43 protein-coding genes (1 of these 43 only partly in view) are annotated in these 57,671 nt (G+C 55.5%); 18 read left to right on the forward strand and 25 right to left on the reverse strand.

Features of this window, described 5'->3' with window-relative positions; translation table 11 throughout:
• The 6 genes from thiC to parE all read left to right on the forward strand — a co-directional run.
• Positions 1–296, forward strand: the 3' portion of a protein-coding gene (gene thiC / locus M6D89_RS15115; RefSeq protein WP_253968931.1) for a phosphomethylpyrimidine synthase ThiC. Its footprint begins 1,621 nt before the window's first position; only the last 296 of its 1,917 coding nucleotides appear in the window; its start codon lies off the left edge, out of view; it ends in the stop codon at positions 294–296.
• Between the two features lie 175 nt (positions 297–471).
• On the forward strand, positions 472–1,104 hold the full coding sequence (locus M6D89_RS15120) for an NUDIX domain-containing protein (RefSeq protein WP_253968932.1): 633 nt from the start codon (positions 472–474) through the stop codon (positions 1,102–1,104).
• A 46-nt stretch (positions 1,105–1,150) separates the two neighbouring features.
• A complete protein-coding gene (locus M6D89_RS15125) occupies positions 1,151–1,558 on the forward strand; it encodes a DUF1249 domain-containing protein (protein WP_253968933.1) in 408 nt (135 codons plus the stop codon).
• Between the two features lie 168 nt (positions 1,559–1,726).
• Positions 1,727–2,548, forward strand: coding sequence for a 3',5'-cyclic-AMP phosphodiesterase (gene cpdA / locus M6D89_RS15130; protein WP_253968934.1), 822 nt, complete (start codon positions 1,727–1,729; stop codon positions 2,546–2,548).
• A gap of 78 nt (positions 2,549–2,626) precedes the next feature.
• Positions 2,627–3,223: a YqiA/YcfP family alpha/beta fold hydrolase gene (locus tag M6D89_RS15135; protein ID WP_253968935.1), complete on the forward strand. Its 597-nt coding sequence runs from the start codon at positions 2,627–2,629 to the stop codon at positions 3,221–3,223.
• A 20-nt stretch (positions 3,224–3,243) separates the two neighbouring features.
• Positions 3,244–5,133: a DNA topoisomerase IV subunit B gene (gene parE, locus M6D89_RS15140; protein WP_253968936.1), complete on the forward strand. Its 1,890-nt coding sequence runs from the start codon at positions 3,244–3,246 to the stop codon at positions 5,131–5,133.
• 74 nt (positions 5,134–5,207) lie between these two features.
• On the opposite strand, the gene M6D89_RS15145 is transcribed toward parE, so the two are convergent.
• On the reverse strand, positions 5,208–7,472 hold the full coding sequence (locus tag M6D89_RS15145; RefSeq protein WP_253968937.1) for a GH36-type glycosyl hydrolase domain-containing protein: 2,265 nt from the start codon (positions 7,470–7,472) through the stop codon (positions 5,208–5,210).
• A gap of 629 nt (positions 7,473–8,101) precedes the next feature.
• Between M6D89_RS15145 and M6D89_RS15150 the strand changes: the two genes are divergently transcribed.
• Together M6D89_RS15150 and M6D89_RS15155 are read left to right on the forward strand one after the other, a co-directional pair.
• Positions 8,102–10,378: a TonB-dependent receptor gene (locus M6D89_RS15150; RefSeq protein WP_253968938.1), complete on the forward strand. Its 2,277-nt coding sequence runs from the start codon at positions 8,102–8,104 to the stop codon at positions 10,376–10,378.
• Between the two features lie 37 nt (positions 10,379–10,415).
• A complete protein-coding gene (locus M6D89_RS15155) occupies positions 10,416–10,907 on the forward strand; it encodes a DP-EP family protein (protein WP_253968939.1) in 492 nt (163 codons plus the stop codon).
• A 39-nt stretch (positions 10,908–10,946) separates the two neighbouring features.
• Here the strand turns inward: M6D89_RS15155 and M6D89_RS15160 are convergent, their stop codons facing one another.
• Both M6D89_RS15160 and M6D89_RS15165 read right to left on the reverse strand, forming a co-directional pair.
• On the reverse strand, positions 10,947–13,526 hold the full coding sequence (locus M6D89_RS15160) for a serine/threonine-protein kinase (protein WP_253968940.1): 2,580 nt from the start codon (positions 13,524–13,526) through the stop codon (positions 10,947–10,949).
• 15 nt (positions 13,527–13,541) lie between these two features.
• Positions 13,542–14,504 carry an FHA domain-containing protein gene (locus M6D89_RS15165; RefSeq protein WP_253968941.1) on the reverse strand — a complete coding sequence of 321 codons (963 nt, stop codon included), beginning with the start codon at positions 14,502–14,504 and terminating at the stop codon, positions 13,542–13,544.
• A gap of 291 nt (positions 14,505–14,795) precedes the next feature.
• Here M6D89_RS15165 and M6D89_RS15170 point away from each other — a divergent pair, with 291 nt between their 5' ends.
• Positions 14,796–15,446 (forward strand): hypothetical protein, encoded by a 651-nt coding sequence (locus M6D89_RS15170; protein ID WP_253968942.1) that lies wholly within the window; start codon positions 14,796–14,798, stop codon positions 15,444–15,446.
• A gap of 9 nt (positions 15,447–15,455) precedes the next feature.
• Here the strand turns inward: M6D89_RS15170 and M6D89_RS15175 are convergent, their stop codons facing one another.
• Positions 15,456–15,920: a hypothetical protein gene (locus tag M6D89_RS15175; RefSeq protein WP_253968943.1), complete on the reverse strand. Its 465-nt coding sequence runs from the start codon at positions 15,918–15,920 to the stop codon at positions 15,456–15,458.
• Positions 15,921–16,056: 136 nt separating this feature from the next.
• Here M6D89_RS15175 and M6D89_RS15180 point away from each other — a divergent pair, with 136 nt between their 5' ends.
• The 3 genes from M6D89_RS15180 (at position 16,057) to M6D89_RS15190 (ending at position 20,379) form a co-directional block, all read left to right on the forward strand.
• Complete coding sequence (locus M6D89_RS15180; protein ID WP_253968944.1) at positions 16,057–16,326, forward strand: YrhK family protein; 270 nt, start codon at positions 16,057–16,059, stop codon at positions 16,324–16,326.
• Between the two features lie 10 nt (positions 16,327–16,336).
• Positions 16,337–17,710, forward strand: coding sequence for a DNA repair protein RadA (radA, locus tag M6D89_RS15185; protein ID WP_253968945.1), 1,374 nt, complete (start codon positions 16,337–16,339; stop codon positions 17,708–17,710).
• Positions 17,711–17,898: 188 nt separating this feature from the next.
• Positions 17,899–20,379, forward strand: coding sequence for a ThuA domain-containing protein (locus M6D89_RS15190; RefSeq protein ID WP_253968946.1), 2,481 nt, complete (start codon positions 17,899–17,901; stop codon positions 20,377–20,379).
• 103 nt (positions 20,380–20,482) lie between these two features.
• On the opposite strand, the gene M6D89_RS15195 is transcribed toward M6D89_RS15190, so the two are convergent.
• The 6 genes from M6D89_RS15195 to M6D89_RS15220 form a co-directional block, all read right to left on the reverse strand.
• A complete protein-coding gene (locus tag M6D89_RS15195; RefSeq protein WP_253968947.1) occupies positions 20,483–21,124 on the reverse strand; it encodes a cytochrome c3 family protein in 642 nt (213 codons plus the stop codon).
• A gap of 3 nt (positions 21,125–21,127) precedes the next feature.
• Entirely contained in the window at positions 21,128–21,589 is a 462-nt protein-coding gene (locus tag M6D89_RS15200; protein WP_253968948.1) for a nitrate reductase cytochrome c-type subunit, read from the reverse strand.
• Between the two features lie 10 nt (positions 21,590–21,599).
• Positions 21,600–24,104 carry a nitrate reductase catalytic subunit NapA gene (gene napA / locus M6D89_RS15205; protein ID WP_253968949.1) on the reverse strand — a complete coding sequence of 835 codons (2,505 nt, stop codon included), beginning with the start codon at positions 24,102–24,104 and terminating at the stop codon, positions 21,600–21,602.
• Between the two features lie 2 nt (positions 24,105–24,106).
• Positions 24,107–24,388, reverse strand: a complete 282-nt coding sequence (locus M6D89_RS15210) for a chaperone NapD (protein WP_253968950.1) — start codon at positions 24,386–24,388, stop codon at positions 24,107–24,109.
• Positions 24,389–24,411: 23 nt separating this feature from the next.
• Positions 24,412–24,576, reverse strand: coding sequence for a periplasmic nitrate reductase, NapE protein (napE, locus tag M6D89_RS15215; protein WP_418930363.1), 165 nt, complete (start codon positions 24,574–24,576; stop codon positions 24,412–24,414).
• 210 nt (positions 24,577–24,786) lie between these two features.
• Positions 24,787–25,152 (reverse strand): PilZ domain-containing protein, encoded by a 366-nt coding sequence (locus tag M6D89_RS15220; protein ID WP_253968951.1) that lies wholly within the window; start codon positions 25,150–25,152, stop codon positions 24,787–24,789.
• 102 nt (positions 25,153–25,254) lie between these two features.
• On the opposite strand from M6D89_RS15220, the gene M6D89_RS15225 reads away from it, so the two are divergent.
• The gene (locus tag M6D89_RS15225) at positions 25,255–26,163 is read left to right on the forward strand and encodes an ROK family protein (protein WP_253968952.1); all 909 of its coding nucleotides are present in this window, start codon (positions 25,255–25,257) and stop codon (positions 26,161–26,163) included.
• 62 nt (positions 26,164–26,225) lie between these two features.
• On the opposite strand, the gene M6D89_RS15230 is transcribed toward M6D89_RS15225, so the two are convergent.
• The 5 genes from M6D89_RS15230 to nhaD all read right to left on the reverse strand — a co-directional run bounded on the left by M6D89_RS15230 (position 26,226) and on the right by nhaD (position 35,379).
• Positions 26,226–31,271 (reverse strand): diguanylate cyclase domain-containing protein, encoded by a 5,046-nt coding sequence (locus M6D89_RS15230; protein ID WP_253968953.1) that lies wholly within the window; start codon positions 31,269–31,271, stop codon positions 26,226–26,228.
• A gap of 19 nt (positions 31,272–31,290) precedes the next feature.
• Positions 31,291–32,025, reverse strand: a complete 735-nt coding sequence (locus tag M6D89_RS15235) for an MBL fold metallo-hydrolase (RefSeq protein WP_253968954.1) — start codon at positions 32,023–32,025, stop codon at positions 31,291–31,293.
• 9 nt (positions 32,026–32,034) lie between these two features.
• Complete coding sequence (locus M6D89_RS15240; RefSeq protein WP_256504638.1) at positions 32,035–32,847, reverse strand: gamma-glutamylcyclotransferase family protein; 813 nt, start codon at positions 32,845–32,847, stop codon at positions 32,035–32,037.
• 367 nt (positions 32,848–33,214) lie between these two features.
• Positions 33,215–33,640 (reverse strand): hypothetical protein, encoded by a 426-nt coding sequence (locus M6D89_RS15245; RefSeq protein WP_253968956.1) that lies wholly within the window; start codon positions 33,638–33,640, stop codon positions 33,215–33,217.
• 293 nt (positions 33,641–33,933) lie between these two features.
• Complete coding sequence (gene nhaD / locus M6D89_RS15250) at positions 33,934–35,379, reverse strand: sodium:proton antiporter NhaD (protein WP_253968957.1); 1,446 nt, start codon at positions 35,377–35,379, stop codon at positions 33,934–33,936.
• Positions 35,380–35,965: 586 nt separating this feature from the next.
• On the opposite strand from nhaD, the gene M6D89_RS15255 reads away from it, so the two are divergent.
• The 3 genes from M6D89_RS15255 to M6D89_RS15265 all read left to right on the forward strand — a co-directional run bounded on the left by M6D89_RS15255 (position 35,966) and on the right by M6D89_RS15265 (position 40,356).
• A complete protein-coding gene (locus M6D89_RS15255) occupies positions 35,966–36,433 on the forward strand; it encodes a hypothetical protein (protein ID WP_253968958.1) in 468 nt (155 codons plus the stop codon).
• Between the two features lie 117 nt (positions 36,434–36,550).
• Complete coding sequence (locus M6D89_RS15260) at positions 36,551–37,777, forward strand: substrate-binding periplasmic protein (protein ID WP_253968959.1); 1,227 nt, start codon at positions 36,551–36,553, stop codon at positions 37,775–37,777.
• A 122-nt stretch (positions 37,778–37,899) separates the two neighbouring features.
• Positions 37,900–40,356 (forward strand): vitamin K epoxide reductase family protein, encoded by a 2,457-nt coding sequence (locus tag M6D89_RS15265; RefSeq protein WP_253968960.1) that lies wholly within the window; start codon positions 37,900–37,902, stop codon positions 40,354–40,356.
• 9 nt (positions 40,357–40,365) lie between these two features.
• On the opposite strand, the gene M6D89_RS15270 is transcribed toward M6D89_RS15265, so the two are convergent.
• From M6D89_RS15270 to M6D89_RS15280, 3 genes are read right to left on the reverse strand one after another with little or no spacing between them, the layout of a single operon-like run.
• Positions 40,366–42,210: an acetyl-CoA hydrolase/transferase C-terminal domain-containing protein gene (locus M6D89_RS15270; RefSeq protein WP_253968961.1), complete on the reverse strand. Its 1,845-nt coding sequence runs from the start codon at positions 42,208–42,210 to the stop codon at positions 40,366–40,368.
• A complete protein-coding gene (locus M6D89_RS15275) occupies positions 42,197–44,308 on the reverse strand; it encodes a 3-hydroxyacyl-CoA dehydrogenase NAD-binding domain-containing protein (RefSeq protein ID WP_253968962.1) in 2,112 nt (703 codons plus the stop codon). Before M6D89_RS15275 ends, M6D89_RS15270 begins: the two co-directional genes overlap by 14 nt.
• Positions 44,309–44,316: 8 nt before the next feature.
• Positions 44,317–45,624: an acetyl-CoA C-acetyltransferase gene (locus tag M6D89_RS15280; protein ID WP_253968963.1), complete on the reverse strand. Its 1,308-nt coding sequence runs from the start codon at positions 45,622–45,624 to the stop codon at positions 44,317–44,319.
• A 321-nt stretch (positions 45,625–45,945) separates the two neighbouring features.
• Here M6D89_RS15280 and M6D89_RS15285 point away from each other — a divergent pair, with 321 nt between their 5' ends.
• Positions 45,946–46,368 carry a CBS domain-containing protein gene (locus M6D89_RS15285; RefSeq protein ID WP_253968964.1) on the forward strand — a complete coding sequence of 141 codons (423 nt, stop codon included), beginning with the start codon at positions 45,946–45,948 and terminating at the stop codon, positions 46,366–46,368.
• 60 nt (positions 46,369–46,428) lie between these two features.
• On the opposite strand, the gene arfB is transcribed toward M6D89_RS15285, so the two are convergent.
• From arfB to ettA, 5 genes are all read right to left on the reverse strand, one after another.
• Positions 46,429–46,842, reverse strand: coding sequence for an alternative ribosome rescue aminoacyl-tRNA hydrolase ArfB (gene arfB, locus M6D89_RS15290; protein WP_253968965.1), 414 nt, complete (start codon positions 46,840–46,842; stop codon positions 46,429–46,431).
• 42 nt (positions 46,843–46,884) lie between these two features.
• Positions 46,885–47,295 carry a hypothetical protein gene (locus M6D89_RS15295; RefSeq protein WP_253968966.1) on the reverse strand — a complete coding sequence of 137 codons (411 nt, stop codon included), beginning with the start codon at positions 47,293–47,295 and terminating at the stop codon, positions 46,885–46,887.
• 469 nt (positions 47,296–47,764) lie between these two features.
• On the reverse strand, positions 47,765–48,829 hold the full coding sequence (locus M6D89_RS15300; protein ID WP_253968967.1) for an alkene reductase: 1,065 nt from the start codon (positions 48,827–48,829) through the stop codon (positions 47,765–47,767).
• Positions 48,830–48,943: 114 nt separating this feature from the next.
• Positions 48,944–51,169, reverse strand: coding sequence for a patatin-like phospholipase family protein (locus M6D89_RS15305; protein ID WP_253968968.1), 2,226 nt, complete (start codon positions 51,167–51,169; stop codon positions 48,944–48,946).
• Between the two features lie 253 nt (positions 51,170–51,422).
• Positions 51,423–53,087, reverse strand: a complete 1,665-nt coding sequence (ettA, locus tag M6D89_RS15310; RefSeq protein WP_253968969.1) for an energy-dependent translational throttle protein EttA — start codon at positions 53,085–53,087, stop codon at positions 51,423–51,425.
• Between the two features lie 218 nt (positions 53,088–53,305).
• On the opposite strand from ettA, the gene M6D89_RS15315 reads away from it, so the two are divergent.
• Entirely contained in the window at positions 53,306–55,177 is a 1,872-nt protein-coding gene (locus M6D89_RS15315; protein WP_253968970.1) for a choice-of-anchor I family protein, read from the forward strand.
• Positions 55,178–55,294: 117 nt separating this feature from the next.
• On the opposite strand, the gene M6D89_RS15320 is transcribed toward M6D89_RS15315, so the two are convergent.
• Together M6D89_RS15320 and M6D89_RS15325 are read right to left on the reverse strand one after the other, a co-directional pair.
• Positions 55,295–56,791 carry a methyl-accepting chemotaxis protein gene (locus M6D89_RS15320; RefSeq protein ID WP_253968971.1) on the reverse strand — a complete coding sequence of 499 codons (1,497 nt, stop codon included), beginning with the start codon at positions 56,789–56,791 and terminating at the stop codon, positions 55,295–55,297.
• A 9-nt stretch (positions 56,792–56,800) separates the two neighbouring features.
• On the reverse strand, positions 56,801–57,358 hold the full coding sequence (locus M6D89_RS15325) for an SCO family protein (protein ID WP_253968972.1): 558 nt from the start codon (positions 57,356–57,358) through the stop codon (positions 56,801–56,803).
• Between the last annotated feature and the right edge of the window lie 313 nt (positions 57,359–57,671).

Consider the following 57,671-nt stretch of genomic DNA (forward strand, 5'->3'; position numbering starts at 1 on the left):
AATTTCGCTGGGAAGACCAGTTCAATTTAGGGCTGGACCCGGACACCGCCCGCGCCTACCACGACGAAACCCTGCCGAAAGACTCGGCGAAAGTGGCGCACTTTTGCTCCATGTGCGGGCCCAAGTTCTGCTCCATGAAGATCAGCCAGGAGGTGCGCGACTACGCCGCCGAAAATGGTTTGGGTTTAAGTGAGGACGGCGAAGAGGTGATCCGGATGATCGATGTCGAGGCCGAAATGCAGGCCAAGGCGCAAGAGTTTCGTGAGTCGGGCGCCGAGTTGTATCACAAAGTCTAGGAAGCCGGCAGCCATGATTGTCGGGTTAATAACGGCGCAGGAAGCGCCGACGCCGCCGAAGGCGAGCGCGAGCCCTGTAAAATCAAGGGATTTCGCAAATTCCGCCGATTTTACAGGGCGACAATTAAGAGGCTCAGGACGAGCATCTTAATTGCCAGGTTAATAGGAAACCGAAATGAGTAATAGCCCCGAGCAGAGTGCGGCCGAGTTTGACCGCGATGATGTCGATATCATTGATCGAGAAGAACTGTATCGGGGCTTTTTTCAGGCCGAGCGAGTGCGGCTGCGTCACCGTCAGTTTCGCACCGGCGACTGGGGCGAGCCGCTAACCCGCGAGCTGGTTCATCATAAAGAGGCCGTGGGGGTGTTATTGTTCGATCCCCGCCGCGATGAGCTGGCGCTGGTGGAGCAGTTTCGCATTGGTGCGCTGGAGGAAAAAACCGGCCCCTGGTGTTTGGAAGTGGTCGCCGGCATGGTTGAGGCCGGTGAAACGCCCGTGGATGTCGCCCGACGGGAGTTGGTGGAAGAGGCCGGTATCGAGGAGGTAGAGCTTCGCTATATCGGCAATTATTTAGCCAGCCCCGGCGGTTGTGATGAAAAGCTGCACTTGTATTGTGGTATCTGTGACCTCAGTAATGCCGGAGGCATCTTCGGCTTGCCCGAAGAGCACGAAGACATCAAAGTGCATGTGCTGGCCGCTCCCCAGGTGTTAGACAGTTTGTACACCGGGCGCTGGAATAACCCCGCCGCCCTGATTACCTTGCAGTGGCTGGCCATGCATCGAACTCAGTTGATCAAAGAGGTTTAGCGCTATCGCGGTCAAAGAGCGTTATAAAGTCGATTTTCCCCAGCACATGGCCCAATGTGAGGCCAACTACTGGCTGTTGCTTAAGCTGACGCCAGGCCTGGGTGCGCGCGAGCACTGGCAGTTTGCGGTCGAGCAGGGCGCCAGTAGCTGGGAAATGCGAATCGAGGTGACCGAGCGGATGCGCTACACCACCACCTTGTGTGTCAGCCGCGAGGACGACACCGGCAGCGATTGGCTGCAAAGCCCGCAGCTTCAGGTGCGCTTGTACCACGATGCCAACCTGGCCGAGGTGATTGCCTGGGAGGGGCACCGCCGCCTAGAGGCGAAGTACGAGTACCCTAACAAGCGTATGTACCAGGCCGACGAAAAGTCTCAATTTAACCGTTTTTTGGGCGAATGGCTGAGTCATTGTTTAAAAAATGGGCACTCCCTCGAAGATATCGTCTTTCAGTAACTATCCCAGAATCTCTCCGTTACTCTCGTTAGTGCGTCCCCAAAGTGGGGAGGCTGTCAAACTTTGAGCACTTGGGTGGCTGCGACCACTAGAATTGGCGCCTATTACCGTTTATCGTTGTGACGACTTACCTGCCGAGCATGCAGGCGCAAAGGATATATCGAGGTAATGGTGGTAAAAACGGCAAAATCCCCCCAACAAGGCCCGGTGCGGCTGGTTCAAATTACCGATCCCCACCTGGGTACAGGCGATGGGGAGACTTTGTTGGGGCTGAACACAGATCAGAGCCTGGCGGACGTGCTCGAGCTAATCCATGCCGAACAAACCGGCATTGAGGCAGTCGTCTGCACGGGCGATATTGCTAGCGACCCGGAAAAGATCTGTTATAACCGCTTTATCGATACCCTGCACAATGCTTTCGACTGCCCCTTGGGCTGGTTGCCCGGCAATCACGACAAAGCCCAGCTAATGTTCAGCCTGCCCCATGCCGGACGGCCCGAGCACCGCACCATGCGAGTGGGCGCTTGGCTTTTAATACTGTTGGATACCAGCGTGCCCGGCCATGTTTACGGCGCCTTGAGCGAATCGGAATTGACGTTCTTGCGCGACACTCTGGCCGCTCACCCAGACACGCCTACGCTCGTCATGCTGCATCACCAACCGGTGCCCGTGGGCAGTGAGTGGATTGATCAGTATATCGTCCGCAATCACAGCGAGTTTTTTGCCGCGCTGGATAATCAGCCTCAGGTTAAAGCGATCAGTTGGGGGCATGTCCACCAGAACTTTGAGAGTGTGAAAGACAGCCGCCAGCTGCTGGCCACGCCCTCTACCTGTGTGCAGTTTAAGCCTAACTGCGATGACTTTACCGTGGATACGCAAATGCCTGGCTACCGGTGGTATGATCTCTACCCCGACGGGCGCCTGGAAACGGGCATCTCGCGGGTAAAAGATAAATCTTACGTGATTGATTATAAGTCGGCGGGATATTAAGAGGCGAATACGCCGCCGCTTAATATCCCGGTTACGTCTAATGGCCAGGTTACAGGTTAATAGGAGGGTGGTTTCGGTATGTCCGCAGTGGTTTATCTGCACGGTTTTCTGAGTTCGCCCCAGTCCCACAAGGCCCAGCAGGTGAAAGGCTGGCTGGCCCAACATCAACCCGACCTAAGCTTCCACTGTCCGCACCTTACCCCTTACCCGGACGAGACCCGGGCCGAGCTGACCGCGCTGATGGAGTTTTTGCAGCCCGAACCTGTGTGGCTTATGGGTAGCTCGCTGGGCGGCTTTTGGGCCACCTGGGTGGCGGAGCGCTACAACCGCCCGGCGGTGCTGATTAACCCCTCGGTGGCGCCCTGGCAGTTTATGCCCGAGTTTTTGGGTGTTGACCTAAAGTCCTATCACACCGATGATAGCTACCGCTTAGATGCCCGCCACATTGAGCAGATCCGCGCGGCTGACTGCACGCCCATCGCCCGGCCCGACAACTACTGGCTGATGGTGCAAACCGGTGATGAAATCCTGGACTACCGCCAGGCTGTTGCCAAGTACGCCCACAGCAGGCAGCTGATCGAGCAGGGCGGCGACCACAGCTTTGTGGGGTTTGAGCGGCACCTGGGCGATGCAATCGAATTTTTCCGGACGTTTGAAAAAGCGGCCTCTCGTTAATTCCACTTAAATAAAGAAATATGGCCAATTATTCCGCTGAAGATATTGAAGTCCTCACGGGGCTGGACCCGGTTAAAAAACGCCCCGGCATGTACACCGAAACCACCCGCCCAAACCACTTGGCGCAAGAGGTTATCGACAACAGTGTCGACGAAGCCCTGGCCGGGCACGCCAAAACCCTAAGCGTTACCCTGCACAAAGATCAGTCCATTACCGTCAGCGACGACGGCCGCGGCATGCCGGTGGATATTCACCCCGAGCAGGGCAAACCCGGGGTAGAAGTGATTCTGTCTACTCTGCACGCCGGGGGTAAGTTCTCGAACAAAAACTACCAGTTCTCGGGCGGTTTGCACGGGGTGGGGGTGTCGGTAGTAAACGCCCTGTCCTCCATGCTTGAGGTGACCATCAAACGCGACGGCCAGGTGCATCGCATTGTGTTTGGCGACGGCGAAAAAACCTCTGACCTTGAGGTAATAGACACCTGCGGTAAGCGCAACACCGGCACCACTTTGCGCTTTGTGCCCAACCCCAGCTATTTTGACTCGCCCAAGTTCTCGGTTAGCCGCCTGCGCCATGTGCTGCGCGCCAAGGCGGTACTTTGCCCCGGCCTAACGGTCAACTTTAACGACGAAACCTCGGGCGAGAAAGACACCTGGTATTACGAAGACGGTCTGCGGGATTATTTAATCGGCAATACACAGGGCTTTGAGGTGATTCCCGCGCAAGCCTTTGTGGGCGAGTTTTCGGGCAGCACCGAAGGCGCCAGTTGGGCCGTGCAGTGGCTGCCCGAGGGGGGCGAGCTGATCCAGGAAAGTTACGTTAACTTAATCCCCACCGCCCAGGGCGGTACCCACGTAAACGGTCTGCGCACCGGTTTGCTGGATGCCCTGCGCGATTACTGCGAGTTTCGCAATTTGCTGCCGCGCGGCGTTAAGCTGGCCCCGGAAGATCTGTGGGCCAACTGCGCCTATGTGCTTTCGTCTAAATTATCTGACCCGCAGTTTTCCGGCCAGACCAAAGAGCGTTTAAGCTCGCGCGAAGCGGCGGCGTTTGTTTCCGGCGTGGCCAAAGATGCCTTTGCCCTGTGGCTGAATCAGCACACCGAAGAGGGCGATAAAATTGCCGATCTGTGCATCAATAACGCACAGAAGCGGGTGAAATCCTCCAAAAAAGTTGCGCGCAAAAAAGTCACTCAGGGCCCCGCGCTGCCAGGCAAACTGGCCGACTGCGCCAACAACGATCCGGCCACCAGCGAACTATTTTTGGTGGAAGGGGACTCGGCCGGCGGCTCGGCCAAGCAGGCCCGCGATCGCGACTATCAGGCCATCATGCCCCTGCGCGGTAAAATTCTGAACACCTGGGAGGTGGACTCCGGCGAGATTTTCTCCAACCAGGAAGTGCACGATATTTCGGTTGCCTTGGGTATCGATCCCGCTGTCGAATCTCTGGAAGGGCTGCGCTACAACAAAATCTGCATTCTCGCCGATGCCGACTCCGACGGTCTGCACATCGCCACCTTGCTGTGCGCACTGTTTGTACGTCACTTCCGCCCGCTGGTAAAAAACGGCCACGTATACGTTGCCATGCCGCCGCTGTATCGCATTGATGTGGGTAAAGAGGTTTACTACGCCCTGGACGACAGTGAAAAGGCCGGCATTTTAGAGCGCATTGAAGCGGAAAAGAAAAAAGGCAAAGTAAACGTGCAACGCTTTAAAGGCCTGGGGGAAATGAACCCCCTGCAACTGCGCGAAACCACCATGGCCCGCGACACCCGCCGGTTAGTTCAGTTGCGCATTGAAGACGGCGATGAAACCAATCAGATTATGGATATGTTGCTGGCTAAAAAACGCGCCTCGGACCGCAAGAATTGGCTGGAAGAAAAAGGGAATTTGGCTGAGATTATTGCGTAATGTAGTAGATGAGGGGACATCGGCATTTTGCAATATAATGCACAGCCTCTGCTCTTCGGTCTTCGCCTTCACACCTAGACCTCAACCGCCGCCAACGTGGGGGCGGTGAATTGACGAACTTTACTTTTTGATAGCGCAATATCAATTTGATAGCGACGTCCGGGTTCCAATCCTTCAAGCATTAGCTCCTCTTGCAGCACACCGTCGATTCGCATTTCGGATTGGGCGAGCGAGTGATCACGCTCAATGGAAATATAGAGCACAGCGCCGCGAATATTCTTTACGGCTTTCACTCCATACCAAGCCATGGGCAGTTGGGGCTTAATCTCTATCTTATCTTCGCTTCCTTTTAGCCCCAGTAAGCCTCGCTCTAGTGCCAGGTAAACCCAGCCGCAGGCAAACTGGCTGGGCTTTTGGCTCGCGCGCCCCGCCCAAGTGAGGTCGCCATCCGCAGGCCCAGTGACATAGTCGGCCAAGTAGGTGGGCAGCACGCCCCAGCGTTTAACCTTTTCGCTGCCTGACTGGTCGCTATCCAAACAGGGGATGATCGAGTGCAAGACTTCAAACGCGCGTTCGGATTCGCCCACTTGGTAAAGTGCATAGGCGTATTGGGCGGCGTCCGATGCCAGGTGCGAAGCGTTTAGTCCGGTGCCGGGTTGCCAGCGAAGCCAGGTTGCAGTGTCATCGTCCAGCTTGGTGTAGGCGGGCCATAAATTGAGCAAACCGTGTTCGGTTTTAAGGTTGTTGTCTACGGCCCGGAGTAATTTGGGTTGATGCAATTGCGAGCCGGCCAGCAGGGCCCAGGCCTGAGGTTTTAAATGAATTTGGCCTTCTTGATTGGCGCAGCCTCCCAGGCGCTTTCCCCGGACCGAAAGGCCGCAAGCAAACCAGCTGCCGTCCCACAAATATTCTTGCGCGCCTTCGTGTAACCGTTGGGCATGTTGGCGATATTCGTGGGCCAGGGAGTTCAGGAGCATAACGTTTTCACACAGCTTGGCCCATTGTTGTAGGGCATAGGCCCCGGCAAAGGTGGCGCTGGTACAGGCGCGTAGCGAACGCCAGTTGGCACCATCTTCGTCTCCGCGCCGGGTGTCCAGTAGGCCGCGATCGTCTATTTGTTCGGCCAGACTATACACAATGCGGTTTAGACGCTCAAAGACGCTGATGCGCTTTCCCCGGATGCTAATAAGCTCCCGCAGCAGGGCCAGGTCTCCGGTTTCGTTGCAGTACGCTTCCAGCAGTATGATTAACTCGGCGCAGCACTGGGCATAGCCAGAGGTTAGTGTCGCGGGGTTGAAATCGCTGGTGCTTAATAAGTTTAGGATGTTGCTGCGCGCTTTTGCGGGCTCGACAAATACCAGGGGCGTGTTGGTAGCGAGTTTGTCGCGCAAGCCTTTGGGGTGCGCGCTTAGCACCTGCAGAGCTAGCCAGCGGTTGGTAAAGTGATTGAGCTCGGTTTCGGGGCTTTCCAGTTGAATGCTTTGGCGGCTGTCGCGATGATAAGTCTGATTGTCGGTCAGTACCCGGGAAAAGCCCGCAGCGGACAGGTAAGTATCGCGCCACTTAACAATGGCTGATTTGCTGTTGTTTTGGCCCACCATAAAACGCAAGGTTTTGCTGGCTCCCGGTGCCAATTCTATGTCGTATTGAAATGCGGCCAAGGGGGTTGCCCATTGGCGGGACTCGTCGCAATCGAGCTCGGTTTGTTGCAAAGCTTGAGGGCGGCTCCAACTGCTGGCACCTAAAAAGGTTTCTGTTTGGCACTGCCAGGCTCGGGGAGGCGTCTCGTGCAGCACAAACTGTTGTTTGATTGAGCAATCGCTATTATCGCGAACCCTGCGCGAGACGACTGAGCGGGCCACTATGCCCTCAAGATCGGGGCGGTACTCCGCTGCATTGTTGGTGCTGGCGTGGGTCGCAAACGAAAACACCGGGTACAGCGCCAGTCTGCGCGTGGTCGCACTGCGGTTGGCAAGGGTGAGCGACCAAAGCTCTAGGCTCTCCTTGTGCTCCAGTGTTACCACCAGGCGGGCGTCGATGTCGTTTATGCAGCTGTCCCATATCAGAGCGCCGTCACCCACGGAAAAATCAAACAGCGCCGGTTCGGTTTGATTTTCCCCCCAGGGTAAAACCGTGGCGTCCTGCTGATCCGCTTCGGTCAGATAAAAGCGACGAATTAAATGAGCACTCTGCTCATCGTCAATACCTGTGGTGGTTATCTCGCCTTGGGCGCTAATCACCATGCGCTGCCGTTTGTCGATTAGCTGACCATAGGCCCTGGGTAGGGCGCGGGAGTCGGATAGGTGCCAGCGGGCGCCGTAGTTGCTCGAGTAAATCATGGGTAAACCTATAAAAGTGCCGCTGGTTGTGGCCAGCCTAGTTTGAATGTTTGACCGCAACACCTATCCGAAGATTAGTAGTGATTGGTAGCGCTATCATTTTGGCTGAAAAATTTTTTCTGGCTTTGTGAAAGGCGCGCATAATAATTCTTTTTTGGTTGAAATTTGTGTGATTTCAATCACATTATTTCGCTGTCTGCGTGTGTTTTTGGGCAAAATTTGCATTTCTGATTTTTTTGGTAGCGCAAACAATAGGATTGATCTGATTAATATTTTTGTTATTAGAGGTAAGGCTCTCCCGGTGCCTGAGAGCCGGGCGACTGTAGAACGTAATAGCGCTGCTAACAGCAAACTACAAATGAATGTGATCGGCCACGCCAAGCAGGTCACGTTAATGCATCGGATTAGTGCGCTCTGGTCACCGACTTGTGCTTTGACATAGGGCTTGGGGCTCGGGTCAACCTTGGGTTGCTTGAAACGTGAAATATATCCTTGTTGTGGCATACTCGGGTTTGCGCAGGGGGCATTGCACGATAGTGGCGTGTGTTGCGCAAAACCATACGAATCGCGTCGGCCGGTCATGGAAAAGACCTCTGGCAACGATCTAAAAAGAAATAAAGGCGGTTACTATGATTGGGGGAGTTTATCGGGCCCGGCAGCCTGGGGTGCTGGGGTCCGCGTTTGTGGTGGCATTATTGCCGGCGTTGGTGCAGGCGGCGGAAACAGACAGTGGCGAGAGTGACAAACAGCCTCGCATTGATGAAGTTATATTGGTGTCGGGGAAAATTCCTACGGCCGAAGGTGATTATGCCGGTTCGGTATCGGTACACGAGAAGTGGTGGCTGGACAGACAGCAACCGCTGACCTTGGCTGCGCTGGCAGGCCAGACACCCGGTTTTAATATTGTTGATACCGGCAGCCGTAATCCTACGCCACTGATCATTCGTGGGTTGCGCAACGCGAGCGTAAGCTCGGATGACCTGGGTGGTAACGGCGGCACCGTGACTCGCTATATCGATAATATTCCCCTACAAGGCGATTTTTTGCCGCCGGATATGCAGTTGCTGGATTTAGAGCAGGTAGAAGTATTAAAAGGGCCCCAGGGTACTTTGTACGGTAGCAGTTCGCTGGCCGGCATTGTGCGCTACAGCACGGCCAAACCCCAGTTGGGTGACTATCAGACAGAGCTGAGCGCCAGCATTACCGATACGGCTCACAGTGACGATTTGGGTTATGCCACCACTTTGGTTAGCAACCTTCCGGTGGGCGATACCTTTGCTGCGCGGCTGGTCTTGAGTAAAGACGAAGTGGCCGGGTTTATCGACAACGATTATCTGCTCACGGGGTCTGCGTCCGACATCAACAGCGAAGCGGGCGAGCAGGCGCGCCTAAGCCTGCGTTGGCAGCCCAGCGAGCGTCTGCGCGTGGATGGTAGCTACCACTATCAGGATCGCACCGTGGAAGATCGCCAGGCTAGCAATGAGCCGTTTACCGGTGATGCCTATGGCGCGTCCAGCCGGTTTTTACAGCCCGCCGACACCGAGCTACATATGGCGAATATTACCGCCAGTTACTCCTTCGATTTTGCGACTGCGACACTTATCCAAAGCCGTTACGATTATCAAACCGAGCGCCGCGCCGATCAGACGGATTATTTATTGTGGCTGGATGAGGTTTATTACGACTCGTCGTTTTATTCGCCTTATGAGGACTTTGCCTCTGAAACAGTGTCAGATTTTAACGTCAGCAAAGACACCACTGAGCTGCGTTTGACCTCTCCCGAGTCCGCCGATGTGTGGCAGTGGTTAGTCGGTGCGTATTACAGTAAAGATAAAATTGATGGCACAGTGGTGGATTTGGCGCCTGGGTTGGACATTTTCTGGGGGCTGGATGAGCCAGAGCCGCGCGATTACTACGCCGAACAAATTGAAGAGCTGGGTGAGTCGGCTATTTTTGCCGAGTCCTCGCATAAACTAAGTCAGCACTGGACGGTGACCCTGGGGGGGCGCTATTACGACCAGAGCGATGACTTAACCATTTGCTCGATGCTTCCCATGAATGATCGCTTTAATGGGGTTGAGCCTACGCCCTATTGCGACGCCGACGAGGAGAGCGACGACGGCTTTTTATGGAAGGCCAGTGCGCAATATGAAACCACTGCCGGTGTGCGTTGGTACGGGGTTTACTCAGAGGGCTTTCGCCGTGGTGGCAGTAATGCGCTGCCCGCCGGGGTCGAAAATAACCGCACCTACAGTCCAGACTATGCCGAACACTATGAGTTGGGGGTAAAAACCAACGAGCTGTGGTCGCGCCTGAGCCTGAACGCCAGTGTGTATGTCATTGATTGGAAGCAAATTCAGCAAAGCGCCTATGAAGTTAATGGCTATCTCGTCAACGTTAATTCGGGCAGCGCTTTGGTTGAAGGTGCTGAGATAGAAGGCTATTGGTCCCTCTCGCCCTCCTGGGGGCTAAAGTTTGGCGGCAGTTATAACGAGGCGCATATCGATGAGCCGGCAGATGCCGCTTTAGATATGGATGCCTACCCACAAAAAGATGACCGCCTGCCGGGCTCGCCTCGCGAGCAGTGGAATTTGGCGCTGGATGGTCGACATTCGTTCGGTGCGTTTGAATTAGATACCCTAGTCTCGCTGGTGACTGTTGGCGACAGCACCACCGCATTGAACGAAACCTTCGCCGATTACCAAAACTTGTCCGGCTATACGCTGTTGAATGCCCATGCCGGCATAGAGTGGGGCGCCTGGTATCTGGCAGCCGATATCGACAATATCACCGATGAGCGCGCTATTACTGGCGGTAGGTACAGCCCTGAATTTGGCCAGCAGGGGCGCTTTGATTATATAACCCGTCCACGCAGCATAACCTTGAGTGCACGCGTGCGTTTTTAAGGCGATGGAATCGAGGACAGTGTAAAAGGAGAACTGTATGGCTAAAAAAAGTGACACTTATAAGATTGATGTTCCCAAAGGCGGGGCGCAGATTGTGACTATTGATCTGCAGCCCGCGTTGCCCTGCGGCGGCAAGGCCGAAGTCTGGAAAATGGATGTCAAAGGTGAAAAAGGTAAGGTAAAAGACTTGGTGGTGGGCTTTGATAAAAAGTCTAATGCCGATGATCGCCGCTATGAAAAAGCGGTATTGGTTTTTCACCTGGATGCCGGCGACAAAAAAGGGCAGTGGCGCTTTATTGAAGAGGGCGTTGTTTACGCGCCGGGTAAGGGTGACACCCTGCACGATATCGAAACCCGCGTGGCGCAAGACGGCCGTGAGCTAGTGCTGACCATCCACAACTTTGACGATTCCAATGAAGATGTGGACTTTAGTTTTGTAGCCATGTACCGCGACGCCAAATCGGGTGAGGCCACCATTTATACCTCGGCCGATCCTGGGGTTCGTGTAGGCCGTCCACCGGGCGGATAATTAAAGGCAACTCTGGATTAATAGAGGTGTCCTTAAGCTTTAAGCCTCGGGCTGTTTGACCTGTGTCAGGCAGTCCGTCCCCCCTTGATCACACAGGTTGTTAAACCAGGGGAGCGAAAACCACGCCGTTCCCATTCCTTTCTCTAGCGCCGCCTTGGCCGACAGGCGTGCCGAAATCTCTTCACCAGCTAACGCATAAACCAGTGCCCCAGTGTAGTGGGTGTCGCCGCTGTCGGCGTCCAGTTGGCGGGCATTTTGGTAGGCATCAATCGCTACGACGGGCTTGTTTAAGTGCGCCAGAGCTTGGGCGTGTAAACGCAGGGTGTAGGCATCGCTGGCCCCGGCGCTAAGTTCTGCAACCTGACGGTATAGCTCGCGGGCTTTCGCTTCGTCGCCTTTTACTTGATAAGTATCGGCAAGGTTAAAGAGAGTCTGGGGATCATTGGGTGCGATATCCAATGCTTCGGTCAGAAGGGGGTGGGCTTGAGCGTAATCCCCTTGCAGCAAATGTGCGACCCCCAAGTTATTAAGAACGATTGCGCTACGCTCAATGCTCAAGGCTTGGGTGAGGGCGGCGGTAGCGTCGTCCAAGTCGCCACTCCACAGCGCGATCACACCGCGAAAACGATTGGTTTTGTGGTCGTTGGGGTTTAGCTGATGAGCTTGGGCGATGTTATCGCGGGCCGCGGCAAGATCACCGTTAAGCCACGAGGCCATAGAAAGGCGAAAGTAATTGTGCACACTGGGGCGAAGCTCGACGCCGTAGCGAAAGCTCTCGACCGCTTGGGGGTAGTCGCCCTGGGAAAGGGCCAGCAGGCCCTCTAGTTCGGTGAGTTTAGTGTGCTCCACGCCCAAGCTTTGCAGCCGGTCCAGCCAGTGCCGGGCCTGTTTAAAGTTGCGCTGATTGCGAGCCAGGGCGAATTGATTGGTTAGCTGCGCCTCTGTGTCGGTACGGTTTGCCGCTGGCAGAAATTGCTCCAGGCGCTCTAACGCTTTGGCGTTGCCGGTGTCGTGGTATAAATCCAGCGCCACTTCGCGGTATAGAATCTGAACACTGGCCCAGTCTTTGGTTTGCGGGCTCAGCTGATCCAGGGTGTCCAGCTGACTAATTTTGGCGCCGCTCGTCACATAGTCTTGATACTGCTCGGCAAACACCTTGTATTCGGATTCATCGGGTAGTTGCAGCTGGGTTTCGCTCTGGTAGTCGTAGAGCTTGTGAATGTGTAAGTACATACGCTCGGCCAGCATGGCGTAGCGATCTACCGTTGTGCGAAAGGTGGCGCTGGCCAAGACCTTTAAGCGCTGTTGGTCCTCTGAGGGGGCAAGTCGATTGAGGTTGATATCGCACCAGGTGCGGTCGCAGTATGCTTCGGTGACGATAATCTCCTCGGCGGCCAAAGCCGTTAGAACCTGCAAGGGCTCGCCTTCTTGGGCGGCCACCTCAAAGCGCGGAATGGCTTCGGCGCTTGGCAGTTGTACAATACCTTGCTGCGCTGCCTGGTAGAGCGTACCGCCCACCAACCGCTGGTCGGCATCGGCCAATTTCCCTTCGCTGTCAAAGCTTGGCGGGAGCACGGCTACCGCTTTGGGAATCAGCCCGGACGAATTATTCGCGCCGCTAAACCACAGCCCAGCTCCCAAGGTGATAACCGCAATCGCAGCAATGGTCAGCCAGCGGCGTAAGCGCTGGGTACGGGGCAATAGCATAGTGCTGGATTGGCGCGTTAAAAGAGTGAGGGGCGGCAGTTCGGTAGTCTCGGAACCATCCTCAATGGTGTCGGACAGCGGGTGCTCCTGGCAGATGGTGGCGAGGGCTTCACAGACCGCTTGGCTGCTGGCCGGACGTTCAGCTTTATCTTTTGCGAGCAGGCTGCGTAATAACTCTTGCAGTTCATCGGGCAGCTCGCTTTGGGCTAGCGGGGCTTCATCCAAAGATCCTGCGGAAATACTCTGTAGTAACTTTAAGGTGTTCCCGGTAGCGCCAAAAGGGTGGCAGCCCAGCAAAATGCTGTAGGCGACAATGCCAAAGGAAAATAAATCGCTTTTGAAATCCAAGGGTTCGTCGGCGATTTGTTCGGGCGACATATAGGCGTAGCTGCCAATCACTGCCTGGGTCAGCTCGGTGTTTTGATGCTGCTCACGGGCGATACCAAAGTCGGTGAGTTTGGCGTTGCCGTTGCGCCCGATGAGAATATTTTCGGGTTTTAAGTCGCGGTGCAAAATGCCGGCGTTGTGAGCACAGCTAAGGCCCGCCATAATCTGGTAAAGCCACTGCAGCCGCTGCGCCATCGAGGTGCCTTCTTCGCGCAGTTTGCGGGCCAGATCCACGCCGTCGATATATTCCATAACCAGCGACCCGCCATCGGCCTCGCTGATATAGTCATATACCTGAACAATACAGGGGTGGTTGAGCTTGGCGAGAAACTTGGCTTCGCGTTCAAAGCGGTGCAGTTGCTTGTGATTGCTGCCGTCACCGCGCAGCTGTTTGATGGCCACATCGCGCTCGAGCTGAGTATCTTGCGCTAAAAACACCTGCCCCATGCCGCCCTGGCCAATACGCCGCACCACCCGATAGCGGTTGGCGACGAGTGTCTGGGGTTGGAGATCGGGGTCTGTCATGCGCGGCGAGTGATCTTATGGGACTTGAAGTTCTACTTTACCACCTTTGTGGATTGAAAACTTGTTGCAGCCAAAGCGCATAGTGGTGCCGCGACGCTCGACAAAGCGATCATGGTTGATGTGGGGGATGGTTTTGGTGAGCTGCTGGCGCGCCCGGTATACCTGGATATTTAAATGCCCGGGTTCCAGTCCCAGCTCCTGGATCAGTAGATCGTTGGCCACCCAGCCTTGATCCTGCTCGTCCAGGCCGCGTTTGGCATCTTCGGCGCGGTGGCGCGCCAGCAATAGCAGTAGGTAGTGATGCGCGCGCGCGCCCAGGTGGTAGTTTTTGCCCTGATTTTGGATGCGTAAATCGGTGGTTTCCTCATCCAGGCTGACATCGAATTGGATATCCGCCTCGGTAATGCACTTGGGTACCATTTTCTCCACGGTGGGGGCGCAGGCGGCGGCGCAGTGCAATTGCCAGTGCTGGCTGCCACACTCGAGAATATCATTGTGGCTGAGAGTCTGGGGGGGCTTGCTTTCGTCGGCAACGGCCTGAGCCAGCCACTGGTTGCTGTTGGCTTCGCGGTACACATACCAGTAGGGCGTTTGGTCATTGGGGATTAGGTTGGCGGCCTGTAGTTCAATAACAGGCAAATCGTCGCCGTGGGTATCCAGTGACACCAGAATATCTTTAGGTGGCGCCACATCTTCAACGCTTAGGCTAACACCCTCGTCTCCGGCCAGTTGGATGGTATCGCCCGCGCTTAGGGGGTAATAGAGACCTTTATCCAAGCGTTTGCCGTTCAGCCAGGTACCGTTGCGGCTTAGATCTTTCAACTGCCACTGCTCACAACTCCACTCTAGGCAAAGATGGCGGCGCGAGATATAGGGGTTTTGAATGCAGGTGTCCACCTTGCCTTCGAGCGACCCTATGGTGTGATGTGCCACCACAGGTATGCGCTGGGAGGTATCTCGCCTGAAAAGGTAAGCCATTACCAAGTCCCTGAAATCAATAAAGCTATTCGGATGAATTGGACGCCTGGCAGTTCCCTGATCCTATCTCAGGCCAGTATAGATCCCTTTAAGCGCTTTTTCTTCTTAGACGCCTTCGCTGCTATGCCAAGTGGGCAAAGTTTAATACAGTGCCGGGACTACGGCAAATGCTTCCATCTGCACGCAGCTTCGCGCGCCCGGGGATTCGGTGGCGGTGGGGGATTGCCGGGGCTAAGCAAACCGGTTAAAAACGAGTATGATTGCCCTCTTGTCTAGAGGGGGAGAGTGAGGGTGAAAACATATTGGGTTTTTCTGTTGGGGTTACTGGTGTTGAGCGGTTGCAATGATAGAGATGTCAGTGAAAACGGGGGTGGGGCTAGTAGCCAGCCTTCGAATTATATTGCCCCCGATCCGGGCTTTTTGCGCAATGGATCTTTCGAGGTCAGTGAGCAGGGGCAGTTAGATTATTGGCGATTGTTGCAGCATGCATCCAACACGTCTTATGAAATACGTGCCACCGATGGTGTCCTAGCCATCAAGCGCACGGGCCCTGAGCCCTGGGGGAAGGTGCGTCAGCAGTTCCGCAAAGTTGATGTTGAGCCGTTACAGGGCAGAACTCTGGAATTTTCTGCCGAAGTGAAAACGCACTTCACCGATGAGTATGGCTCGGCGTTTGAACCACCGGGGCTTATGGTTTTGGCCAAGGGGCTTAAAGCAGGTGCGCCTGCAATGATGGGAGCTTCAACCCTAGTTACTAAAAAAGCCATAGTGCCGGGCGATTTGGGAGAACAGGGTTGGCATCATTTCGCTGTGAAATTCGATCTGCCTGCCCTTGAGGATGCCTCGTACGTCGAGCTTGAAGTGGCTTTCTTAATGACACTGGGCGGCCAGATGCAGATTCGTGGGCCTGCGCTCATAGCTCTGGACGAAGCTTCACCATAGCTTCGTTGCTTACATATCTTCGGCGCGCGCCATGTCGTAGCTCATTTGTCGGGCATGGCTGGACTCAATAGCCAGGACATCGCGCGCCAGCTTTTCCGTGCGGTCACTTTCGGCGCGTTTGGTGAGATAGAGAAATAGATCCACCAGCTGTTCGTGCCAGTCCGCCACCAGAGCGCTAATAGTCGCGGCGCTGCGATTTTTTAGGTCGATATCCTGTAAATTAAAAGCGGCGATGGGGTTGCGGTCGGTGTACTCGTAAAACCAGGTTTGCAGTGGTCCCCAGTCCGAATCTCGCTCTAGCTCGGCCAGAGTGGCGGCTAGCTTTTGCTCTTTTAGCGCTAAGTGCTGCAGTAACATCTTGTTTCTGGGGTCGGCTTCGTCTTGACCGCAGCGGCCCAGCCGAGCGGCCATTTCGGCATGAAACACCTGGGTGTGCTGCAATAAGTCATTCAAAGTTTTCGGTACCATAGCCATTGTTAACTCCTTGGTCGATTTTCGACGGGTTAAACGTTATGATGCAACTTCGATGCCAGGATCAGAGCACGGGATTGAAGGCGCTGGGGAACAAAACCTTGTAAAACTTACAGGAGATTCTCGTAAGAGAGGTAAAATGACGAATCAGCACCGTTTTATGGATAACCGCCTAAGTCAAAAAACCGAACGGCATCGGCAAATTACGGCTCGTTACGATTTGTGGTATTCGCTTAACGATCTTGGCGCCGGTCTTATGTTCGTAATAGGTAGCATTTTGTTTTTCTCTGAGGCGACTCAAACGCCCGCTACTTGGTTGTTTTTAACAGGTTCTATACTGTTTACCGTGCGTCCGACTATTCGGGTTGTACAAGACATTCACTTGCGACGCCTGTCGCACAATAATTAACGCTTTATTTATGGCAAGCAAACAAAAAACCGCCTACGTCTGCAATGAGTGCGGTGCCGACTTCTCCAAGTGGCAGGGTCAGTGCAGCGAGTGCGGCAGTTGGAATTCAGTCGTGGAAATGAAGTTGGGGCCAACGCCTAAGGGCGGTGCGCGCAACGGCCAGTTTAGTGGTTACGCTGGCAGTGTTGGCTCCAAGGTGCAGACCTTGGCGGAGATCAGCCTGGAAGATTTACCGCGCCTAACCACGGGCACCGGCGAATTCGACCGGGTGTTGGGCGGAGGCTTGGTGCCTGGGTCTGTAGTGCTTATCGGTGGTCATCCAGGCGCCGGTAAGAGTACCGTGTTATTGCAGACATTATGTAAGTTGGCCGAGCGCATGAGTTGCCTCTATGTTACCGGCGAAGAGTCCTTGCAACAGGTGGCCATGCGTGCGAACCGTTTGGGGTTACCCACCGATAAGCTGCAGATGTTGTCTGAAACCAGTGTGGAGCATATTGGCCAGGCCGCCGAACAGTTGCAACCCAAGGTAATGGTGGTGGACTCGGTGCAGGTGGTGCATTTATCCGATATTCAATCGGCACCGGGTTCGGTATCGCAAGTGCGCGAGGCCGCGGCGTATTTAACCCGCTTTGCCAAGCAGACGGGCACGGTGGTGATTTTGGTGGGGCATGTCACCAAGGACGGTTCGCTGGCTGGGCCGAAGGTGTTGGAGCATATGATCGATTGCTCCATTTTGCTGGAAGGTTCGCACGACTCGCGTTTTCGTACTTTGCGGGGCAATAAAAACCGCTTTGGCGCGGTGAATGAGTTAGGCGTGTTCGCCATGACCGAGAAAGGTTTAAAAGAGGTCAGCAACCCCTCGGCCATATTTCTTCAGCGCGGTGACGAAGTCGCCTCGGGATCCGTGGTCATGGTCATGTGGGAAGGCACTCGCCCACTGCTGGTGGAAATACAAGCGCTGGTGGATGATAGCCACCTGGGGAATCCGCGCCGGGTAGCTGTAGGCTTGGATCAAAACCGCCTGTCCATGTTGCTGGCCGTGTTACACCGCCATGGAGGCGTCCTGGTGGGGGATCAGGATGTATTTGTGAATGTGGTGGGGGGCGTGCGCGTGGCCGAAACCAGCGCCGATTTAGCCCTCGTGCTGGCGATTGTTTCCAGCTTTCGCGACCGCCCCTTGGCGCACGATTTAATGGTGTTTGGCGAGATTGGCCTGTCCGGCGAAATTCGTCCAGTGCCCAGCGGTCAAGAGCGTTTGCGCGAAGCGGCTAAACACGGCTTTAAGCGAGCGATCGTGCCGATAGGCAATGCCCCCAAGTCCATGGATGGCATTGAGATTGTTGCGGTGAAACGCTTGAGTGAGGCGCTGGCGGCTATTGAATAGCCGTGTTGGTGCTTTTGGGGTGTGTCAGCTTGTGTAAAGGGGCGTCTAATAATTGAAAAGGAGCATGACGCGCCCGCTTATAGTGAAGTAGACTTTTAGGGTGGATGTTGCCATCCGACAATAATCCGTGCGGGGCGTTTTCTGACCTCGTCAATATAATAACGATTAGCCTGCTTAGAGTTTTCACTATGTTGAGTTCCCGACCCCTTGTTTTGGTTATTCTTGCCCTGTGCAGCCTGGCGCTAACCGCCTGTGCAAAACCTGCCGATAATGACCCTCCACAAGAGACGCCTGCTGCTTCGCTCTCTAACGTTTTGGTGTTTTATAAAACTGCCGATTGGAAGCACGACTCTATACCCGTGGGGATTGAAACAGTTAGCCGATTAGTGGCGGAAAGAGGCTTGACTCCGGTGATCACTGATGATGCATCGGTATTTACTGACCAGCAGTTGCAAGCCATGGCGGCGATTGTGTTTGTGAACACCACCGGCAATATTCTCACTACCTCGCAAGAGTTCGCCATGGAGCGTTATATTCAGGCCGGCGGGGGCTTTGTGGGCATACATGCGGCGGCGGATACCGAGCACCGCGAGGGCAGCTGGCACTGGTATAAAAGACTTGTGGGCGCGGCGTTTAAGTCCCACCCAGATGATCCGTCCAATGTGCAGCGCGCGCGGTTAAAAGTCGTTAATAGCCAGCATCCTGCCACCGATGGTTTACCTGCAGAATTTTATTTATCCGACGAGTGGTATGACTTTTACGCTTTGTCGGATAGCCGCCATGATTTATTGGTACTGGACGAGCGTAGCTATCAGGGCGGACAACACGGCGATTATCACCCTATTGCCTGGTATCAGGAGTTTGATGGTGGTCGTTCGTTTTATACAGGCCTGGGCCATGTTGAGGCAATGTACAAAAACGAATGGTTTTTAGCGCACCTGGGTGGCGGCCTGGATTACGCTATAGCCGATCGCGAACCGCTGGATTACAACAGAACTAGGCCCGATCCGCGCCGCTTTAAGCAGAATGTTTTAGTGGACAATTTAGTCGAGCCCATCAGCTTTGATCTGACCCAAGATTATTCAGCGGTTATGATCGGGCAGCGCCAGGGTAAGCTGCTGTGGCTGGATGTGGCCAGCAGAAAGCTCCACACCATGGCCGAGTTTGAGGTGTTTGCGCCCCATAAAAACGTCGAGTTTGGTTTGGTGGCGGTGGCTTTTGATCCGGGCTTTGACACCAACAATATTATCTATGCCATGTACAACCTGGCTGATGAGTCGGGCGAGGCCGAGCTGCTGCAGCGTTTGTCGCAGTTTACCGTGGTCGACAAAAAACTGGATATGAGCAGTGAACAAGTGCTGTTGGATATTCCCAATGACAACACCTGCTGCCATACCGGGGGTAACCTGGAATTTGATCGGCACGGTAACTTGTTCGTCGCCCTGGGGGATAACTCTAATCCCTTTGAGTCCAACGATTCTGGACCCATGAATAATACCGCCGAAGGCAAGTATCATGATGCCCTGCGTACATCATCTAACAGCCAGGATTTGCGCGGTAAAATCTTACGGATTACACCGGACAAAGAAGGCGGCTACGCCATTCCCCAGGGCAACTTGTTTACTGCCGATGAAAATGGTCGTCCGGAAATTTATGTCATGGGTACCCGCAACCCGTACACCATTGCGATTGACGATACTACAGACACCCTCTACTACGGTGATGTGGGCCCGGATGGCAAAGCCGATACCCAAGAGTTTGGACCCCGTGGTTACGACGAAATTAATAAAGTCACCGAGCCGGGTTATTTTGGTTGGCCTGCGGTGCTGGCGAACAATATTCCCTACCGAATGTACGATTATCAGGCCGAAGAGAGCGGCGAATTATTTAACCCGATGGCGGTGGAGAACTTTTCGCCCCGCAACACTGGGTTAAAGGTGCTCCCTCCGGCGCAGCCGGCACTTATTTGGTATCCCTACGGACAATCCGATCGCTTTCCCGAGTTGGGGCAAGGTGGCCGTAATGCCTTGGTAGCAGGTGTATACCCGAGCGGCGACAATCTGGCTTATGCCGACTACTACCAGGGTAAACTGGTTATTGGCGACTTTATGCGCAGCTGGGTGAAGGTCGTTACGTTGGATGATTTTGATAACGTAGTCAAAATCGAAGACATGGCTCCCAGCATTGAATGGGCCGGACCGCTGGATATGAAAATTACGCCGGATGGGCGCTTGTGGGTATTGGAATACGGTACTCAGTGGTGGGGGAGCAGCGCCGATACTAAGCTGAGCGTTATCGAATACGATGAAAATGCTCCACTGCCGACTCCTGAAGAAGAGGCGGCCGCGCAAGCGCAGGCCGCTGCTCGAGCCGATGACCTGGATCACCAGGCTCAGCTCATCATCGCGGAGGGCAAAGAGGCCGCTAAAAGCACCAGCTGCATTGCCTGCCATAAAGAGCGAGAGGCTTCTGTGGGACCTAGCTTTTGGCAAATTAAAGAAAAGTACAGTGAGCTGGATGATCCCAAAGGCTATATAGCCAACACCATTGCCGAGGGCAGTAGCGGCCGTTGGGGGGAGCATGCTATGCCCGCCCACAGCTTCTTGGACCTGGCCACCCGCGAAAAGATTGCCGTTTATATTCTGTCGGTAACCGAAGAGCCAGAGTAACGGCCCTTTACCACCACCCACAAAAAAGCCAGCAATAAAGCTGGCTTTTTTGTGGGTGGATTTAAATAATAGCGTTCATCGTTCATCGTTCATCGTTCATCGTTCAGCCATCCTGAACCAATCTGGCAATATGTTTTTCCAACACGCTGTGATCAATTTCACCAATCGGCACTCCGTGCATATCCGGTAGGTTGTGGGCGATGCCTTTGTGGCAGTCAATGCAGGTTTTCTCGCCGCTGGCGAGCAGGGTGGAGTGCATTTGCCGCGCGCGGGGCGACTGTTGGGTAAAGTCCATGTATTCAAAGTCGTGGCAGTTGCGACACTCCAGCGAGTCATTGGCTTTTAATCTTGCCCACTCGCGCTCGGCCAGCTCGCGGCGTTTGGCTAAAAACTTTTCCCGGGTGTTAATGGTGCCAAAAATTTTGCCCCACACTTCTTTAGATGCTTGCATTTTGCGGGCGATCTTATTGGTCCATTCGTGGGGAACATGACAATCGGAGCACTTGGCGCGTACGCCAGAACGATTGGTGTAGTGAATGGTGGGCAACAGTTCTTGGTAGACGTTATTTTTCATTTCATGGCAGCCGACGCAAAATTGCTCGGTGTTGGTGTACTCCATAGCGGTGTTAAAACCGCCCCAGAAAATCACCCCGGCGATAAAGCCGCCCATACACAAAGTGCCCAAACCAATATAGGCAGAGGGGCGCCGGAACAGTTTCCAGTAGTGCTTTAGCGTTTTAAACATGGCTTACTCCGCAAGGCTGGCTTCCATGATGGCGTCGATATTTTTATAGAGGTTGCCACCGCCTACCGGCTCGACATTGTGTTGCGGTACATGACACTGCTGGCAGAAATAGCGTCGCGGCGATACCGCTGCGAGAGGCTGATGCTCGCGGGTCCAGTAGTGAGTGATGCTGACCATAGGCGCCCCCGAATCGGGGCTGCGCTGACGGCTGTGACACACTAGGCACTGGTTAAAATTTTTGTCCACCTGGTAGTTGCGAATGGTATGGGGAATGGTGGGCGGCTGTTCGGGATAGTTGCGCGCCGGTTTCTTCGCCGGGGTCATAACGGCGGGCATGGGCGGCGGTGCGGTTTCATCGGCCAGGGTTCCCCCTTTGCGGATACCGTCGGGGGCGGGGTCGTTGAGTGTTTCGCTTGCAAAGGCGGCTGTGGCCGATAGCGCGAGCAGTAACAGTAAGATTCTCATCTCGGCCTCCTCAGGCTAGGCTAACCAGTTCAAGTTTTACCGCGCATTTTTTAAAGTCGGTTTGCTTAGATATGGGGTCGGTGGCATCCAGGGTGACTTTATTGATTAAGCGGTTGGCATCGAAGAACGGCACAAACACCAAACCCTTAGGCGGCTTGACCCGGCCGCGGGTTTCCACCCGGGCGCGGATGCTGCCGCGGCGGCTGGTAATACGCACATCGCTGCCGCGTTTAAAGCCTAGCGTCTGCGCGTCTTCGGCGTTCATAAACAGCACCGCATAGGGCACGGCGGCGTGTAGTTCGGGAACCCGCTGGGTCATGGTGCCGGTGTGCCAGTGCTCCAGCACCCGGCCGGTACTCAGCCAGAAAGGGTATTCGTCGTCTGGTGATTCGGCCGGCGGTTCATAGGGCAGGGCAAAAATAATCGCGCGATTGTCTTTGTGACCGTAAAACTGCACGCCAGCGCCTTTTTCTACGTAAGGGTCCGAGCCCTCGCGAAAGCGCCAGCGGGTTTCTTGGCCGTCCACCACCGGCCACCGCAGGCCGCGCTCCTGGTGGTAGCGATCAAAGGGGGCCAGGTCGTGGGCTTTGCCCCGGCCGAAGCGGGCGTATTCTTCAAATAAACCTTTTTGAATGTAGAAACCAAAAGCATCGGCTTCGTTGTTCTTATAACCTTTCTCGATTTGCTCCGCGGGGAACTGATCTACCTGGCCGTTAGCAAACAGAACTTGGTAAAGGGTTTTGCCTTTGTACTCGGGCGCCTTGTCAAGGAGTTCGGCGGGCCAGATATCGTCGGTGGTAAAACGCTTACTGAATTCCACCAGCTGCCATAAATCGGATTTTGCCTCGGCAGGCGGTGTGACCAGCTGATGCCAAAACTGAGTGCGGCGCTCGGCGTTGCCATAGGCACCTTCTTTTTCCACCCACATGGCGCTGGGCAGTATTAAGTCCGCTGCTTGGGCCGAGGTGGTTGGGTAGACATCAGAGACAATGATAAAAGTATCCGGGCTGCGCCAGCCCGGTAGGGTCTCTTGGGCGGTATTAGGGCCCGCCTGAATATTGTTGCACACCTGTGTCCAGCAGACTTTGAGCTTGCCGTCTTTTAAGGCGCGGCTTTGCGCTACCGCATGAAAGCCGTTTTTATCGGGAATTGTACCCGCCGGCAGTTTCCAGATTTTTTCGGTTTTGGCGCGGTGTTCGGGGTTGGTCACGATCATATCGGCGGGCAGGCGGTGGCTAAAGGTGCCCACCTCGCGGGCCGAGCCGCAGGCCGAGGGTTGCCCGGTGAGTGAGAAAGGGCTGTTGCCCGGCTCGGAAATTTTGCCGGTGAGAAGGTGAATGTTGTACACCAGATTGTTGGCCCATACGCCCCGGGTGTGTTGGTTAAAACCCATGGTCCACAGGGACATGACTTTTGTGTCGGGGTCGGCGTAAATTTTTGCCAGCCGCTCCAAACGCTCTTTGGGAACCCCGGTTTCGCTGGCGGCGTAATCCAGGGTATAACGGCTGACAAACTTGGCGTACTCATCAAAGCTGGAATCGGTAAAGGCGTTCGGGTCTGCAGCGCCTTTGGCGTTTTTCTCGCGCGGGTCTTCCGGGCGCAGGCCATAGCCAATGTCGTCCTGCCCTAAAGCAAAGCGGGTGTGTTTATCGACAAATTCGCGGTTTACCTTGTCATTTTGAATAATGTAGTTGGCGATGTAGTTGAGAATAATCAGATCGGTTTGCGGCTTGAAAATAATCGGTACGTCGGCCAATTCAAAGCTGCGAGTCTCGTAGGGCGACATGGCCACCAGCTCAACGTGGGGAAAGCTTAAGCGGCGGTCGGCGATGCGGCTCCAGAGTATGGGGTGCATTTCCGCCATGTTGGAGCCCCAGAGTACAAACGCATCGGCGTTTTCAAAGTCGTCGTAGCAGCCCATGGGCTCGTCGATACCAAAGGTGCGCATAAACCCGCCCACCGCCGAGGCCATACAGTGGCGGGCGTTGGGGTCTAGGTTGTTACTGCGCAGTCCGCCCTTAAACAATTTGCTCGCGGCATAGGCCTCCCACACGGTCCACTGGCCCGAACCCAGCATGGCGACACTCTCGGGGCCGTGTTCGCGAATGGCGGATTTGAATTTTTCCTCCATGATGTCGAAGGCTTGCTCCCAGCTGATGGGTGCGAAGCTGCCGTTTTTGTCGTACTTACCGTTGCTCATGCGCAGCATGGGGGTGTGCAGCCGGTCGCGACCGTACATAATTTTCGACAAAAAGTACCCTTTGGCACAATTCAGTCCGCGGTTTACCTCGGCTTTAACATCCCCGTGGGTGGCAACCACCTGGTTGTCTTTGGTGGCCACCATGACGCTGCAGCCGGTGCCGCAAAATCGACAGGGGGCTTTGTTCCACTCCAGGTCGGTCAATTCGCGGTTGGTGATCAGGTTGCTGGCGCTCGCGGGAATGGGCAGACCCATTGTGAGAGCCGCCACAGCGGCGGCGTTGGCTTTGGCAAATTCGCGGCGGGTAGTAGCCATGGTTACAAGTCCTCACCTGAGATAATTTCGTGATACACCAGCGAGGCGTGTATTACCCCAGCTGTGTTGTTGAGTTGGTCAATGGCGTTGGCAATGGCGCGCTCGTGCTCGCTTTCTAGCACCGCGACCAGCTTGCCGGTGCTTTCACTGGCGTGAATTTCGGCGCGGTAGTCGGTTACTAGTCGCTGCTGAATGCGGGCCAGTTGTTCGGGGCGCACGAATAGGGCGACGCTTGCGATATGCAAGGCAGCGGGTTGGCTGCTGGCAATAATGGGGGTGCTCATGCGAATCCCTCCGTGGCGTAAGGTTAACCCGGAGGTCCGAGAATGATCTGCGACATCCACACCGCAAAGCCGTAGCCGCCCACGACCATAACGCTGAGAATGGGAAACAAGAAAACGATAATAAAAATAAACAGACGCCATTCCTGGCGCTTGCGGCGAGCGTCGGGCTCGGCTTCTTGCAATGCCACGGTCCTTCTCCCTACTTGGCTATAGTCAGTGCCCGATCGGTCAGGCAGAAGCCAGCCGCTGCTTGGCGCGGCAAGCTGTCAACCGCCGTAGCGGGCAATCACGGTTTTGCTTATAAAAAGCCTTTATGCTGCTGTTATGGGATGCAAGTGTAGTCGAGATTCAGGCCGCTAGCCGGTCAAAAGTTGAGCCAAATCAAATATTGCGCTTATTTATTCTGCTCCCAGCAATTCGCGCAGTTCGCGCTCTGCTACCGCTGGGTCGCCCAGGTTTAATTCAATCAGGCGGCGCAGGTGCTGCACGCTGTTCAGGTCCATGGACTGGCAGGCCAGCCCCAGTTCGCTATCGCTGTGATGGGCGAGGGTTGTTTGCATGGTAATCACCGCCTGGTCTGACAAGGTGACGGTTAATTGAATGGGGGATTGGGCGTTCAGCTTGGCCGTGTCGAGTCCAGCAACCAGAGCGCCATTGAGAGAAATATCCTGCAGTTCGGCGCGCCACTGGTTGCCGCCCTGAGATACCTGGGTATCAAGATCAAATGGAATTCGGGTAAAGCGGCGTCTGTCTTGATCGGACATGGCTGAGCCTTTCTGTGAATGTGGTGAGTGCATTGTAGCTGAACAAGTTAGTGATCGCCGCCTGTTATAATCGTCTTTTTGTAACCTACAAACAGAGGCGCTATGGCGGAATATCGAATCGGGATCGACCTTGGGGGGACCAAAACCGAGGTCATTGTGCTGGGCGAGGGCAGTCGCGAGCTGTTTCGCAAGCGGATACCCACGGTGCGGAACGACTACCAGCGTACCCTGGAGGATTTGGCCGCGCTGGTGACCGATGCTGAGGAGGCTGTTCAGGCAAGCCCCCTGCCGGTTGGCTTGGGTATTCCCGGGACTGTATCGCGCAAAACCGGGTTGGTTAAAAATGCCAACTCCACCTGGCTGAACGGCCAGTCTTTGCAGGTGGATTTATCCGCGCGCCTGGGGCGGGAGGTCCAGGTGACTAACGATGCCAATTGCCTAGCGGTATCCGAGGCTGCCGATGGCGCAGGCGCCGGTTACGATTTTGTGTTTGCGGCTATTTTGGGTACCGGCTGCGGCGGTGGGGTTTGCTATCGCGGCGCGCCTTTAGCGGGCCCCAACGGGGTGGGCGGTGAGTGGGGGCACAACCCCTTGCCTTGGACGCGAGACGCCCAGCTAAACGCCCGCCCTTGTTATTGCGGTCGGTCCGGTTGCCAAGAGACTTTTTTATCCGGCACGGGCATCGGCATAACCTACCGTTTAGCCACGGGTAAAACACTGGACGCCGCGCAGGTCGTCGAGCTTTGGCGTGTGGGTGACACTGCTGCTACAGAGGTTATGACGGCGTATATGGATCAACTGGCCCGCGCCCTGGCGGCGGTGATTAACGTCATGGATCCGGATGTGATCGTACTGGGAGGCGGGGCGTCGAATATCGATGAAATTTACCAGCAGGTGCCTGCAATCTTGCCGCGCTACGTTTTTGGTGGGGAGTGCGACACTGAGATCAAACAGGCCGTGCACGGGGATTCCAGTGGGGTAAGAGGGGCGGCCTGGTTGAATCCGTTTTAATTTTGGGAACGGGGAACGAACTGTCCCTGCATCCACCGCTCAAGCCGATTGGCTGCGCGCTTTTAGTCGGCCATATGAGCCTGATTCCGGCCGTTTTGTTTGGCGGTGTAGAGCGCCTGGTCCGCCGCGTACACCAGTTGTTTAATGGAGTTGTTGTTGCCGGGAGTCATGGTGGCTATGCCCAGACTGACCGTAATGCAGTTGTGTGTGGCGGAGCTCTTGTGTTCAATCCCCAGAGCCTCGACGGCGAGGCGGGTGTTTTCGGCGATACGTTTTGCCCCGGCCCGATCCGTGTTGGGCAGTATCAACATAAATTCCTCGCCGCCGTAGCGCACGACTTTGTCGGTGACGCGTTGCATTTGTGTCTGTAGTGTTTTGGCAACCGAAATCAGGCATTCGTCGCCTCTCTGGTGGCCGTAGGTGTCGTTAAAGTGCTTGAAGTGGTCCACATCGAGCATGATCACTGACAGCGGTTGGCCCTCGCGCCGCAGGCGCAACCAGGTGTTTTCAAAGTAGGCATTGCCGGAACGCCGGTTGGTTAATCCGGTTAGCCCGTCCCGATCTGCCAGTTTCTGCAGTTCGTTGTTGACTTTCTCAAGGGTGGCGGTGCGTTCGGCCACTTTCTCTTCCAGTGTGCGTGAGTAGTCCTGCACCTGTGCGTAGAGGCTGGCGTTCTCGGTGGCAACGGCGGCTTGTGCCGCCAGCAGGTGAATGAGTTCCACCCGGGGTTCGGTGAACACGCCCTCGGCCAGGTTGTTTTCCATATAAACCGCCGCTTCGAAATGCGCTCTCTTAATGGGAACACAAAGCACTGAGTGAGGTTGCCGGTTGACCGTGTAGGGGTCGTGAATAAAGGGGCCCTCGGCGCCGGCGTCGTGCAGCACCACGGCCTCGCCCTTTTGAAAGACCTGGCTGATAACGCTCATCGGCAGGGCAATGGCCTTGCCTTCACGGTCGGTAATCAATGAATGCTTAGGCAGGTCCGATGGCGCCGGATCGGGCGTTGCGCCGAGGGAGGCTTCAACCGCATACCGGCCGGCGGTTCGCACGATCATACAGCCCCACTGGCCGCCCGCGTTTTCCAGCAAAATGGCCAGGGTTTTTTGCAGCAACTGATCGAGCACCATCTCGCCGGAGATTTCCCGCGAGGCTTTCATGACCGAGGCGAGATCCAGATGGGACAGTGGTGTGTGCTCATCCCCCGCCGGCACCGCGCGCCACTCGCGCAGTACCGGGTATTGCTCCTTCAGCTGGGCCACTTTGCGTCTGGCGCCCCAGCGATTGTAAACGCCGTGGGCGCCGCGCAGGTAACCCTCGGCCGAGCGCGTCTTGCCCTGGGCTAACAAGTGGCGGGCGGCGCGCTCCAGGGCGGTGGCTTCATCGCGCAAAAAGCCGTTAGTCCGGGCGCCGTCAATGGCGGCGTCGTAATACGTCAGTGCCGTCTCGTAATCACCGTCCAGGTGGGCCAGTTCCGCACTCATTAGCATTTGCAGGTGGCGGAAGTTGGCCTCGCAGTTATCCGCCCAGCGGGTCATCCTGGCCAGATCCTTTTCCAGTCGTTGGCGCGTGGTTTTTTGCTCGGCGGTATTCATGCCCGGGTAGAGTGTACAGAGCGTCAGGTTGGCCACGATGTAAAAACGCACCAGTTGCGGCAGGGACATGGCCGAGCGGATCAGCAGGTCCTGCTTTTTGACAAACGTCAGCGCCTGCTCGTAGTTGCCGTAGAGCAGGTTGATCTCGGCATTGTAAATATGGTGGTTGGCGATACCGGTCATGAACCGGCGCTCGCTCATTTGCTCGAGACATTGTTGCGCGTTGAAATCAATACTGCTCAAACTGAACGGGGACTCGGTGTCGCCGAGCAGGTTGCGCTGCATTTGCAAAAAGAGGGTGCTGGAATCGAGTGAATCCTGATAGGCGCATTCGCGCACGATTTGCAGGTTTTCTTCATGGTGTTGGCGTGCGGTTTCCAGATCCAGGCCCGGGTCCCAGATCACGCAGTCCTGAGCGCTGTAGGCCAAATAGAGCAGGTCGCCGGACTGGTAGCCCGCCTCAATGCCTTTGCGGAACCAGGGGGTGAGGCTCGACCAGTGATTGCTCCAGTGATGGATGAACATGGCGTAGACATAGATGACGCGCGCTCTGAGGGTGAGATCATCAAGCCGCTCGTTGATGGCAAGACCAGCCAGACCGTATTGATAACCGAGGGCGGGGTTGTCCAGCTCGCCGCATAACAGCATGCCATAGGCGGCGTAGGCAAAAGCCGCCTCTGGGCAGTTGCCGCAGCGCAGCGCCAGGTTGACCGACTTGAGCACCAGATAGCTGAACAGATTGCCACTGCCGGACAAAAAGGCCGCGGCGAATATCTCCATCAGTAGCCGCATGGCCGCCAGGGTGGCGGGATCATCAATGACGGGCGCATCCACCAGCTCGGCAATTTGTCGGCCCGCTAAATACTGCTCCACGTGCTGGCGCTCCAGGGCTATGTCCGCTTGGCTGGGGTGTTCGGTAAAGTCGATGCCCAGCAGTGCCAGACCTTCGATACAGGCTTGAATAGACTCTCTCATCCGGCCCTGGGTGGCATTCTGGCGGGTGCGGATGGCGAGCACCTCGGCCCGTTCCAGTGAGGTCTGCGCATGCTCGAGCATAAGCGCCAGCCAGTGATCTGCCTCTTCGGTGCGCCCGGTCAGGTAGAGGCACAATTGCATCTCGCTGGCCAGTGTTGCCATCACTGAGCCCATGCGTGACCAGGCGTTGTCCGGCAGCAGCGCTTGTGCGATCTGCAGGTAGTTCAGCGCCGGCTCGTAGGCCGAGGATTGACGGGCAAGAATCCCCGCGCGCAGGTTCAGCTCGGCCAGCAGGCGTTGTTCGCTGGTGTTGACAAGATCCCGGCCCTTGTTGAGGTGACTGACGATATCGATCAACCGGTCGTTGCCGACCGTATCGCCGGCGTGCTGGAGCATCAGCCGCCCCACCCGCAGGTGCATCCTCGGCAATTCATCGGGCTCAATGAGCCCGTAGGCGGCCTGCTGCACCCGGTCGTGCTGGAAGCGGTAGTAGGGGTTGAGCGAGAGGCGCTCGTCGGATTGATTGACCAGGCGGTAGTCGCTGTGCAGCGGCAGTACTGTGTATTGCTTCAACGCCGGCAGCAGCGCCTGGGCCGTCTCGGCGGTGCTGTGCTCATAGATGTTGGCGAGCGTTTGCAGCGTAAAGGTGTTGCCGATACAGGCCGCCAGTTTCAGCGCCGTCTGTGTCTCGTCGGGGAGTTGGCGCAGGTTTTTGAGCATGAACTCAACCACATCCTGATCGGCGTCATCCCAGCTGACCCCGTCCAGTTCCCAGAGCCATTGGCCGGTTTGCGGATCCGGCCAGATGGCGCCCAGGGTGTGCAGCTGGCGCAGCAGTTCGTTGGTGAAAAAGGGATTACCCTGTGCCCGGTGGAAGAGCATTTCGGCCAGTCCGCGGCTGGCGCGTGGCTCACAGCGCAGCGCGTCCGCCACCAGTTGGGTCACCGAGGGCTGATCGAGTGGCCCCACGGGAATATCGTGTAGACGTTGATGCTGGCTCAGATCGTCCAGCAGTTGCCGCACCGGGTGGCCGGGGCCGACTTCATTGCTTCGATAGGCGCCGATCAGCAGCAGGTGAGTCTGGTGTCGGGAGGTGACGATACGACGGAGCAGGTCCAGGGTAGGGGTGTCGCTCCACTGAAGGTCGTCCAGAAACAGCACCACCGGGTGTCCCTCGCCGGCAAACGCCTGTAAAAAGGCCGTCAATACCAGTTGCAGCCGGTTGCGGCTTTCGGCCGGTGGCAGCTCGGGCACGGGAGGCTGTTCACCGATGATCAGGGCCAGCTCCGGTACCAGGTCAATCACCAGAGCACTGTTGGGGCCCAGTGCCTCGCCGAGGCGCGCTCGCCACCACAGCAGTTGCTCCGGCGGTTTGAGCAATACTTGTTGAACCAGGGCACGAAAGGTGGTTGCAAGCGCCGAGTAGGTTTGGCGCTGTTGGTACTGATCGAACTTGCTCTGTACCAGAAAGCCGCGTTCGCGGATCTGGTGGCGGTCGAGCTCGTTGACCAGTGCGGATTTGCCCACGCCGGAGTAGCCGTGTACCAGGCAAAAGCGGGTCTTGCCGGAGACGACCTGTTCGAACAGTGCAAGTAGCCGCTGCAATTCCCGCTCGCGGCCGTAGAGCGCTTGCGGCACCAGAAATTTTTGCAGGCGGTCTTTTTCCCCCGGTGTGAAGGGCCCTGGCGTACGCCCCTCTTTGATCGCGTCCGCACACAATACGAGATCGTGCAGCAGCCCCTGACTGCTCTGGTAGCGCTTTTCGGGGGACTTTGACAGCAGCTTCAGAACGATGGCGGAAACGGCTTCAGGTATACCCGGTAACAGCGTCTCGGGGGCGGGCGGTACGCGGCTTACGTGTTGATGCACCCACTCGAGTGTGTCTTTTGCCTCGAAGGGGCACTGCCCGGTCAGCAGTTCGAACAGCACGACGCCGAGGGAGTAGTAATCGGAACGGTAATCCAGACTGCGGTTCATACGGCCGGTCTGCTCCGGCGAGATATAGGCCAGCAAGGGGGTATGCTGGCTCAGATATTCACTTTCCTGACGTTCCTGACCCAACTCTGAGGCCAGGCCAAAACCGGTTAACGCCAGCGCGTCGCCGCTGGGATCGATCAGTATGTTGTGGGGGCAAATGGCTTTGTGAACAATGTTGCGGGCGTGTATGTCGCCCAGTGTCCGGGCCAGACTCTGGGCGATTTCCAGAACCTGTGTGACCGACAAGTGTCCGGCCCGGCTCTGGCTGAGCCGAGTGGCCAGAGAGCCATCGTAAAGGTCACTGATCAGTGCCAGGTTGCCGCTGCCGTAGGGGATCAATTCGTGGACTATTCGAACTCCTCGCACGCCTTCCAGGCGAGCGGTGATGCTGGCCTCGTGGCGCAGTGCGGCCACCTGCTTGCGATCAGGGTAGTCGGTATCGAGCGTTTCCAAAGTGACTTGTGCGCCGTTCGCCTGGCATTCGGCACGGTAGGCAACTCGCCCCGCGTTGCGCCACAGGAGCGCGTCAATGGTGTATCCGGGCACTCGCACAGTGTTTTGCATCACGCGTCTCTCGGCAGAGTCAGTCGGCTTGTTGGAACAGCCGATCAAAAGTTGCGCCGAATGCCTCGCGGGCGTTGTTGCGCACCGGCTCGCCGTGACCGCACAGGGCGTGTTTGAATTCCAGTGCCTTCAGGCGATGGAAGTCCTCAGCCTTCGGTTCCGCCACCTGATGCCACACCGGGCCGACGTTGGCCGGCGTAAAAAAGCCCATGGTTTCCATCCGTTCCCGGCTGGAATCGCAAAAGTGCTCGTCGGGGGTCAGCCAGTTTTGCAGGGCGTCGCAGGCAATCAGAATGCCGCCGTCGCGTTGCAGATGGAGTATCCCTTCGGGAATCTTGGAGGTCTCGAACGCAAATAGAGAAGCGTCGCCAATGGGAAGAGTCGAGGTCGGCTCAAGCGGTCGGGCACCGTGTTCCGGCTCAGTTTTAATGCCGGGCATCACCCAGTAGCTGGCCTGATAACGATCCAGGTAGAACGCATCGTCACGCCCGTGCAATGCTCCCAGGCGTATGACATCGGTGACTGTCCCCAGCCGTTCCAGTTGGGCGAGCCCCTCGTCGTTCAAACGCACGGTGTTGATCAGAATCAACCGGTCGCCGTCGCGGACAACGGTCATATTCCGGCTGAACCGCCAGTCCATGTCCATCAGTACGGTTTCCATGGCACCGCTGATGCAAAACACATCGGTGAATACCTCTTCGATGGTGCCGTGTGCTAGGGCGGGTGGAAAAGCATTGGGGTTGGATTGATTCATAAGGGCTTCCTAATCTTTATGATAATCATAGCGACCCACATAGCGATACTCACGGGCGTACTCGTTGAGGTAGGCGTTGAGGTATTGCTTTTGGGCCTGGTTCAGGCGTTCTTGGCGGATGTCCTCAGCGGTTTCATCCAGGCGGCTACTGTCCAGCCGTCTGAGGTGGAACAGCGTCATATCCTTGCCGCCAAAAAAACTTTTGAGAAACTCGTGCAATGGCCGTGCCTTTGACATATCAAAGACCGCGCCATAGAGCGCGGTATACAGCGGCTGCTCCGCCAGCGAATCCCTGTCAAAGGTGGGATAGCCCCCCGATGGTGGCTCAAAGGGCGGGTAGCATTCGAGCGGATGCACCGGGTGCTCGGCCAGCCTGCGAATATAGTCCTCGTCCAACTCAGCTTGCCGGGCGCCTTCCAGAATAATGTTCAGGTAACGGCGACTGGGCAGGCGCCGGTTATCGATAAACTCGGGCATGCCAATATAGGTAAGTGCCGGGATTGTCGGGGAGGCTTGGAGTGAGTGGCTTTGGGGCTCTACGTGAACCTCCACCCGGTCATAGCCGTGACCATAGGCCTCGGCGGCGTCCAGACGTTCAAGTGCCTCATCCGGGCATTGGTGCAGCACACCGAGAACCCGGTCGTCGCGGTTGCCGGTGTACTCGATGTTGCCCACGCCCCCCTCGTGCCGGAAAAAATGCTGCACATTGAAGCGCAAGCGCCACCCGGACAATACCGCTCGTTGCGATGCCAGCGGCTCTACTCCCTTGGCTCTTAGAGAGAGTAGACTCATATTGGAACCAAAGCCGAAGTAGTAGAACATAATCAAGCGAGCGAATTGTGAGTCAGTGATAGGGGATGGCGGCAGCAGACTGGTCTGGATGCTCTTTGGAGCCAGCCCTGGTGCCCCTGAGCTAAATTGCTCAGCCTGGCACCAGAATACTCTTTCGGGTGGCAGATTTCTATTACATCGTATGACACTGACGGCGATCGATCGCGGCGTTTGCCAAGGGTAGGGGCTGCGGCGGTGCAGGCTAGCCAATGAAAAGCAAACATAATAATTGTCATACCCAGATGTGTATCTAACAGTAATTTGTGAATCTTGGGGGACTGAAATTTTGACTAGTTAAAAAATTCGCTTTTCTTAGCTCAGCTGGAATATGTTGGCGCAAGCCTGATCTAAACGACGATTACCACCAATCAGGCGCCTCGATTGAAGCATTGAAGCCCGCCGCTAATAGTGGTTCAAGAAAAGACTCATCCCTTACGAGGCACATTCCTTCATGGCCTATACTGCACGCCGACCAGTGTTTGCTTCTTTCGGAGTAGAGGCAGATAGAGTCGACTGATCGCTCCAGTTCTCTTTTGAAACGACTCAAATAAGAAAGCAACGAAGGTCTGGCTGCGAGGGGACGAGAGTGCATTAGAACAGTATTGTCAAAATATTCGGTTACAGCTTCAAAACCTTGGTTGAAAAGTTTGCCGCCAATCAGTGGGACTATCTGCTTGGAGGCTTTCGGATAGTTCCAAAGGATCAGGACGAAGCTTGATTTCGCTGATATACGTTCAAGGACATTTAATTGGTGTTCTAGGGATGACTCTTGGATGTAGATCATAGAAGTCCGTTTTCTCAGTAGGCCGGGTTAGCGCAGCGTAACCTGACAACCCGATCGGAGGAAGTGATTGTTTATCGCGAGGGTGCGCCCCGACTTGGGGCAGGGGGGAATTCTATCGGTGTGTGGGGTGGCCGGGGGCTCGCGAGGTGCAAGCGCCCCGCCACACAATTTTGTTCAGCATTCAGCATTCAGCATTCAGCATTCAGCATTCAGCATTCAGCATTCAGCATTCAGCATTCAGCATTCAGCATTCAGCATTCAGCATTCAGCATTCAGCATTCAGCGTTTAGCGTTTAGTGCGCGAACATCCCCGCGTTTAACCACAGGTGTACTGCCACACTGGCCGCGTAACCTAATGCAATTATCGGGGTCCACTTCAAGTGGCCGAAGAAGGTGTATTTGCCTCGGGCCTGACCCATCAGGGCGACACCGGCGGCGGAGCCGATGGACAGCAGGCTACCGCCCGTACCGGCGGTAAGGGTAATCAGCAGCCAGTGACCGTGGGACATTTCCGGCTCCATGGTCAATACCGCAAACATCACCGGAATATTATCGATAAGCGCCGAGGCTACCCCCAGGATAATATTGGTTTGGGTGGCGCCCAGTCCCGTGTACAACAGCTCAGACATATACGCTAGATAGCCCATATAGCCCAGACCGCCCACGCACATAACCACCCCATAGAAGAACAGTAAGGTGTCCCACTCGGCGCGCGCCACGCGGTTGAAGACATCAAAGGGAACCACGCCGCCCAAGCGCTCAAGTGCTTGCTGGTCGCCGGCGCGCTCGGCTAGGGCGCGTTTGCGCGCCAGTGAGCCCGGCAGGGTGCGACGCAAAAAGTAGCCAAAAAATTGCAGATAACCCAGACCGGTCATCATGCCCAGCACCGGCGGTAGGTGCAGCAGCAAATGACAGAGTACAGCCGTGGCAATGGTGAGCAGGAACAAGGTGAGAATACGCAGGGCACCGCGCTTTAGCTCGACTTCTTCTTCCACCGCGACCGGCTTACGGTTTTCGATAAAGAAACTCATGATAGCGGCCGGTATCACAAAGTTAACCAGCGAGGGCAAGAACAGGGCGAGGAACTCCTGGAATTCGACAATGCCCGCCTGCCATACCATCAAGGTGGTGATATCGCCGAAGGGGCTGAAGGCGCCACCCGCGTTTGCGGCGACGACCACATTCACACAGCAAAGGTTAATAAAGCGGTTATCGTCACCGGCGACTTTCACAATAACGGCGCACATCAACAGGGCGGTGGTCAGGTTATCGGCAATGGGCGAGATAAAGAAGGATAAAAAGCCGGTCAGCCAGAACAGCGTTTTATAGTTAAAACCTTTGCGGACCATCCAGGCGCGCAGTACATCGAACAGGCGGCGCTCCTCCAGGGCGTTAATGTAGGTCATTGCCACCAGCAAAAACAGCATTAACTCGGCAAATTCCAGCAGGGTATGGCGAAAGGCGTGTTCCGCGTCGTGCGGCAGGCCGGCCTGGGTGTATACCCAGCCGATGCTCATCCAGATGATACCGGCGGCGACCAGTACGGGTTTGGATTTTCGCAGGTGGAGCTTTTCCTCCAGCATTACCACAATATAGGCGATGGCGAACAGAATAAGGGCGAAGTAGCCTACGCCGCTGGTGGTAAGATCGATGGTGCCTGTGGCGGCCAGGGTTTGCCCCGACAGCAATAACAGACACACCCCAAGCAGCGCGCTGGCGCGATAGGTGATTTTAGACATGTAATTTCCAGTGATAGTCAGTGTGGCGAAAAAATGCGGGAGCCTTGTGGTCCCGTCGGCCGGTGGTCCGGCTCTTTAATGGCGCGCTAACGATCTTCGCCCCGGGTGAGGGTCCCGGTCGTTTCAGAGCCTGTTGATTACAGGTGATTCTAATGCGTAAAGCAGCCGATACGTTCGCTTGCCTGAGTGCTCTGTCCGAGGAGTTAGCTGTGAAGAGGGTTAAAAACGCTAGCACTGCCAGGTGGCGATTCACGATGGCACGCGAGTCACGCCGTGTAACCGACTTCTGTTACTTGAGTATCAATGCGCAATATTGCGAACGGCTCGGACAGGACACTCAGGGCCTACTGGCCCAGGGCGCGTATTCTAGCACAAGGCGAGAGGCCGTAAACCTGCCAGTCGGGGTATCTTGCAAGCGGTGGAATGAAAGCGCTACCAGTCACGTCGCGGCCATGGCCTATTACCCAAACTTTTGTATCGTTAACCACTTGAGCCAAATGATGCCGTCTCAGTCACGTTTTTAGTCGCCGCTCAGGTGTAGGGTATAGTCGAGATTGATAACCCGAATGCCACCGGAGTCACTGCCATGCTGTTTAACCGTAAACCTGTTCAGGCCGCCACTGAAACCCTGCAAAGTGCCGGAGTGAGCGCGATTCCACCCACAGGCAGGCGCGAGCCACTGGCCAACAGCCGCGATAAGCAAGTCACTGAGATACCGGTGTCAATGCTGCGCAGTCACGCCCACTTTAAGCCTGCTGGGCCCTGGCTGGGCGTGTTTGATTTGGCCGTTTGGCTGCGTTTGCCCCACGGGTCCACCACGCCCCTGCAGTTAGCCTTGCGTTATACCGATCAGCGCGGTGAAACCACGGTACTGGTAGATATTTGCAAGCCCGGGCCCTACAAAAGCGCGTTGCTAAACGGCAGCGTCGAGTTACAGATAAGCGGTAATGTCAGCTATATGGGGCTGTATTTGCTGGGCTTACCCGGCGACACTGCGGTAGCACTGGACGAGTGGCACTTCTTGCCCCAGTTAAAGAGACAGTCGGGCCGCTAATATAGGCTCTCTTGCCGCAAGCTGCAGATGTCAGATTGAGGCAACAGCAATTCGCTGTAGCACTGCTATACTCACTGCAAAGCCATAAAACTAAGCAAGCGCTTGAGGTGAGTGTCTTTGATCAGAGGGATTTGTTGTGCAGGTGTTGTCTGTCTCGCCTGGGTCGGGTGTTCGCTCGCACTAGCGACCCAGCCCGTGCCCGAGGTGGTGTTGGGTACCAATGCCCAGTCTGCCTACTCGTCCGAGCGCAAGCCCCGCGAGCAACTCGGGGTGCTTAGCCACGTCGACTGTGTTTTCTCCCATATTCCCTATCAGTCCAACATTATTTTTGAGCCCTGGCGGCGGGCCCAGCAAGAGGTGCGCGTGGGGCAGATAGACGGTTTTTTTACCGCTATGGAAGATGTCGACATAGAACCGTTTGCGACACTTTCGGACCCCCTAGTATTACAAAAATGGTACTGGTTTACCCGCGCCGATGCCGAAAAGGCCACTCAGCCGGCTCGCTTACGCAAGGGGGCTATTTTGGGCAGCCATCAGCAACTGTGGTTTGAGGCCAATGGCGACAGCGCTTATTTGTCGGCTCAGGATTTACCCCAGTTAATAAAATTGCTTTACAGTGGGCGTATTGATGCCATTTTGGCTGACCGCGCTCATTTTGAGAAAGCCGCCGCAGCGCTCGAGATAAGCCCTGATCGCTATCGCGCGCAATTCGATCGTTACGTGCCTTTGGGAGTTTATTTTGGCAATGACTTTTTGGCCGGGCACCGCGACTTTCATACTCAGTTTAATCAGCACATCCATCTATGCGTGCCGCAGCGCTTCGCCTTGACCGCGACTGAGCAAGACGCCATTACCCAGTTGCTACAGACTCAGATAGACGCCTTGTTGCACCAACAGGCTTTGCTGCATCGACTGCGGATTCATGGGGCCAGTAAACCCCTGAGCGACGAGCTGATTCAGCGCCAGGATAGCCAGTGGCGTGCCCGCTACCGAAATGGTCAGCAAACGGAATTGCTCGCCCTGATGGACGCCGAACTTTTGGGGGTGATTCGCGCTTGGCGGGCCGAAAACCCCTTAGTCAGTGAAATTATTGTAATGGGAACTCAGGGCCTTACGCTGGCCGCAACTCCCGTTACCTCGGATTACTGGCAGGGCGATGAGGCCAAGTTTCAGCAGGGTGCGGCCATGCCCGCCGGGCACTGGTTTTTTGATGAGGTCAGCTACGACCAATCCGCGCGTCGCTTTCAGGTTCAAGTGAGTGTGCCTGTGATTACCGAAAGTGAGCATTTAGGGGTACTTACCCTGGGCGTTGATATCGAAAACGTGTTGCATAAACGCTACTGATTGTTCCCTCGCTTGCAAAGTTTACATCGATGTCTCCCATGGCGCGCCGTATCAGGCCACTGCAGGGGCGGAGCATTTTTTGCTTCACACCGGTTTATTCCATGTAACCCGGGATGGCAACAATGGCGGACAACTCTAAACCTTTAGTGTTAATTACCGGCGGTGCCGGCAACTTAGGCGGAGCGCTGATTCAGGCGCTGGGCGATCAGTATACGGTTATCTCATTGGATCGGGACGAAGCCCCAAACGCCGATGCCAGTTTTACCCTGGATTTAACCTCACACGATTCCGTCGCCTTGGCGCTGCAGCAATGCGCGCAGGAATATGGCGAGCAGTTTGCGGCGGTTATTCACCTCGCTGCGTATTTCGATTTTACCGGCGAGCCCTCGCCGCTCTACCAGGCCGTGAATGTTGACGGTACGCGCAACCTGCTAAAAGCGCTAAACACCTACCAAGTTGAGCGCTTTTTTTACGCCAGCACCATGTTGGTCCACGAGCCAGGTGTGCCCGGCCATAAAATTACCGAACAATCACCCCTGGGCCCGTCTTGGATTTACCCCGAGTCCAAAGCCCAAGTAGAAGAAGTCATCTCTCACGAAGCTGACATGCCCTACAGCATTTTGCGCCTGGCGGGGCTCTATAATGAGCAAACCTGTGTGCCCACCTTGGCGCACCAAATCGCCCGTATTTACGAGCAGGGTTTTAAAAGCCACATGTACTCGGGCAATACCGGCGCTGGGCAGGCGTTTTTGCATACCGAGGATATGCAGGATTTATTTGTCCGCGCTGTGGCTAAACGCACCGAGTTGCCCGAACAGCATGTCGTTTTGGCCGGCGAAGAAACCACTCTGAGCTACGAGGCGTTGCAAAACCGTATTGGTGAGCTCATTCACGGCGAGCGCGAATGGCAGACTTTTGAGGTGCCGCAGACAATCGCCAAGGCCGGTGCCTGGTTGGAAGAAAAATCCGAGCCGGTGGTGCCCGACGATTTTGATAAAGGCGAGAAACCGTTTATTCGACCTTTTATGACCGAAATGGCCTCGGATCACTACGAGCTCGATTGTCGCAAAGCTAAGGTTGACTTGGGTTGGGAGCCTCAAAGACGCCTAGATCAGTGTTTAGGCGCCTTGATTCAAAACCTGAAAAAAGACCCGTTAAGGTGGTACGAAAATAACGGCATAACGCCCACCGATGATATGCGCGGCGCGAAGGAGAAAAAACAAAACCCCGACGACTTACAAAACCGCTATCAACAGCAGCAGCGCCAACTGCACGCACAGTATCTTTGGGCGCCGTTTCTCACCATGGGGCTGGGGGCTTGGCTGGTCACCTCGCCCCCGGTCATGAATTATGCACAAACGCCCCTGGCGCTCAGTGATTATATCAGTGGGGCATTACTAATACTCACGGGCTTCCTCTCGCTCAGCTGGCGATTAAACTGGGCCAGATGGGGCGGCACCTTGGTAGGTTTGTGGTTGTTGTTTGCTCCCCTGGCTTTGTGGACCCCGAGTGCAGCGGGTTATTTAAACTCGACCGTTATCGGGATGCTGGCGATTGGTTTTTCCGCCCTGGTGCCGCCTACGCCCGGCATCAGCGTAGCCGCCGAAATGACCGGGCCGACGATTCCCAAGGGCTGGGATGTTAACCCGTCCAGTTGGTTTCAGCGGGCGCCTATTATTCTGCTCGCGTTCGTGGGCTTTTTTGTGTCCCGCTATATGACTGCTTATCAGCTGGGACACATTGATGCGGTGTGGGAGCCCTTCTTTCTCGGCGGCCCGGATCCTAAAAATGGTACCGAAGAGATTATTACTTCCGAGGTCTCCGAAGCTTGGCCGGTGCCCGATGCCGGGGTCGGTGCCATGACCTACGCCTTAGAGATTCTAACCGGCTTGCTGGGGTCAACCCGACGCTGGCGAACCATGCCCTGGCTGGTCACATTGTTCGGCTTTATGATTGTGCCTTTAGGTATTGTCTCTATTGGTTTTATTATTATTCAGCCCATTGTCATTGGTACCTGGTGCACCCTGTGTTTGATCGGGGCAGCGGCGATGCTCTTGCAAATTCCCTATTCTCTGGACGAGCTTGTGGCGACTTATCAGTTCTTAAAGCGTCGGCATAAAGCGGGGCGTCCGGTGTTGAAAATATTCTTTACCGGCGATACCGATGAAGGTCCGAATGAAAAGATCAGCGATGACTTTGAGCGTTCACCGTTTGCGGTTGTTAAAGATATGTTTGCCGGTGGAGTCACCCTGCCTTGGACCATGCTGGGCGCGATTGCCGTGGGTGTATGGCTGATGCTTACCCGAGTTACGCTGGGGGCAGAAGGCACGGTGGCGCACTGGGATCATGTCGTTGGCGCTCTCGCCATCACGGCGGCGGTGTGTGCTTTTGCTGAGGTGGCAAGACTGGCACGTTGGTGTTTACTGCCGCTGGGGCTAACCCTGATCGGCGCAATGCTGGTGTCTGGTGCGCCCATGTTATCGCTAATAAACGGTATAGTCTGCGGGCTGGTGTTGATTGCGTTGTCCTTTAAGCGCTTGTCGGTTGTGGGGCAATACGACGGATGGGTTAAGGGGTAGTACACTCATTCAAGGCCGTGTTTTTCTGAGTGCACCAAGTATTACGATTCGCATAATTGCTTCTCGCCAGGTGCGGGGTTTGTTCAGTTTCATGCGTTCCAGCTCTTTGCGGTGGCCGCCTTGGTGGGTAAAACCCTGCCAAAGCAAGGGCAGCACCTGTATCGAGCCTGCTGTTTTTTTCAGCTCAGACAGTGCTACCGCGAGGCTCTGTTCTTCTTGGCTAAAATCGCTGCCTAATGGGAAGTGAGGTAAGTGGCTCGCTCTAACAGCGGCGCGCAGGGTTTGGGAAAGTTGCTCGGGGGTGTTGCGCCGGTAAGCGTGAGGAATGGTGTAATTGGTTGCAATCTTGCCTGCTTTTTGCGCCTGTTTGAGAAGCTCGTTTTGAAAGCGTGAATCGGTAACCTTAAGCATCTCAGCAATGACATCGGCATCGCTTTTCCCCCGCAGATCGGCTACCCCGTATTCGGTCACAATAATATCGCGTAAATGTCGGGGAATAGTGGTATGCCCGTATTGCCAGACGATATTAGACCTAACCTTTCCCTTGTGGGTACGGGTGGCACGTAGGGTGATGATGGAGCGCGCCTCAACGCCCAGCGCAAAAGCCTGCTCGACAAAGTTGTATTGTCCACCCACACCACTAATGACTTGTCCATTGTCTAATCCATCGGAAACCACTGCTCCCGTTAGAGTTGCCATAATCGCGCAGTTTATAAAGCGCGCGTGACGGCGTTCTCGACGCTTTTGCGCTTCCTCCCCGTACAGCTGATTGACAAAGGATACAGGCATCATCGCGATACTTTCGCGCAGCTGTTTGGGTAAAGCCTCAAGATCGCGATAGAAGCCAGGGCTGCCCATAAAGAATCCCGCGTGAATTAGAGTCCCGTTCACCTTCCGCCGGATAATTCCCTCCGTCAGTAGGGGTATAAAGCCCTCTACGAGCATTTCACTAAGGCCATAAAGTCCTTCATTAAACGGGGCGGTGTGGCCTTGGCCCTTTTCGACGCCGAGCGCTTTTTGCAAATCGACAAAAACATCGTTTTTCGTGTGGCGCATTACCAGGGCGTGGGCAATGGCGTCGCTGATTGAGCCTATGCCGATCTGCAAAGTGCCGCCGTCTTTGATTAACCCCGCAGTGTGCAGCGCGATGGCATGATCGGTAAGGGTGGCCGGGTTGCGCGGGGGCGTAAAGAGTGGGTAGTGGGTATCTTTATTTTCCAGCACTACAGAAAACTCTGGCGCTTGGCATTCGGTGTCGCCCTGCATGACAGGAAGGTTAGCGTTGATTTCGCCAGCCAGCAGGAAGTCGGCGCGTCCATCGCGGCGAACTTTGAGTAAGTCAGCGGTAATATCCGGGTTGCCACTTAAATTGTACGAATCGTCAGAGGCGCCGGGAGCGACCAGTTGCAGAACTAAATTAATACCGGCTTCCAGTAAATAGTTCAGAGCGTGGGTGTAGTTGATTGAGGCGTAGCTTTGTTGCGCCTGGGGGTTACCTAGCCACGCGGCCGGTTGAAAGAAGAACTCGGTTACTTTGATATTATTGGGCAGGGCATTGTCTCGCAGAGCGCTGGCGTACTCCAGTGTCGGATAGCCGGCAAAAAAACGCTCGCTTATAGGGGCCAAAAACCGTTTAGCCAATTCATTGCTGGGTTGGGGTATTTGTAAGGTAATTGCCGTGTAGATGTGCAACTGAATATCAGGGTTGTTGCACGCGATCTGGTATAGGGCATTAACAAGCCGGTTGGCTTTGCCAATGCCTAAGGGAAGAGCAAGATTAATCCGGTTGCCAAGACGGGCGACAATGTCCTGTGCCGCCCGCTCGGCACTCTGGTAGTGATTAGTCAGTGGCATTATCCCAGCTGCTATCGGGGGTAAAGCGCTCGCCGTACTTATCGGCAAGCCCGTCAAGGGCGTGTTTAATGTTGGCTTCGCCCCGCGTTTGACTGTAATGCATGGGGCCGCCTTTGAAGGGCGCAAACCCGGTGCCGAAAATCATGGCGCCATCCAGCAATTTTTCGTCTTCAATCACGCCCTCGCGCAAACAGGCTTTGCAGGTGTTGATAAGCGGCAAGAGTAAGCGATCGGTAAGCCCGTCGGGGACGCTGTCTACATCGCCTGATTTTTCCGGCTTATTATCCTTCCAGGTATACAGCCCTTTGCCCGTTTTCTTACCCAAGTCACCGGCCTCGACTTTTTTAATCAGCCAATCCGGCGCTTCGGGCATATTGCTGTCGAGCGAGTCACGCAGCATTTGCGCGACTCCGAGGCAAATATCCAGACCCACAATATCCGCAAGCTCAACCGGCCCCATGGGCATGCCAAAATCTTCGGCGGCTTTGTCGATAACTTCGGCCTTAACCCCTTCATCCAGCAGCACAATAGCCTCAAGCAAATAGGGCGTTAGCGCTCGGTTTACTAAAAAGCCCGGTGTACCGGCAACCGGTACTGGCAGGCGTTTGATCTTGCCGGTAAAGGCCAGGGCTTTTTGAAAGGTCTCGTCGGCAAGCTTTACGTGCTTGACCACTTCCAGCAATTGCATTTGCGCTACTGGGTTAAAGAAATGTAGCCCGACCAGAAGCTCTGGCTTTTTAAGCTCTTGGGCCAGGTCGTCCAAAGGGATACTGGAGGTGTTGGTACCCAGTATCGCGCCGTCTTTCATACGCGGCTCAATATCGGCGTAGACTTGGCGTTTAATTTCTAATTTTTCCGGCACTGCTTCAATAATAACATCGGCCAAAGAAGCGCCAGCGTGGGTTAAGTCGGGAATCAGGCGATCGAGCACTGCGCGTTTGTCTGCCTCGCCCAGGCGCTTTTTCTCGCAAAGTTTGGCGGTGCGGCCAATCGCCTTGCCGATAATCTCGGGCTTCATATCGAATAGTGTTACGGTAAAGCCCTGCAGCGCACACCAACCGGCGATATCGCCGCCCATGGCGCCCGCGCCAACCACATGCACGTGTTTGAATTGGGCCTGGGTCTCGGCGCTGCTGGCCTGCTTTTTCAGGTTCTCTTGTAAAAAGAATACCCGCACTAGATTGCGCGAGGTTTCGGTAAATAACAGCTCGCAAAAAGAGTCTATTTCAGCGCGTAGCATGGCTTTCGTATCGCCGCCGTGCTCTTCCCACAAATCAATTAATTGGTTGGGGGCTGGGTAATGCTTGGGGGGCGCCTTTTTGGCGGCCTCCTGACGCATTTTTTTGGCCGTCAATTTACGGGCCGGTCCGGTGAGCATCAGGCGTGTTTTAAAGTCGCGTTGACGCTTTTTCAGATCGCCCGATACGGCGGCGTCGATGGCCGCGTAAACATGTCGCTCGGGAACCAGAGTATCAATCAGGCCCAGCTTTTTGGCGCGGTAGTCGCGCTGGGTTTTTCCGGTCAGCATCATGGTCATGGCCTGCACCGGATCGATTAGGGCTATGCTGCGAGCAGTGCCGCCGAGGCCCGGATGCAGCCCCAAAAGAATTTCGGGAAACCCATAGGCCGAGCCCTGCACGCCAATACGATAATCACACGCCAGTGCCAATTCCAGTCCGCCCCCAAAGCAGTGGCCGTGGACTACCGCAATGGTGGTAAAGGGCAGGGCGGCAAAACGGTTGGCGACATTGTGCGCTGCCTCGAGTTTTTGTCGCGCGGCATCCAGAGTTTCCAACTGGCCAAACTCTTTAATGTCGGCGCCCACACAAAAGTTGGAGCTTTTGGCAGAACGCAGCACCAAGGCTTTGGGCTTGTCGGATTGCAAAGCCATCACAATTTCGTCCAGCTCTTCCAGCACTGGGTGAGACAAGACGTTGACGCTGGCGTCTTCGCAGTCAAACATCAGCCAGGCGATATCGTCGCTGTCGCGCTTTAATGACCAGTGGCGCCAGGTTTTCGGATCAGCATCCGAGGCGTCGGTAAAAGGACCTATGGCTTTTTCACGGCCGCGTAAGCTATTGAGAATAATACCGTTCATAAGGCCTCCTACACGGTTTCGATTAACATGGCACCGGCCTGGCCGCCGCCGATACACTGGGTTGCAATACCGCGCTTTAACCCTTTGCGGTGCAGGGCATTCATTAAATGCAGCACGATACGATTGCCGCTGGTGCCCACCGGATGCCCCAGACTGATAGCGCCGCCGTCGATGTTCAGGCGGTCGCGGTTAAATTGACCTAAGGGTTCCGAGTCGAACACGGCGCGGCAAAAATCCACGTCGTTCCAGGACGCCAGGCAGCCCAACACTTGGGCGGCGAAGGCTTCGTTCAGCTCCAGCAGCTCAATGTCATCTAAGGTCATCTTATTACGCTGCGCTAAACGGCCTGCACTGACGGCGGGGCCCAGCCCCATGATTTCTGGCTCAAGGCCCGACCATTCGCTGTCTTTGATCACCGCACGCGGGGTCAGTCCATATTTCTCTACTGCCGCTTCTGAGGCCAGAATAAGCCAGCTGGCCCCATCGGTAATTTGCGAGCTGTTGCCCGCCGTGACTTTGCCGTAAGGGCGCTCGAATACGGGTTTAAGCTTGCTAAGTTTGGCCGCGGTGCTATCGGGGCGAACGCCGTCATCCTGGGGGTAAACCTTGCCGTCGGGGGCATACAAGGGCACGACCTCGTTGTCTAGCCAGCCCTCTTGCTGGGCTTGGGCCAACAGGATATGGCTGCTGGCGGCATAGTCGTCGGCCTGTGCGCGGCTGATGTTAAACAGGTTGGCGACCACCTCGGCGGTTTGGCCCATGTTTAACTCCACCACCGGGTCTGTCAGGCCCTGTTGCAAACTGATCACAGGCTTAATGTAACCGGGTTTAAACTTGGTGAGGTGTTTGAGCTTGTCGCCCATCGAGCGGGCCAGTCCTAGCTCCGCCAGCCAGTGAGTGGCTTGGGGGGTGAGCATTAAAGGCGCGTGACTCAGCGCTTCGGTACCGCCGGCCAGCACCAGATCTTGCCGGCCCTCGCGAATATAGCGGTAAGCGGTATCCACCGATTGCATCCCCGAGCCACAGTTGATCTGCATAGTAAAAGCAGGCGTGGTCTCTGCCAGCCCTAAGCGCAAGGCGGCGATACGGGCGGGATTCATTTCGCTGGCCACCACATTAACGCAGCCCAATATCACCTGGTCAAAAGCATTTTGGGGGAGACTGTGACGCAGCAGCAAGCTGCGACCGGCCTGGACGGCCAGATCTACCGGGGTGAAGGGGCCGGGTTTACCTCGGGCTTTAAGGAAGGGGGTGCGGGCCCCGTCTACCAAATAAACGGGGCGGGTGCCCGCAGAGGATGAGGTGTAAGCGCTCATAGTGAATCCTTTGGTGGTTCGCTCGTGGATCTGAGTATGGCAGCAAATCGATTTACTTGCTTTGTCCAATTCTTTGCGTCCGTTACTCCTGTTTTTAGTCTTGCATAAAGTATGCACAAATTTTTGTCCTTGCAAACCGCATTTGCGCGCAGGGGGTTGAAAATTTTGCTCGCCCCCTCGGTGGTTTGTGCAAGTTATACAGCTTTGCGTTCCCAAATCCGGGTTCGAAGTATGGGGGGGCAGCTCTTACGCCTGCTGGAATGGCTCTTGCGTGAGACAGTTTGAACGCTTAACTCAATCGCAATATTTGCGGAGGTATGTATGAAAGTTCGCGATGTAATGAGTGAAAGACCCGAGTATCTGGAGCAGGAGGCCACGATCCGCGAGGCAGCCGAGAGAATGCGCGATGCCGATCGAGGCTTTACCCCGATTGCCCACAACGAAAAAATTGTGGGAATTGTGACGGATCGGGATATCGCCGTCCGTGCGGTTGCCGAGGGTAAGTCTCTTGATGAGCAAGTCAAAAATATCGCCAGCGGTAAGGTGCTTTACTGCTATGAAGATGATGCCATTACCGATGTCCTGCAAAGCATGCAAGACCAGCGCGTACAGCGTTTTGTGGTGTTGAACAATGACACTAACAAAGACTTTGTGGGGGTAGTGTCGCTGGGTGATATTGCCGCTCACTGCCAAAGTGGTGACCTCAGTCAGCGAGTGGTCAACGCCAGTCGGCTTTATCATTAAACGAGTTTATTCGTGAGCCGATTCGGCAGCACCGGAAGCAGTTACAATGGTTTCGGTGCACTATAACTGAACCTTGCCGCGGTTGCGTTTGATTTGCCCGCGCTGGGTTTTCTTATCCATACGTTTGTTTTGCGAACTGCGCGTTGGACGCGTGGGTTTGCGTCTTTTGGGTTGGTAGCCCGCTTTTAAAATCAACTCTTTAAGCCGGTTCAAGGCATCGTCGCGATTCTTGTCCTGGGTGCGATGTTGCTGGGCCTTAATCACCACCACCCCTTCTTTACTGATGCGTTGATCGTTCAGCTTGAGCAGTCGCTCTTTGTAGTAGGCAGGCAGAGTCGAGCGGTGGATGTCAAAGCGCAGATGCACGGCACTGGCCACTTTGTTGACGTTTTGGCCCCCCGCCCCCTGAGCGCGAATAAACTGTAAATCGATTTCCCAGTCGGCGAGAGTGACGTTATGGCTGATCTTTAACATGGCGTCAGTATATCAGCCATACGTTGTTACTGCAGATAGATATTACTGCAGGTAATCCTGAATCAGACTCTGATAGGTTATGGGCTCGGGGGTGTCGTCGATGTCCCGGGTGATTTCCAGCCAGAGTGCTTGCTTGAGCGCTGATGTTCCCTTTTCGGTCAGCGCCATAGTCAGGGTCCAGCTTGTTGCGTTGCTGTTAAAGCTCACAACTCGAGCGTGATAGAGTTTGTTGTTTGCGCTTAGGTGGTAATCGGGTTTAGCGCTCAAGTGATGAATAATGGTGTGGTTATTAATGCTGACTGAGAATCGTGCCGAGTCGTTCTGGGTTTGTACTTCTACACTGGTTTCATTCGGCAGTAAGCAATTGAAAAAGCCACGTGCGCCCAGCGTCCACATATTGCTGTAAAGATTGGGGGTGTTGATTTCGCCGGTTGGTTGACCGTTATGTCGCATGACCGTGCCGTCAACCCATACTGGGTTTAAAGAGAGTAGTGGCACTTGGGGGTTACAATTAGTTACTAAAAAACCTTGTTGCCAAGCTTGAGCCGGTACGGAAAGGGTGAGTAATAACAGGAGAGTTAAAGGTGTGAGTTTCATAAGCGTTCCTTGGCTGTTATTGATCTAAGAAGCCTCTGATTAAGTTCCCAGTGGCTTCTGTAAGCCCCGAAGGGCGCGGCCAAAACGTCCATCCGCTGCGTTGCACTTCTTGCCAAGGACTATGGCCATTGCCTGCGAAGCGCGCCAAGGGCAATGGGTTGCCCGAATGCCGGAAAGGCAGGAGCATTTTCCGGCGAAGGAGCGAACGTTTTGACTCGCGCAGAGACCGCTGGGGACTTGATCAGAGGTTCCCAAGCCAGACACTAGCGCTTATAGTGCGGGACAACAAGTCCCACCGTTAATCACACAGCACGCCAACCCTTCGTTACGCAGGCTCCTCCTCAAGGCTGGGGTAGTCGATATAGCCTTCTTTGCCTCCGCCGTAAAACAGCTCCGGGCGCGGCGTATTCAGTTCGGCGTCCAGGCGCCAGCGTTCGGGTAGGTCCGGGTTGGCGATAAAGAGCACACCGAACGCAAAAGCGTCCGCTTTGCCTTCGGTTAGCCAGCGCTCAGCACTGGATTTATCAAACTTTTCATTGGCAATGTAGACACCGCCAAAGCGCTCTTTAAGCAAGGGCCCCAGACTGTCCTCTGCCTCGTGCTCGCGGCTGCATAAGAAGGCCAAGTTGCGCTTGCCGAGTTGTTCGGCGAGGTAGCCAAAGGTTTCGCCGGGGTTGTCATCTCCCATGTCGTGGCCATCGCCGCGCGGCGCCAGGTGCATGCCTACCCGGCCAGCGGGCCATACGCTGAGCACGGCATCGGTAATTTCTAACAGTAACCGAGCGCGATTCTCCAAACTGCCGCCGTATTGATCGGTGCGCAGGTTGGTGCTGCTCTGTAAGAACTGATCCAGCAAATAGCCATTGGCGCCGTGAATCTCGACCCCATCAAAGCCGGCTTTTTTGGCGTTTTCCGCGCCTTTGCGGAAGGCTTCAATCACCTCGGCAACTTCTTCGGTGTGCAGGGCGCACGGTGTTACGTATTCTTTGATGGGCCTCACCAGGCTTACATGGCCTTCGGGTTTTAGCGCGCTGGGGGCCACCGGAAGTTGGCCGTCGAGGTACATGGGGTCAGAAATTCTGCCCACATGCCATAACTGCAGTAGTATATTGCCACCTTCGGCGTGCACCGCCTGGGTGACTTTTTGCCAGCCTTTAACCTGCTCTTCGGACCAAATGCCGGGCGTGTCTGGGTAGCCGACCCCCATAGGGGTTACCGAGGTGGCTTCACTGATGATCATTCCAGCGCCGGCTCGCTGGCGGTAGCACTCGGCCATTAAGTCGCTAGGTACCCGGCCTGCGTCGGCGCGGCAGCGGGTTAACGGGGCCATAATAATGCGATTGGCTAACGACAGTTCACCGATTTGTATGGGCTCGAACAAGCTGCTCATAAAAAAGTTCCTCAGGCGGTTAGGGTGGGCGAACGATCTCGCCGGTTCTCTTTCATATGTAGCGCAATCGGTTTAATTCAAGGCGCCATTTAACGCATCTAGGGTAAAGTTTTGTCAGAAGGTAACGCCCATAAAAATATAGGCGCTTTGGTTTCCGGTATCCGACTTACCCCAGGCGAGATAGGCCGGCCCCAGTGGGCTGTCCCACCCTAAAAACACGCTGCCCGAATAGATCAAATCGGCGTAGTCGATCTTGTCTTGTTCTACCCAGGCGTTACCCGCTTCAATCGAGCCGCCCGCGTATAGCGGAATATTGAGAATACGGTAGTTACCATCGGCCAAACGATAGGTGTAAACCATGCTGGCAAAGCGTGTGTGTTGACCCGAAATAAAGTCCGGCGGGTTACCGGATAGTTTTAAAAAACCACCCAAGCTGGAGGCACCGGTAATGGCCAGCGGGTCATCATTGAGGGTGGCGTTCAATTCCAGCTCGGCGCGCCAACTGTGTCGTTGGTATGAGGCAGCGCCGATTAATTCGGAGGTCACCTGGGTCGAATCGGTTGAGTCGCCTAACAGGTCGAATTGAGAGCGGGTTAGATTGAGTTCGTATTTCCATCCACGGCTGGGAAAACTGGGGTGATTAAGGTTGTCAAAATCAAAGTTTATCTGTACGCCTTGTTGCCGGTAGTCAATCTGTTCGGCTCCCGTGCTCTGCGCCAGTAGTGCGGGAAGTTCGAGCTCGCCCTCGGCGAAAAAGGGACCGGCGATTATGTCGAGTTTATCCGAGACGTTGTAGCCCAGTGCCCCTAAAATGCCAAACTCGGTTTCAATAATGTCGCCAAAACCAATCCCTTCGTTGCGGTAGCTGTATATGTCGCGATCGTAGCGCGCGCCCAGTTCCCAAAAGAATCGAGTGGTGTTGATGGGCCAGTAGAGTTCGGTGGAAAGTATTTTCTCGGTGCCCAGCTCTACCGTGGAATACCATTCGGCGCCGTAAGGGGAGAGATTGGTGCGTCGGTAGTTCATGCCCAGCTGGTAACGGCTCTGTGATTCCAGATCGTCTTCCAGGGATATTTTGAAGTCCATGTACCCCGGGCCCCATTCTTTCTCGTCGACAATGGTGTTCAGGGTATTGCCGCCGGTATCGTGACTGAGCGTCGTGCGAACCCGGGCAATGGTTCCCTGGCCGTAGAGTCTTTCTACCCCTTCGTGAATCTCTGCGCTGCTATACACCTGACCTTCGCGTAAATCCATGCGGTTCAGTATGTAGTCATCCCCGAGGCGAGAATGGTTGACCAGGCGAATACGATCTAAGCGCAGGGTGTGTTCGGGGTCGAGTTGTCTGTCTTGCGGCGACTGCTCGGAGAGTTCGGCAAGCGAAGCCAGGACTTTGCTGTTGGCGATCATCGGGTGGGCTTGTCGATAACCCTCGTGTGCAGCGGCGGAGACTTTATCAAAATCCAGCATGCCGATGTTATCCAACTGAAGATGAATATAAAGGTCATTTTCGGTGAGTGTTGCTTTTTGCTCGGCGACGTTTTTATGAGTTAAAAAGTTTGTAAGCTGCTTTAAGATATTGATGCTGGAACTCAGCTCTTCGCGGCTTTGATTGGCCGCTCCTATATCTACCGCAATAATGACATCGGCACCCAGGTTGCGGGCGACACTGATGGGCAGGTTATTGGCAATGCCGCCGTCCACCAGCAAATGCCCCTGGTACTCAATAGGGCGTACAATACCGGGAATGGACATTGATGCTTGTAAGGCAGTGCTTAGATCGCCGCGAGACAATACCACCTGTTCACCCGTGGTAATATCCGCTGCGACTGCGCGAAAGGGAATGGCCAGGTTATCGAAGCTTTCATAGGTCGCATGCGTACCCACTAACTGGTCGATAAGGTCTTTCATCCCCTGGCCTTGCAGCACGCCCTGGGGCAGGCGCACCGAGTGGCCGTCAAAACCTAAATCCAGATGAATCGGAAAGTCATCCAGTTGGCGCTTGCGTCGGTTGGGGATTTGGCTGCGCGGTAGGCTGTCTTGGTAGCCGCTGTCCCAGTTGGCATGGGCGAAAATCAGTTGAATCTCTTCAGCGCTTTTGCCACTGGCATACATAGCGCCCACAAACGATCCGATGCTGGTGCCTACCACCAGGTCAATGGGTACTCCCTGTGACTCCAGTGCTTCGAGCACCCCAATGTGCGCGCCGCCGCGGGCGCCGCCCCCACCCAGCACCAAACCCACACAGGGGCGGTCAGTAATGTGGCCGCATTGGTTACGTGGCGCCTCGTTGGCCCAGGTTATTAACGGCAGGCAAAGCAAAACACACCAAGTGCGCATCATGAATGTGCCCCGCAGGGTAAACCGTGACGCAAACGGGCTTTTCCCAAAGCCGTTTTGTCGCGCCCTATGCTGGCAATTGTATCGCGGGGGTGTTGCGGTAAGCTTGTGAATAGCGCCGCCGCTTGGGTACCTTTGTTATTCTGCCGGGTAAATATGTGTTTCCATTCTTTCACTGTGAGCCCCCTTTCCGTATGGGGCTATTATAGAAAAGAATCGCCGATAAAAAACGCGCCCGGAGGCGCGTTTTAAGTTGTTAGTCTTTCAGCGGCTTGTATTTCATCCGCTTGGGCTGGGCATCCTGCCCTTTGCGTTTGATAAAGTCTTCGTGGTAATCGGTGTAGTTACCTTCGAAGAACTCCACTTCCGAGTCGCCTTCGTAGGCGAGAATATGGGTGGCGATACGATCCAGGAACCAGCGATCGTGCGAAATCACCATCACGCAGCCGGGGAAGGCGAGAATCGCGTCTTCCAGGGCGCGCAGGGTTTCTACGTCCAGGTCGTTGGACGGTTCGTCCAACAAGAGTACGTTGGCCCCTTGTTTAAGAGTGTTGGCCAGGTGCAGGCGGCCGCGCTCACCACCGGACAGCTCGCCCACGCGTTTTTGCTGGTCCGAGCCTTTAAAGTTAAAGCGGCCCACGTACGAGCGGCTGGATACTTCGTAGTTGCCGATGCGCAGAATATCCTGGCCGTCAGAGATGGCTTCCCACACGGTTTGGTTGTCCTGCAGGTTTTCACGGCTTTGTTCTACGTAGGCGACGTTGACCGTTTCGCCCAGGGTCACAGTACCGCTGTCGGGTTGTTCGGTGCCGGCAATCATACGGAACAGGGTGGATTTACCCGCACCATTACCGCCCACGATCCCCACCACGGCCCCTTTGGGGATGCTCATGGTCAGGTTGTCGATTAGCAGGCGATCGCCATAGCCTTTGCTGACGTTTTCCAGCTCGATGACTTTATCGCCCAAGCGCTCGCCCGGCGGGATATAGATTTCGTTGGTTTCGTTGCGGGTCTGGAATTCCTGGCTTTGCAGCTCATCAAAGCGGGCCAATCGCGCCTTGCTTTTGGCCTGACGGCCTTTGGGATTGGTGCGCACCCACTCCAGCTCGGCCTTAATGGCTTTTTGATGCGAGGCTTCTGACTTGGCTTCTTGCTCCAGACGTTTTTCTTTCGCTTCCAGCCAATCGGAGTAGTTGCCCTCGTAGGGAATGCCGTGGCCGCGGTCCAGTTCCAGAATCCAGCCGGCGGCATTGTCCAAAAAGTAGCGGTCGTGGGTAATGGCCACTACGGTGCCGTTAAAGTTTTGCAGGAACTGCTCCAGCCAGAACACACTTTCGGCGTCCAGGTGGTTGGTGGGCTCGTCCAGCAGCAGCATGTCGGGGCGCGATAGCAGCAGGCGGCACAGGGCCACGCGGCGGCGCTCACCACCGGACAGCTTGGTCACGTCGGCATCCCAGGGCGGCAGGCGCAGGGCGTCGGCGGCCACCTCGAGAGTGTTGTTCAGGTTGTGTCCGTCCCAGGCCTGAATAATGTCTTCGCAGCGCGCCTGTTTTTTCGCCAGCTCGTCAAAGTCGGCGTCCGGGTCGGCGTAGTCGATGTAAATTTGTTCCAGTTCGGCCAGTGCATCCACCGCCTCGCGCACGCCGTCTTCGACGTTGCCGCGCACGTCTTTTTCCGGGTCCAGCTCGGGCTCCTGGGGCAGGTAGCCGATTTTGATGTCCGGCATGGGGCGGGCTTCGCCGTTATATTCGGTGTCAACGCCAGCCATAATCCGCAGCAGCGTGGACTTACCCGAGCCATTTAAGCCCAAAACACCAATCTTGGCGCCGGGAAAGAACGACAGAGAAATGTCTTTAAGAATTTCGCGTTTCGGGGGGACGACCTTGCCCACCCGGTTCATGGTGAATACGTACTGTGCCATTTAGCTTGCCTCATGCTGGCCGCCAGCGGGCGGAATTGGCCGGAGTTGGCCGGTTGGAATAAAACGCGCAAGTTACCGAAAGGCGGGGGGAAATACAACTGGCCCGCTCTAGGGAGGGGCAATTTAGCTCACTCGGTCATAGGCCGCACACGAATCTGTAACAATGCCCCGCTAGGCTCTTGTCCGACTTAACTTGAAGATCGACAGGAGCAGTATTCATGAGAAAGCGTTTTCCGTATATCTTGGCCGCCTGCAGCGCCTTGGCATTGGTCGGTTGTGGCAGTGACGATGACGACAGCAGTGAAAACCCGGTGGTTGAGACGCCGGCGTCTATTTCGCTGGATTTTGTGGGCCGCTACAGCGCGGGCCAGTTTGACGAGTCCGCCGCCGAAATTCCCGCCTATGACGCCGCCAGCCAGCGCTTGTTTGTGGTAAATGCCGAAAAAGGCATGGTCGATGTGCTGGATATGGCCGACCCGGAAACCCCTTCTCTGATCGACACTCTGGATGGCAACAGTGTCCTCAGTGGCGGCGAAGTAAATTCCGTGGCCGTGTACGAGGGGGTGGTGGCCATTGCCATCGAGGCAGACGAGAAAACCGAAAACGGCGCTGTGGCATTATTTAAAGCCGATGACTTGTCGCTTATCGCAAGCGTAGGCGTGGGTGCCCAGCCGGATATGCTGACCTTTACTCCCGATGGCAGTTATGTGCTGGCCGCCAACGAAGGCGAGCCCAGCGACGATTACCAAATTGATCCCGAAGGCTCTATTGCGGTTATCGATGTGACCGATATGGCCAACCCATCTGTCGCTACCGCAGGCTTTAGCAGCTTTAACAGCGATGCGGCCACTTTACGCGATCAGGGCGTGCGCATTTACGGCCCCATGGCTACTGTCGCTCAGGACCTGGAGCCCGAGTATATTGCCGTCTCTGGCGATAGCATGACCGCCTGGGCAGTACTGCAAGAAAATAATGCCATCGCTCGTATCGACGTGCGCTCGGCCACGGTGGAGAACATTGTCGCCCTGGGGTACAAGGACCATAGCCTCGAGTCCAACGACTTTGGTTCGGGCAACGCCATGGATGTGAGTGACGAAGGGCCGGTTGAAATCAAAACCTGGCCCGGTGTGCGCGGCTTATACCTGCCAGATGCTATGGCCTCGTATGATGTGGACGGCATGACTTATCTGATCACCGCTAACGAGGGCGATGCCCGCGCCTGGGGTGAAGACACCGACGCCTATTGGGAAGGCGATGCCAGCAAAGGTTTTGTGGAAGAGTTTCGGGTTAAACATTTGGTGCATGCCGACGGCTTTGACCGCCGGGCCAACGACGACCTGCCCCCGCAATTGCGCGAGCTGGCCGCCGGCGCGCTGCTTAATCCCACTACCTTCTCTTACTGTGGCGCCGCCGCCGGTGACGCGGGCGATTGTCGCGAGGACGAAGTGCTGGGCCGCTTAAACATTACCTGGACTCAGGGTTATCGCACTAACATGGATGGCTCGCCCGTCTTGTTTGATGCCGATGGCAACGAATCCGCCGATGGCGACCGCCTGATGTACGACAACCTCTACAGCTACGGCGCCCGTTCGTTCTCCATCTGGGACGAAGAGGGCCAGTTGATCTGGGACTCGGGCGATGCCATCGAGCAATACCTGGCGGGCAGTGATTGTATGCTGGGTGCCGATCGCAATATTCCCTGTGCCGATTACTTTAATAGCGCCCACGACGAAGGCGACGAAAAAGACAGCCGCAGCGACGCCAAAGGCCCCGAGCCCGAAGGCGTGGCAATCGGCCAGATTGGTGAAAAAACCTTTGCCTTTATCAGTTTAGAGCGTATGGGCGGCGTGATGGTGTATGACGTAACCGACCCCGAAATGCCAGAATTTATGGATTACCTAAACACCCGCGAGGACTGGGACACCGAAGACACCGAAAGCGTCTTGGACACTGCTGGTGATTTGGGGCCAGAAGGTTTGGTGTTTATCCCGGCCCAAGACTCACCTACCGATGACGCCTTGCTCGTGGTCGGTAACGAGGTTAGCGGGACTACGACTGTGTACAAAATCGAGCAAACCTTTGCCGAGTAATCTTGTCGCTGTCAAATAAGAAAGGGGGCCAGGTTGTCGCTGGTGCCCCTTTTTTTGTGGCTTGCCATTGGTGCGCGCGATTAACGCCGGCACACCCGATAGGCTTTTCTAAGCCTGTCAAACACTAAAACGATTTAATGCCTCGCGGTTCTCGGTCACCATAGATCGCAGAGTACTTGCCTCCTTCACCAGTTGTTCGGCCAGCTCCGAAAGCTGGCGCCCTTCGTCGTTAATCTGGGTTGAGTTCGAGCCTATATGTTCCATGGCTTCGCGCTGGGCCTCAATCGCGTGGGCAATAGCTTGCGACATCGTGGTGACCTGGCGCGAGTCCTCGGCAATGGTCGATAGTCGCTCACCCACCGCGAGTATTCGCTCGCTGCTGCTGGTCAGAACCTTATGGTTTTTTGCCATAGCGCTGACGGTATCCGACACGCTGCTATTCAGCGCGGCAATCAGTTCGCTAATATCGCTGGCCGAGTGTTTGGTGCGCGCCGCCAGGGTGCGCACCTCGTCGGCCACCACCGCAAAGCCACGGCCGGACTCTCCCGCCCGGGCCGCCTCAATCGCGGCGTTTAGGGCCAGCAGGTTAGTTTGTTCTGAAATGGCAGTAATGCTGTCGACAATTGCACCGACCGCGTGAGTGTCACTGTTCACCTGGTTAAGCGAAGCTGACAGCGTCGACATATCTGTCTCCAGGGTTTGAATAGAGCTGACAATATCGGTCATATGGTCGCTGGCGGTGGAAACTTCACTATCCAGATCGTTCATTAGATCGACCGATTGGGTGCTGCTGTGCTCGATTTCGGCAATGCTGGACAATACCTCTTGCGAGGCCTGCGCGATACCGGACGACTGCCGATACTGCGAGGCGCTGATATCCTCTACGCAACTGCTGGCCCGGTCCAGCTCGTGGCTGAGCGTTTCCAGCCCCTTGGCGCGCTCGCGTAGGCCCACAAACACCTGGCTTAACGAGCGCACCAGCTCGTGCAAGGCGCGCTCGGATTGCGAGCGGGTTAGCACCGGGCGCGGGGCCAGGTTATGACTGGCGGCAATATCCTGAACAATATCAATCACCACCGTATCGGCCTGGGTTCGGCGGCGCAGTAGCTCGGCCAAAATGGCTAGAATAACCGCCTCCGAGGCGGCAAAGGCCGCGTGTAAAAAGGTAATACCCCAATTGCAGTTGACGGCGAATGCCATCAGGGGCATACCCGCGACACTGACACCGGCTAGCTGCCAAGCCGTAAAGCTAATATGGTGCAGTGCTACGGTCAGCAGGGCGGCGAATATGGGGCGCCAGTCTTCATAAATTAAAAACACCGCCATCATCGCAAAAATATGAAAGTGCATTTCAATCATGCCCATTTGCAACTGGATGAGCAGCGCGGAAAAGCTCATCATTAAAATGGCAAAAATGACCGATAACACCCACTGTCCCCGCAGCAGCCAATAACATCCCAGGCCCACGGCACCCAAGATCAGACCGCCAATGACGCTTAGGCCTAACAGAGCGGCCCCGGTTAGGCCCGATATCAGCATAACCGGGAGTTGCAAAAGCAGAATAATTAGAACAGAGCGATCATTTTTTGCCTGTAACTGTTGCGCGATGCTCATGCTGATACCTCAAAGAATAGACAGGGTGGATAACTGTTGGGTAATAGCCTCAGCTTGCAGAGGCTGTTGGTTAAAGACCGCCGCAAGTTTGCCGCTGCGGTGCAGCAAATACACCCGATTGACATGATGGGCGGGGCTTTTTGCTGCTGAATTGTCGCGCAGTTCACGCCGCAGCTGAGATAACGCTTCGGGAGAAAGCCGGCCCGACTTGACCCCCAGCGAATCGATATGCCGCTGTCGCAGCGCGGGAGTATCCGTGTTCGGCTCTAAGGTAACGTAGAGTACTTGAACCGTGCCCGATGGCAGGGTTCGTGCAATGCCGGCAAGCTCGCCCAGACGCGCGGGGCAGACATTCTGGCAAGAGAGAAACCCCAAAAATAACAGCGTAAACGGCGCCTGAGACTCGCTGAGCGAATGCCATTGCGCCTGGGTGTCCTGCCAGCTAAAAGGCGTTATAGCAGGGTAAGACTGGGGTGCGGGCCAGAGCAGGGCAGCCAGCCATAGGCTGGCGGGCAGTGCCGCCAAAGCCGTGAATACGGCGGCAATTGTGATAGCGGTGCGTTTCATATTACTTGGTTCAGGTATCTATTATCTCTTCCGAGCGCCGCAAAATGCCCGGTCGTGCAGTGTCTTCTAACGTTGGTAGGCAGATTGAGAATCATTACTGGCGCATCTATATATTCGATGCCGACACGTCGAGTATAGTCGCTGCTGCCGCTAATGCGATTGTGCGCCAACACAGTTTTCGCCAGTCTCGCGGGGTTTGGTATTTTGTCATCGGTGTGTATACGGCAGAATCAGAGCCGCAGATCAGTCAGCGTGATTAAGCCGCTCGGCTATGCATGGGCCCAATAAACCTAACTGTAACCGGTCGGGAGAC

Origin of the sequence: Gilvimarinus xylanilyticus (assembly GCF_024195295.1) — a bacterium.
Lineage (GTDB): Bacteria > Pseudomonadota > Gammaproteobacteria > Pseudomonadales > Cellvibrionaceae > Gilvimarinus > Gilvimarinus xylanilyticus.

Coding starts and splice junctions, on each gene's coding strand:
- M6D89_RS15240 (WP_256504638.1), bottom strand. CDS start 32,847: ATGTTCTACTACTTCGGCTTTGGTTCCAATATGAGTCTACTCTCTCTA.
- M6D89_RS15145 (WP_253968937.1), bottom strand. CDS start 7,472: ATGATTTACTCGAGCAACTACGGCGCCCGCTGGCACCTATCCGACTCC.
- M6D89_RS15315 (WP_253968970.1), top strand. CDS start 53,306: ATGAGAAAGCGTTTTCCGTATATCTTGGCCGCCTGCAGCGCCTTGGCA.
- M6D89_RS15235 (WP_253968954.1), bottom strand. CDS start 32,025: ATGAATCAATCCAACCCCAATGCTTTTCCACCCGCCCTAGCACACGGC.
- M6D89_RS15125 (WP_253968933.1), top strand. CDS start 1,151: ATGGCCCAATGTGAGGCCAACTACTGGCTGTTGCTTAAGCTGACGCCA.
- M6D89_RS15155 (WP_253968939.1), top strand. CDS start 10,416: ATGGCTAAAAAAAGTGACACTTATAAGATTGATGTTCCCAAAGGCGGG.
- M6D89_RS15325 (WP_253968972.1), bottom strand. CDS start 57,358: ATGAAACGCACCGCTATCACAATTGCCGCCGTATTCACGGCTTTGGCG.
- arfB (WP_253968965.1), bottom strand. CDS start 46,842: ATGTTAAAGATCAGCCATAACGTCACTCTCGCCGACTGGGAAATCGAT.
- M6D89_RS15195 (WP_253968947.1), bottom strand. CDS start 21,124: ATGTTTAAAACGCTAAAGCACTACTGGAAACTGTTCCGGCGCCCCTCT.
- M6D89_RS15210 (WP_253968950.1), bottom strand. CDS start 24,388: ATGAGCACCCCCATTATTGCCAGCAGCCAACCCGCTGCCTTGCATATC.
- radA (WP_253968945.1), top strand. CDS start 16,337: ATGGCAAGCAAACAAAAAACCGCCTACGTCTGCAATGAGTGCGGTGCC.
- M6D89_RS15265 (WP_253968960.1), top strand. CDS start 37,900: ATGGCGGACAACTCTAAACCTTTAGTGTTAATTACCGGCGGTGCCGGC.
- M6D89_RS15150 (WP_253968938.1), top strand. CDS start 8,102: ATGATTGGGGGAGTTTATCGGGCCCGGCAGCCTGGGGTGCTGGGGTCC.
- M6D89_RS15255 (WP_253968958.1), top strand. CDS start 35,966: ATGCTGTTTAACCGTAAACCTGTTCAGGCCGCCACTGAAACCCTGCAA.
- M6D89_RS15190 (WP_253968946.1), top strand. CDS start 17,899: ATGTTGAGTTCCCGACCCCTTGTTTTGGTTATTCTTGCCCTGTGCAGC.
- M6D89_RS15280 (WP_253968963.1), bottom strand. CDS start 45,624: ATGAGCGCTTACACCTCATCCTCTGCGGGCACCCGCCCCGTTTATTTG.
- M6D89_RS15300 (WP_253968967.1), bottom strand. CDS start 48,829: ATGAGCAGCTTGTTCGAGCCCATACAAATCGGTGAACTGTCGTTAGCC.
- M6D89_RS15320 (WP_253968971.1), bottom strand. CDS start 56,791: ATGAGCATCGCGCAACAGTTACAGGCAAAAAATGATCGCTCTGTTCTA.
- ettA (WP_253968969.1), bottom strand. CDS start 53,087: ATGGCACAGTACGTATTCACCATGAACCGGGTGGGCAAGGTCGTCCCC.
- M6D89_RS15230 (WP_253968953.1), bottom strand. CDS start 31,271: ATGCAAAACACTGTGCGAGTGCCCGGATACACCATTGACGCGCTCCTG.
- M6D89_RS15135 (WP_253968935.1), top strand. CDS start 2,627: ATGTCCGCAGTGGTTTATCTGCACGGTTTTCTGAGTTCGCCCCAGTCC.
- M6D89_RS15285 (WP_253968964.1), top strand. CDS start 45,946: ATGAAAGTTCGCGATGTAATGAGTGAAAGACCCGAGTATCTGGAGCAG.
- M6D89_RS15225 (WP_253968952.1), top strand. CDS start 25,255: ATGGCGGAATATCGAATCGGGATCGACCTTGGGGGGACCAAAACCGAG.
- M6D89_RS15160 (WP_253968940.1), bottom strand. CDS start 13,526: ATGACAGACCCCGATCTCCAACCCCAGACACTCGTCGCCAACCGCTAT.
- M6D89_RS15200 (WP_253968948.1), bottom strand. CDS start 21,589: ATGAGAATCTTACTGTTACTGCTCGCGCTATCGGCCACAGCCGCCTTT.
- M6D89_RS15220 (WP_253968951.1), bottom strand. CDS start 25,152: ATGTCCGATCAAGACAGACGCCGCTTTACCCGAATTCCATTTGATCTT.
- cpdA (WP_253968934.1), top strand. CDS start 1,727: ATGGTGGTAAAAACGGCAAAATCCCCCCAACAAGGCCCGGTGCGGCTG.
- M6D89_RS15270 (WP_253968961.1), bottom strand. CDS start 42,210: ATGCCACTGACTAATCACTACCAGAGTGCCGAGCGGGCGGCACAGGAC.
- napA (WP_253968949.1), bottom strand. CDS start 24,104: ATGGCTACTACCCGCCGCGAATTTGCCAAAGCCAACGCCGCCGCTGTG.
- M6D89_RS15305 (WP_253968968.1), bottom strand. CDS start 51,169: ATGATGCGCACTTGGTGTGTTTTGCTTTGCCTGCCGTTAATAACCTGG.
- M6D89_RS15180 (WP_253968944.1), top strand. CDS start 16,057: ATGACGAATCAGCACCGTTTTATGGATAACCGCCTAAGTCAAAAAACC.
- M6D89_RS15120 (WP_253968932.1), top strand. CDS start 472: ATGAGTAATAGCCCCGAGCAGAGTGCGGCCGAGTTTGACCGCGATGAT.
- M6D89_RS15245 (WP_253968956.1), bottom strand. CDS start 33,640: ATGATCTACATCCAAGAGTCATCCCTAGAACACCAATTAAATGTCCTT.
- M6D89_RS15175 (WP_253968943.1), bottom strand. CDS start 15,920: ATGGCTATGGTACCGAAAACTTTGAATGACTTATTGCAGCACACCCAG.
- M6D89_RS15275 (WP_253968962.1), bottom strand. CDS start 44,308: ATGAACGGTATTATTCTCAATAGCTTACGCGGCCGTGAAAAAGCCATA.
- nhaD (WP_253968957.1), bottom strand. CDS start 35,379: ATGTCTAAAATCACCTATCGCGCCAGCGCGCTGCTTGGGGTGTGTCTG.
- M6D89_RS15165 (WP_253968941.1), bottom strand. CDS start 14,504: ATGGCTTACCTTTTCAGGCGAGATACCTCCCAGCGCATACCTGTGGTG.
- M6D89_RS15295 (WP_253968966.1), bottom strand. CDS start 47,295: ATGCGACATAACGGTCAACCAACCGGCGAAATCAACACCCCCAATCTT.
- parE (WP_253968936.1), top strand. CDS start 3,244: ATGGCCAATTATTCCGCTGAAGATATTGAAGTCCTCACGGGGCTGGAC.